The sequence below is a fragment of the Phascolarctobacterium succinatutens YIT 12067 genome (assembly GCF_000188175.1).
Lineage (GTDB): Bacteria > Bacillota > Negativicutes > Acidaminococcales > Acidaminococcaceae > Phascolarctobacterium_A > Phascolarctobacterium_A succinatutens.
The window spans coordinates 1-57,287 of the sequence record NZ_GL830919.1; the positions used below are offsets into that span (position 1 = coordinate 1).

General features: G+C 49.0%; 54 protein-coding genes, 1 tRNA gene and 2 pseudogenes (1 of these 57 running past the window's edge). 41 read left to right on the plus strand and 16 right to left on the minus strand.

Annotated features, from left to right (window positions below; translation table 11 throughout):
* Positions 1-300, minus strand: coding sequence for a hypothetical protein (locus HMPREF9443_RS07640; RefSeq protein WP_009146002.1), 300 nt, complete (start codon positions 298-300; stop codon positions 1-3).
* Between the two features lie 579 nt (positions 301-879).
* On the opposite strand from HMPREF9443_RS07640, the gene HMPREF9443_RS07645 reads away from it, so the two are divergent.
* Complete coding sequence (locus HMPREF9443_RS07645) at positions 880-1,686, plus strand: PD-(D/E)XK nuclease family transposase (RefSeq protein WP_009146003.1); 807 nt, start codon at positions 880-882, stop codon at positions 1,684-1,686.
* A 65-nt stretch (positions 1,687-1,751) separates the two neighbouring features.
* Here HMPREF9443_RS07645 and HMPREF9443_RS07650 read toward each other — a convergent pair whose 3' ends face one another.
* Positions 1,752-2,135, minus strand: coding sequence for a thioesterase family protein (locus HMPREF9443_RS07650; RefSeq protein ID WP_009146004.1), 384 nt, complete (start codon positions 2,133-2,135; stop codon positions 1,752-1,754).
* Positions 2,136-2,316: 181 nt separating this feature from the next.
* On the opposite strand from HMPREF9443_RS07650, the gene HMPREF9443_RS07655 reads away from it, so the two are divergent.
* From HMPREF9443_RS07655 to HMPREF9443_RS07675, 5 genes are all read left to right on the plus strand, one after another.
* Positions 2,317-2,745, plus strand: a complete 429-nt coding sequence (locus tag HMPREF9443_RS07655) for a DUF190 domain-containing protein (RefSeq protein WP_009146005.1) — start codon at positions 2,317-2,319, stop codon at positions 2,743-2,745.
* 67 nt (positions 2,746-2,812) lie between these two features.
* The gene (locus HMPREF9443_RS07660) at positions 2,813-4,198 is read left to right on the plus strand and encodes an NAD(P)/FAD-dependent oxidoreductase (RefSeq protein WP_009146006.1); all 1,386 of its coding nucleotides are present in this window, start codon (positions 2,813-2,815) and stop codon (positions 4,196-4,198) included.
* Between the two features lie 17 nt (positions 4,199-4,215).
* A complete protein-coding gene (locus tag HMPREF9443_RS07665; RefSeq protein ID WP_009146007.1) occupies positions 4,216-4,605 on the plus strand; it encodes a hypothetical protein in 390 nt (129 codons plus the stop codon).
* A 120-nt stretch (positions 4,606-4,725) separates the two neighbouring features.
* Positions 4,726-5,163, plus strand: coding sequence for a universal stress protein (locus HMPREF9443_RS07670; RefSeq protein ID WP_009146008.1), 438 nt, complete (start codon positions 4,726-4,728; stop codon positions 5,161-5,163).
* Between the two features lies 1 nt (position 5,164).
* Positions 5,165-5,581, plus strand: a complete 417-nt coding sequence (locus HMPREF9443_RS07675) for a universal stress protein (protein WP_009146009.1) — start codon at positions 5,165-5,167, stop codon at positions 5,579-5,581.
* Positions 5,582-5,640: 59 nt separating this feature from the next.
* Here HMPREF9443_RS07675 and HMPREF9443_RS07680 read toward each other — a convergent pair whose 3' ends face one another.
* Entirely contained in the window at positions 5,641-6,534 is an 894-nt protein-coding gene (locus HMPREF9443_RS07680) for a selenium metabolism-associated LysR family transcriptional regulator (protein ID WP_009146010.1), read from the minus strand.
* Positions 6,524-7,711, minus strand: a complete 1,188-nt coding sequence (locus tag HMPREF9443_RS07685; RefSeq protein WP_009146011.1) for an aminotransferase class V-fold PLP-dependent enzyme — start codon at positions 7,709-7,711, stop codon at positions 6,524-6,526. Before HMPREF9443_RS07685 ends, HMPREF9443_RS07680 begins: the two co-directional genes overlap by 11 nt.
* 148 nt (positions 7,712-7,859) lie before the next feature.
* Here HMPREF9443_RS07685 and yedE point away from each other — a divergent pair, with 148 nt between their 5' ends.
* From yedE to nifJ, 5 genes are all read left to right on the plus strand, one after another.
* On the plus strand, positions 7,860-8,933 hold the full coding sequence (yedE, locus tag HMPREF9443_RS07690) for a YedE family putative selenium transporter (protein ID WP_040565307.1): 1,074 nt from the start codon (positions 7,860-7,862) through the stop codon (positions 8,931-8,933).
* A 9-nt stretch (positions 8,934-8,942) separates the two neighbouring features.
* The gene (locus tag HMPREF9443_RS07695) at positions 8,943-9,149 is read left to right on the plus strand and encodes a sulfurtransferase TusA family protein (protein WP_009146013.1); all 207 of its coding nucleotides are present in this window, start codon (positions 8,943-8,945) and stop codon (positions 9,147-9,149) included.
* Complete coding sequence (locus HMPREF9443_RS07700) at positions 9,146-9,394, plus strand: DUF3343 domain-containing protein (protein WP_009146014.1); 249 nt, start codon at positions 9,146-9,148, stop codon at positions 9,392-9,394. The genes HMPREF9443_RS07695 and HMPREF9443_RS07700 overlap by 4 nt, the downstream gene beginning before the upstream one ends.
* Before the next feature lie 15 nt (positions 9,395-9,409).
* Positions 9,410-10,450 carry a selenide, water dikinase SelD gene (gene selD / locus HMPREF9443_RS07705; RefSeq protein ID WP_009146015.1) on the plus strand — a complete coding sequence of 347 codons (1,041 nt, stop codon included), beginning with the start codon at positions 9,410-9,412 and terminating at the stop codon, positions 10,448-10,450.
* A 191-nt stretch (positions 10,451-10,641) separates the two neighbouring features.
* Positions 10,642-14,154, plus strand: a complete 3,513-nt coding sequence (nifJ, locus tag HMPREF9443_RS07710) for a pyruvate:ferredoxin (flavodoxin) oxidoreductase (protein WP_009146016.1) — start codon at positions 10,642-10,644, stop codon at positions 14,152-14,154.
* A gap of 196 nt (positions 14,155-14,350) precedes the next feature.
* Here nifJ and trxA read toward each other — a convergent pair whose 3' ends face one another.
* From trxA to HMPREF9443_RS07725, 3 genes are all read right to left on the minus strand, one after another.
* The gene (gene trxA, locus HMPREF9443_RS07715; RefSeq protein ID WP_009146017.1) at positions 14,351-14,656 is read right to left on the minus strand and encodes a thioredoxin; all 306 of its coding nucleotides are present in this window, start codon (positions 14,654-14,656) and stop codon (positions 14,351-14,353) included.
* A 37-nt stretch (positions 14,657-14,693) separates the two neighbouring features.
* The gene (locus HMPREF9443_RS07720) at positions 14,694-15,578 is read right to left on the minus strand and encodes an NAD(P)/FAD-dependent oxidoreductase (RefSeq protein WP_009146018.1); all 885 of its coding nucleotides are present in this window, start codon (positions 15,576-15,578) and stop codon (positions 14,694-14,696) included.
* 99 nt (positions 15,579-15,677) lie between these two features.
* Positions 15,678-16,808, minus strand: a complete 1,131-nt coding sequence (locus HMPREF9443_RS07725; protein ID WP_009146019.1) for a mechanosensitive ion channel family protein — start codon at positions 16,806-16,808, stop codon at positions 15,678-15,680.
* Positions 16,809-16,975: 167 nt separating this feature from the next.
* Here HMPREF9443_RS07725 and HMPREF9443_RS07730 point away from each other — a divergent pair, with 167 nt between their 5' ends.
* The 20 genes from HMPREF9443_RS07730 to ftsH all read left to right on the plus strand — a co-directional run bounded on the left by HMPREF9443_RS07730 (position 16,976) and on the right by ftsH (position 39,886).
* On the plus strand, positions 16,976-17,485 hold the full coding sequence (locus HMPREF9443_RS07730) for a DUF456 family protein (protein ID WP_009146020.1): 510 nt from the start codon (positions 16,976-16,978) through the stop codon (positions 17,483-17,485).
* Between the two features lie 33 nt (positions 17,486-17,518).
* A complete protein-coding gene (locus HMPREF9443_RS07735; RefSeq protein WP_009146021.1) occupies positions 17,519-17,890 on the plus strand; it encodes a VOC family protein in 372 nt (123 codons plus the stop codon).
* 26 nt (positions 17,891-17,916) lie between these two features.
* On the plus strand, positions 17,917-19,197 hold the full coding sequence (locus HMPREF9443_RS07740) for a CHAD domain-containing protein (RefSeq protein WP_009146022.1): 1,281 nt from the start codon (positions 17,917-17,919) through the stop codon (positions 19,195-19,197).
* A gap of 122 nt (positions 19,198-19,319) precedes the next feature.
* A complete protein-coding gene (locus HMPREF9443_RS07745; RefSeq protein WP_040565308.1) occupies positions 19,320-19,748 on the plus strand; it encodes a hypothetical protein in 429 nt (142 codons plus the stop codon).
* Positions 19,749-19,983: 235 nt separating this feature from the next.
* A complete protein-coding gene (locus HMPREF9443_RS07750; RefSeq protein ID WP_009146024.1) occupies positions 19,984-20,454 on the plus strand; it encodes a YwiB family protein in 471 nt (156 codons plus the stop codon).
* A 1-nt stretch (position 20,455) separates the two neighbouring features.
* The gene (locus HMPREF9443_RS07755; RefSeq protein ID WP_009146025.1) at positions 20,456-21,922 is read left to right on the plus strand and encodes a DUF1846 domain-containing protein; all 1,467 of its coding nucleotides are present in this window, start codon (positions 20,456-20,458) and stop codon (positions 21,920-21,922) included.
* A 31-nt stretch (positions 21,923-21,953) separates the two neighbouring features.
* Positions 21,954-23,678, plus strand: coding sequence for an arginine--tRNA ligase (gene argS, locus HMPREF9443_RS07760; protein ID WP_009146026.1), 1,725 nt, complete (start codon positions 21,954-21,956; stop codon positions 23,676-23,678).
* 122 nt (positions 23,679-23,800) lie between these two features.
* Entirely contained in the window at positions 23,801-25,426 is a 1,626-nt protein-coding gene (locus HMPREF9443_RS07765; RefSeq protein ID WP_009146027.1) for a CTP synthase, read from the plus strand.
* 151 nt (positions 25,427-25,577) lie between these two features.
* The gene (gene sppA / locus HMPREF9443_RS07770) at positions 25,578-26,534 is read left to right on the plus strand and encodes a signal peptide peptidase SppA (protein WP_009146028.1); all 957 of its coding nucleotides are present in this window, start codon (positions 25,578-25,580) and stop codon (positions 26,532-26,534) included.
* Positions 26,535-26,540: 6 nt separating this feature from the next.
* A complete protein-coding gene (locus tag HMPREF9443_RS07775; RefSeq protein WP_009146029.1) occupies positions 26,541-27,092 on the plus strand; it encodes a YIP1 family protein in 552 nt (183 codons plus the stop codon).
* A gap of 126 nt (positions 27,093-27,218) precedes the next feature.
* A complete protein-coding gene (gene glpX / locus HMPREF9443_RS07780; RefSeq protein ID WP_009146030.1) occupies positions 27,219-28,181 on the plus strand; it encodes a class II fructose-bisphosphatase in 963 nt (320 codons plus the stop codon).
* A 63-nt stretch (positions 28,182-28,244) separates the two neighbouring features.
* Positions 28,245-31,517, plus strand: a complete 3,273-nt coding sequence (mfd, locus tag HMPREF9443_RS07785; protein WP_009146031.1) for a transcription-repair coupling factor — start codon at positions 28,245-28,247, stop codon at positions 31,515-31,517.
* A 23-nt stretch (positions 31,518-31,540) separates the two neighbouring features.
* Positions 31,541-33,103: a putative polysaccharide biosynthesis protein gene (locus HMPREF9443_RS07790; protein ID WP_009146032.1), complete on the plus strand. Its 1,563-nt coding sequence runs from the start codon at positions 31,541-31,543 to the stop codon at positions 33,101-33,103.
* A 22-nt stretch (positions 33,104-33,125) separates the two neighbouring features.
* The gene (gene mazG, locus HMPREF9443_RS07795; protein ID WP_009146033.1) at positions 33,126-34,727 is read left to right on the plus strand and encodes a nucleoside triphosphate pyrophosphohydrolase; all 1,602 of its coding nucleotides are present in this window, start codon (positions 33,126-33,128) and stop codon (positions 34,725-34,727) included.
* 195 nt (positions 34,728-34,922) lie between these two features.
* Positions 34,923-35,201, plus strand: coding sequence for an HU family DNA-binding protein (locus tag HMPREF9443_RS07800; protein ID WP_040565310.1), 279 nt, complete (start codon positions 34,923-34,925; stop codon positions 35,199-35,201).
* 89 nt (positions 35,202-35,290) lie between these two features.
* Positions 35,291-35,584, plus strand: coding sequence for an FtsB family cell division protein (locus HMPREF9443_RS07805; RefSeq protein WP_050787125.1), 294 nt, complete (start codon positions 35,291-35,293; stop codon positions 35,582-35,584).
* Between the two features lie 110 nt (positions 35,585-35,694).
* Positions 35,695-36,186 (plus strand): S1 domain-containing RNA-binding protein, encoded by a 492-nt coding sequence (locus tag HMPREF9443_RS07810; RefSeq protein ID WP_009146036.1) that lies wholly within the window; start codon positions 35,695-35,697, stop codon positions 36,184-36,186.
* Positions 36,187-36,291: 105 nt separating this feature from the next.
* Positions 36,292-37,278: a tRNA lysidine(34) synthetase TilS gene (gene tilS / locus HMPREF9443_RS07815; RefSeq protein ID WP_009146037.1), complete on the plus strand. Its 987-nt coding sequence runs from the start codon at positions 36,292-36,294 to the stop codon at positions 37,276-37,278.
* Between the two features lie 20 nt (positions 37,279-37,298).
* Positions 37,299-37,841, plus strand: coding sequence for a hypoxanthine phosphoribosyltransferase (gene hpt, locus HMPREF9443_RS07820; RefSeq protein WP_009146038.1), 543 nt, complete (start codon positions 37,299-37,301; stop codon positions 37,839-37,841).
* 89 nt (positions 37,842-37,930) lie between these two features.
* A complete protein-coding gene (gene ftsH, locus HMPREF9443_RS07825) occupies positions 37,931-39,886 on the plus strand; it encodes an ATP-dependent zinc metalloprotease FtsH (RefSeq protein WP_009146039.1) in 1,956 nt (651 codons plus the stop codon).
* A 247-nt stretch (positions 39,887-40,133) separates the two neighbouring features.
* Here ftsH and arsB read toward each other — a convergent pair whose 3' ends face one another.
* The 7 genes and pseudogenes from arsB to HMPREF9443_RS07860 form a co-directional block, all read right to left on the minus strand.
* Positions 40,134-41,177: an ACR3 family arsenite efflux transporter gene (gene arsB, locus HMPREF9443_RS07830; RefSeq protein WP_009146040.1), complete on the minus strand. Its 1,044-nt coding sequence runs from the start codon at positions 41,175-41,177 to the stop codon at positions 40,134-40,136.
* Positions 41,174-41,584, minus strand: a pseudogene (locus HMPREF9443_RS11140) (arsenate reductase ArsC). The gene arsB and the pseudogene HMPREF9443_RS11140 overlap by 4 nt, the downstream one beginning before the upstream one ends.
* A gap of 2 nt (positions 41,585-41,586) precedes the next feature.
* Positions 41,587-41,964, minus strand: a complete 378-nt coding sequence (locus HMPREF9443_RS07840; protein WP_009146043.1) for a thioredoxin family protein — start codon at positions 41,962-41,964, stop codon at positions 41,587-41,589.
* Positions 41,965-42,021: 57 nt separating this feature from the next.
* The gene (locus HMPREF9443_RS07845; protein ID WP_009146044.1) at positions 42,022-43,035 is read right to left on the minus strand and encodes a permease; all 1,014 of its coding nucleotides are present in this window, start codon (positions 43,033-43,035) and stop codon (positions 42,022-42,024) included.
* 85 nt (positions 43,036-43,120) lie between these two features.
* Positions 43,121-43,435: an ArsR/SmtB family transcription factor gene (locus HMPREF9443_RS07850; protein ID WP_040565311.1), complete on the minus strand. Its 315-nt coding sequence runs from the start codon at positions 43,433-43,435 to the stop codon at positions 43,121-43,123.
* A 189-nt stretch (positions 43,436-43,624) separates the two neighbouring features.
* Positions 43,625-43,765: pseudogene (locus tag HMPREF9443_RS11225) on the minus strand (DUF4368 domain-containing protein); the annotation flags it as partial.
* A 478-nt stretch (positions 43,766-44,243) separates the two neighbouring features.
* Positions 44,244-45,125 (minus strand): LysR family transcriptional regulator, encoded by an 882-nt coding sequence (locus tag HMPREF9443_RS07860; RefSeq protein ID WP_009146047.1) that lies wholly within the window; start codon positions 45,123-45,125, stop codon positions 44,244-44,246.
* 145 nt (positions 45,126-45,270) lie between these two features.
* On the opposite strand from HMPREF9443_RS07860, the gene HMPREF9443_RS07865 reads away from it, so the two are divergent.
* The 9 genes from HMPREF9443_RS07865 to HMPREF9443_RS07905 all read left to right on the plus strand — a co-directional run bounded on the left by HMPREF9443_RS07865 (position 45,271) and on the right by HMPREF9443_RS07905 (position 55,592).
* The gene (locus tag HMPREF9443_RS07865; RefSeq protein ID WP_009146048.1) at positions 45,271-46,683 is read left to right on the plus strand and encodes an SLC13 family permease; all 1,413 of its coding nucleotides are present in this window, start codon (positions 45,271-45,273) and stop codon (positions 46,681-46,683) included.
* 260 nt (positions 46,684-46,943) lie between these two features.
* A complete protein-coding gene (locus HMPREF9443_RS07870) occupies positions 46,944-48,341 on the plus strand; it encodes an amino acid permease (protein ID WP_187363714.1) in 1,398 nt (465 codons plus the stop codon).
* 129 nt (positions 48,342-48,470) lie between these two features.
* On the plus strand, positions 48,471-50,417 hold the full coding sequence (locus HMPREF9443_RS07875) for an ABC-F family ATP-binding cassette domain-containing protein (protein ID WP_230197169.1): 1,947 nt from the start codon (positions 48,471-48,473) through the stop codon (positions 50,415-50,417).
* On the plus strand, positions 50,417-50,917 hold the full coding sequence (tadA, locus tag HMPREF9443_RS07880; protein ID WP_009146051.1) for a tRNA adenosine(34) deaminase TadA: 501 nt from the start codon (positions 50,417-50,419) through the stop codon (positions 50,915-50,917). The genes HMPREF9443_RS07875 and tadA overlap by 1 nt, the downstream gene beginning before the upstream one ends.
* Positions 50,918-51,003: 86 nt before the next feature.
* Positions 51,004-51,094, plus strand: a tRNA-Ser gene (locus tag HMPREF9443_RS07885).
* A gap of 171 nt (positions 51,095-51,265) precedes the next feature.
* Entirely contained in the window at positions 51,266-52,141 is an 876-nt protein-coding gene (locus HMPREF9443_RS07890; protein ID WP_009146052.1) for a methylenetetrahydrofolate reductase, read from the plus strand.
* Positions 52,142-52,176: 35 nt separating this feature from the next.
* Positions 52,177-52,815 carry a vitamin B12 dependent-methionine synthase activation domain-containing protein gene (locus tag HMPREF9443_RS07895; protein ID WP_009146053.1) on the plus strand — a complete coding sequence of 213 codons (639 nt, stop codon included), beginning with the start codon at positions 52,177-52,179 and terminating at the stop codon, positions 52,813-52,815.
* A 16-nt stretch (positions 52,816-52,831) separates the two neighbouring features.
* A complete protein-coding gene (locus HMPREF9443_RS07900; protein WP_009146054.1) occupies positions 52,832-55,189 on the plus strand; it encodes a homocysteine S-methyltransferase family protein in 2,358 nt (785 codons plus the stop codon).
* A gap of 142 nt (positions 55,190-55,331) precedes the next feature.
* On the plus strand, positions 55,332-55,592 hold the full coding sequence (locus HMPREF9443_RS07905; RefSeq protein ID WP_040565313.1) for a hypothetical protein: 261 nt from the start codon (positions 55,332-55,334) through the stop codon (positions 55,590-55,592).
* Between the two features lie 64 nt (positions 55,593-55,656).
* On the opposite strand, the gene HMPREF9443_RS07910 is transcribed toward HMPREF9443_RS07905, so the two are convergent.
* Positions 55,657-56,373: an LrgB family protein gene (locus HMPREF9443_RS07910; protein ID WP_009146056.1), complete on the minus strand. Its 717-nt coding sequence runs from the start codon at positions 56,371-56,373 to the stop codon at positions 55,657-55,659.
* Complete coding sequence (locus tag HMPREF9443_RS07915) at positions 56,370-56,732, minus strand: CidA/LrgA family protein (protein ID WP_040565315.1); 363 nt, start codon at positions 56,730-56,732, stop codon at positions 56,370-56,372. The genes HMPREF9443_RS07910 and HMPREF9443_RS07915 overlap by 4 nt, the downstream gene beginning before the upstream one ends.
* A 339-nt stretch (positions 56,733-57,071) precedes the next feature.
* Here HMPREF9443_RS07915 and clpB point away from each other — a divergent pair, with 339 nt between their 5' ends.
* Positions 57,072-57,287, plus strand: the 5' portion of a protein-coding gene (gene clpB, locus HMPREF9443_RS07920) for an ATP-dependent chaperone ClpB (RefSeq protein ID WP_009146059.1). Its footprint extends 2,325 nt past the window's final position; only the first 216 of its 2,541 coding nucleotides appear in the window; the start codon lies at positions 57,072-57,074; its stop codon lies beyond the right edge, outside the window.

Consider the following 57,287-nt stretch of genomic DNA (forward strand, 5'->3'; position numbering starts at 1 on the left):
TTAGTCCGTCATTGGCTTTAGTAAAGGGATTATGTTCGTTAAAAGAATAAGAACATTTTGGGCAGATGAATCTTCTTTGGCGATAAACAATGCTGCATTTACGGTTGACCAGTGTAGAGTGTGTAAGAGTTCTTGGGTAGTAACCATGAATTTTACAGGTCTGGAACAGAATGGACAAATCTTAGAGGTGACATTTAGCTTAAGATTAATAATGATTGAGCCGTCGGACTGCGCAATGGTTTGTAGTTCCTCAATCTTATCCTCTTGAATGTTAAGCATATTTGTGATAAACTGACGCATAGATAAAAAATCCTCCTTCGTCTTAGTAATATAGGCATTACTATTTTAACGAAGGAGGATTTATTTGTTTAGATGTGGCTTGTGCAGAAATTTTAGTCTGTACAAGGCACTCTAGCTTATTGTTGAACAGGGAATTTTTGCCTACGACCACAAAAGCTGTACTAGGTTGACCCACAGATTTGGACTAGCTTGAGCACAAGAATGTACTAGCGAAACCACAAAATGTACCAGGTCTTAATCGAGCACAAAAATTGGACTAGGTCGACCCAACCACAAGTAATGGACTAATGCAGTTTTAAATCGTCTTTTAGTCTGTATTAGCATGAGTTTATCGAGCGTATAAGAGTCACACCTACCAACACCAAAGGCGTTCTACCAAACTGCGGTAGAACGCCTTACTTCTCAAACACAATTACCGAATTTTCAAATCATTCTTGATATTTATGCAATTTTCTGATAATATAAACCCATAAGATTTTGCACGCCTGCCCGAAGTATAGTCGTCTCAGCGTCATTGAGAACGCCTTATGTATTATTGAGTAGTACATAAGGCGTTTTTTGAAGGAGGGAGTTGAACGAATGGTAAACCTGAGAGCGGATACCAGAGAATCCATTGCCAAATTAACTTTAATGGATGATATTTTTATGAATAAGGTCTTTGAAAATGATACGGAGCGTACAGCGCTGTTATTGCGAATTATCCTGAATAATGATAAGATAAAAGTGGTAAAAGCCGTAACGCAACAGAAGCTGAAAAACCTGTCAGGACATGACTTGCAGCTGGACATTTTGGCGCAGGAAGAAAACGGTAAGCTCTTCAATGTAGAAGTACAGAACCACAGCAGTGGCGCTGCAGCACGCAGAGCGCGCTATCATTTGAGCCTGCTGGACGCTCACAGTTTGCCAAAGGGTGAAGTATACCAAAAATTACCGGATAATTACGTTATCTTTATCACGCAGTATGATGTGCTGAAGGGCGGATTGCCAATATACCACATCAACAGAAGAATCGAAGAAAACAATGTAGATTTTGCGGATGGTTCGCATATCATCTATGTAAATAATAAAATTAAGGACAACACACCACTCGGACGCCTGATGCACGATTTCAACTGTAGTAATCCGAATGATATGTATTATCCGGAATTAGCAGAAAAGGCAAGATATTTTAAGGAAACAGAAAAGGGGTTGACGAACATGGGCGATGTATTTGAAAAATTACTTGCAAAGAGAGAGAAGGAAGCAGTAGAAAAAGCTGCCAAAGAGAAAAATATTGAATTTGCAAAAGGACTCTTGGCTGACGGTATGAGCATCGAATTTACCGTCCGTCACTCCAAGCTTTCGGAAGCAGAGGTGCGTGAGCTGGCCTCCAAGCTGAGCGCGTAACACCACATTAAACACCAAAAGGCGTCCTACCGAACTGCGGTAGAACGCCTTTAAAAATCCCCGAATTATCTATTCACCTTTGCCATAAACTTTTCATTATCAATAATAAAACGCTCATGCGTACCCTTACCGATAACCCCCTTGCTGTCCGCAGCACTAACCTCAAAGGTCAGCTTGCGTCCGTCAACCGCAGTCAGCTTAGCGGTAGCGGTAACACTGTCGCCCATAGCGGTAGCGCGGTCATGCGTAATATTCAAGCTGATGCCTACAGTGCCGCTGCCTTCCTCCAGATGAGCGTTGACTGCGGCGCAGGCAGCTTCCTCCATAAGTGCGCACATAGCGGGAGTTGCAAAAACAGCCAGGGAGCCGCTTTTCATAGTAGCGGCAATATTAGCCTCGGTTACGGTTACGTTAGCGGTGCCGGTAAGTCCGGTATGTAATTTTGTCATGCTTTATACCCTCTTTCAATAATCAAATCATACGCTTATATCATAAAGTATTATCGTTCTGCTGACAAGTCCTAAATGCAATGATAAGAATTTTTTGCCTGTATATTGCAGGAATTGTTTACTTAGCGCCGAATTATAATAATATAAGCAAAAATGAAATGATGGCTGGAGGTGTAGAACCATGGCTTTAGAATTTAACAAAACCTCGTATTTAAAGATTTATACAGGCGAGGATGTTCTCTTTGAGGATATTCCGCTTTATAAAGCAATTTTGCGTGAAGCACGCTCTTTGGGCCTTGCCGGCGGTACTGTTATCAAGGGTATTGAAGGCTATGCCAGCAAGGTGCGCGGGGTCGGCCGTGCTGTCAGCACATTTATCAGCGGCAATGCCAATTTCCCGGTTGTTGTGGAGCTGGTAGATAAAAAGGAGAACCTCGAAAAGATTCTGCCTTTCTTGGAAAAGAATGCACCCCATGCCTTAGTGGTGATGGGTGAGGTTGATTATCTGGTAACAGATTTTATGCGTAAGGCGGCAGAGGGATACAAGGATATCAGAAACGGCTCGCCGCAGCCAAGCTACCTGCGCAAGCAGCAGGAACAACAGCAATAAGCTGATAAACCGCAGTTAAAAAATGAGGCTGCGGTTTTTTTATGGGATATGACGAGGAGGAGAATTTATGTATGATGTAGCCATTATCGGTGGCGGTCCTGCCGCAATTTTTGCCGCCTATGAGTTTGTGCTGAAGTATCCGCAACTGAAGGTTATTATGCTGGAGGCCGGCAATACGATCGAAAAGCGCTTCTGCCCGCTGGCAGCCAAGAAGGTTGACCACTGCATTAACTGCAACCCCTGCAGCATTATGCGCGGTTTTGGCGGTGCCGGTGCTTTTTCGGACGGCAAATATAATTTTACGACGGAATTCGGCGGCTGGCTGAACGAATATCTGCCGGAGGACAAGGTTATAGAGCTGATTGATTATGTTGATGAGCTGAACTGCCGTCATGGTGCTCCCGGTGAATATTTTTCTACCAAGAACAGCAAAATAGGCGTGCAGGCGTTGAAATACGACTTGCATCTGCTGAACGCCAAGGTACGCCATCTGGGTACGGAAAACAACCTCGTGATTATGGAAAACATCCATAAGTTTTTGGAGGATAAGATTGAAATCCGCTGCAATACCGCGGTTGAAGAAATTTGCCGTCAGGAGGACGGAACCTTCGTGCTGGAGCTGAACAAGGGCGAGAAGGTTGCCTGCAAGTATCTGATTGCCGCTCCCGGTCGCGCCGGTGCGGAATGGTACACTGAGCAGTGCGCCAAGATGGGCCTTGATTTTATCAACAATCAGGTGGATATCGGCGTGCGCGTGGAGGTGCCGGCAGAGGTGTTCAAGCATATCACCGACGAGGTGTATGAGGCAAAAATTTTGTACCGTACCTCGCTTTATAATGACGTTGTGCGCACCTTCTGTATGAATCCCTACGGCTATGTGGTAGCGGAAAACACGGACGGCATTATTACGGTTAACGGCCACAGCTACCGCGACCCCAAAATGCACAGCAAGAACACCAACTTTGCGCTTTTGGTGAGCAGCAAGTTCACCGAACCCTTCCACGAGCCGCTGCAGTACGGCAAGCGCATCGCTTCGTTCTCCAACATGCTGGGAGGCGGAGTGCTGGTGCAGCGCTTCGGCGATCTGGTCAAGGGCAGACGCACGAATGAAAAGCGTATGCTTAAGAGCTTTACCAAACCGACGCTCAGTGCAACGCCGGGAGATTTAAGTTTGGTCTTGCCTAAACGCCATCTTGATGATATTATTGAAATGATTTATGCGTTGGATAAGATTGCTCCAGGTATGGCAAATGCGGATACGCTGCTTTACGGCGTAGAGGTGAAATTCTACAGCGCACGCCTCGAACTGGACAGTAATCTGGAAACCAAGGTTGCGAATATGTTTGCGGTAGGCGACGGTGCCGGTATTACACGCGGATTATCGCAGGCGAGTGCCAGCGGTGTCTGGGCTGCGCGCGTCATTGGTGCCCGTGCCTGCGGACAGAAGAATTAAGGAAGGTGCTTTTTTAGATGAATTTTGAGTTTTTTGCGTTTTTGGTATTTATGTCTTTCGTTTCCTTTGCGGTAGCCTTTTTGGCTTATGGCATGGTAGTGCGCTTTATGGGTAAGGACGGCTTCCTCGCCCGCGTGGGACAGATTATTCTGGTGCCTGCATGTATCGTTATCTATGACTTTATCACAATGGCTGCACCGCAGAGCTACCGTTATATTATCGGCAGCATTCCTCTGGTGCTGATTGCCGGCATTGCGATTTATTTCCGCTTTGTGAAGGGCGAAAACTTTGCCGAGGCTAAGGAGCAATCTCCTTCCGAGTTGGCAAAGCTGGCTGACGAACCGAAAAAGTTCAGCAAGAAATCTGCCCGCATCCACGAAAAAAGAAAAAATCGCGGCCGCGAGTAATTCAGGCAGGATTTTTTGCGCTAAAGCAGAATATATAACGTAAGAAGAAAAAAAGCCTCTTCTTGTAAAAAATATAATAAATAAATTACAACATGTGCATTATTATGGAGGTGCGTTGTTATGTTTAAAAAGATTCTTGTTCCTGTAGATGGCAGTGAAGGCTCCTGGAGAGCACTGGATACTGCTGTAGAGCTTGGCAAAAAGTTTGGCGGCGAACTGCATGTAATCAATGTAATCCAACCATATAACAATGCTGCTTTGCTGGCAGTGCCTCTGGATCACGCAACTGTAAGCCAGGGCAACAGTGAGCTGGAGAAAATCGGTGACAAGGTTCTCGAAATGGCGCAGGAGCGTCTGAGCACCTACGAAGGCGAAACCAAATTCAGCCTGGAGGTTGGCCATCCGTCCGAACGCATCATTGCTATGGCTAAAAAGACCGGCGCAGATGCAATTGTAATCGGCAGCCGTGGCCTTTCCGGTATTGCTGAATTCTTCCTTGGCAGCGTAAGCTCTAAGGTTGCTCAATATGCAAATGTACCTGTGCTGATTGTAAAATAAAATGCTGAAACGCATTCTTGTACCTATTGACGGTACGGAGCATTCCTGGAGAGCATTGGAATATGCCTGTGAGCTTGTAAGCTATACGCGCGGCTCGCTGGTGGTTATGACGGTGCTTTCCGGCAGAATGAAACAGCATATTGTGGAATTTGGAAGCGATTGCCTGTATGTTCAGATGGGTGATGAAGTGCTTGATGCCGCACATGCGATTCTCAGCGGCAAGAACATTGACTGTACCTATTTGCTGGAAAACGACAACGATATTGCCGAAAGTATCCTGCGTGCTGTAGGTGAGCAGGAATGTGACGGTATCGTGCTGGGTAGCAGAGGCATGGGAGTTTTGGAAGGCTTGTTCCGCAATAGTGTCAGCAGCGTCATAGTGGAAAACGCTGATGTGCCTGTGACAATCGTCAAGTAAATATGTAAAAATTAACGAGTACGCCGGGATTCGTCCTGTGCGTACTCGTTTTGTTATGCTTATAATTTGCTTTGGCTGATGAAGCCGAGAAATTCCTTGACGTAGCTTGGCAGCAGATAATTTTTGCGGTAGATGAGGTAGAGGCTGCGTTCGGAAAAGGCCTGTGGCAGCTCGAAGACCAGCAAACGTTTTTCCTGCAGAAAGTTGTGCGCTGCCTTTTCCGAGATAATGGAAATTCCCATACCGCCGGCGACAAGGTTTTTGATGGTTTCCTGATCGTTGACGCGGGCAATAATCTGCAGCTCGTCCTCGGAAATACCGCTGTGCGCCAGAAAGTTATCTGCCATTTTTTTGCTGCCGCTGCCCTTTTCGCGCAGAATCAGCGGCTCGCGTAAAAGCTCCGGCAGCACATTTTCCTTTTGTTGCTTATACTGCAGAAAATGCTCGTTGACCGGAGTTATGACTACCATGCGGTCCTTGCAGAAAGGCTGGCAGCAGAAGTCGCTGTCCTCGCAGCTCATGCCGATAAAGCCAAGGTTGAAAAGTCCGTCCTTCAGGCCGTTGATGATGCCTTGACTGTCACTCTGGTGAATGATGAAGTAAATATCCTGATGCAGCTTGCCGAAGTCGGCTAAAAGCTGCGGCAGGATATAAGCTGAGGGGATGGTGGAGGCACCGAGGTGGATGATACGCCGGCTTTCGATGGAGCAGGCCTGAATCATGCGCTCCTTTAACTCCAGAATATTCAGTGCGTATTCGTAAAGCTCGCGTCCCTTGGGTGTTATCTGCAGGCTTTTGGTAGTACGCAGAATCAGCTTGGTGTTAAGCTCGCTTTCCAGCTGGTGGATGTGCGTGCTGACTGTGGACTGCGACACGAAAAGCCTGCCTGCAGCCTGCGTGAAGCTTTCCTCCTGCACTACGGTGACAAAGCTTTGCAGCTGTTTAAAGTCCATGGGCGAGCACCTCTTTCAATGCTTGCAGAGCAATATTGACTTCCTCGGCAGTATTGTGCCAACCGAAGGAAAAGCGCAGCGTACCCGTGGGATAGGTTTCGAGCGTTTTGTGAGCGTTGGGGGCGCAGTGCAGGCCTACGCGTGTGGCGATGGCGTATCTGTCCGCTAAGATGAAGGCCAGCTCTGCGATATCTGTTATATCTGTACTGATAGAAACAACACCTATGCGCTCTCTGCAGTTCCTTTTGCCGACAATGCGCAATAAGTTTTGCGCTTCTGATTGTTGCAGTCCGTCTAAAAACTGCTGCGTAAGCGTAAGCTCGTGCGTGCGGATTTTATCAATGCCCTGCTGCTGCAGCCAGCTGAGGGAAGCGTGCAGACCGGCGATGCCCGGAAGGTTGAGCGTGCCTGCTTCGAATTTATCTGGCATGAAGCGGGGGGGGTGCTCCGTATGGCTGAGGCTGCCGGTGCCGCCGACGATGAGCGGTGTTATTTCGTCAATCATGCTTTCAAGCAGCACAAAGCCGCCGATGCCTTGCGGTGCCAAAAGTCCCTTGTGCCCCGTAAAGGCGAGAGCGTCGATGTGCATTTCCTGCATGTTGATGGGAACGACGCCGGCACTTTGCGCACTGTCGACGATGAATTTCAGGTTATGCTTTTGGCAGAAGCTGCCGATTGCCGCCAAGGGCTGCAGCGTGCCGCAGACATTGCTGGCGTGCGTCATGATGATTGCTTTGGTGTTGGGGCGCACAAGCTGCGGCAAAGCGTCTAAACGCAGTGCACCATCTGCGTCGCAGGGGATGCGGCTGAAGGTGATGGCATCGGTGGGAGCGTTGTCAGTAGTAAGCTCTGTGCCGATTTGCTGGAGCGGACGCATGACGGCGTTGTGCTCCATAGCGGTAACAAGCACATGGTCGCCGCTGTGCAGCAGTCCCTTGATGATGATATTCAGGCTTTCGGTAATGTTCTTCGTAAAGACAACATTTTTGCTGTCCTCGCCGCCGAAAAAGCGGCAAAGCTGCTCGCGAGTGGCAAAAACAAGGTCCTCGGTAGTGGTCGCGCAGGTACCGCGGCTGATGTTGGTACCTGCATGTGTAATATATTGATAAACTGCGTCAGCAACTGCCTGTGGCTTGGGAAAGGTGGTGCTGGCGTTGTCGAGATAAATTTGCTGCATTTTCCGTACCTCCTCATGTTACGCCTATTCTATCATATAATTATCTGAAAAGCTAATAAATCAATCAGCTTTATCTATAAATGATATTGGTATAAGCATGCGGGCTATGATATACTTTTGTCGAAGAAATATTTTGGGGAGGCTTTTTATGAAAAATGAACAAGTAACGATTGTTGCAACAGGTGCGGTTATCGGCCTGGTGGCAGCAATGCTGGTGTTTTTCGGCAATCCGGCCAACATGGGCCTGTGTATTGCCTGTTTTTTGCGTGATACTGCTGGTGCCTTGGGCTTGCATGCCGCAAAGGCTGTGCAGTACATCCGTCCGGAAATCAGCGGTCTGGTGCTGGGCGCCTTGGCTGCAGCTTATATGCACGGCGAGTTTTCGCCGAAGGGTGGCAGTTCTCCGCTGACACGTTTTGTGCTGGGCTTTTTTGCGATGATCGGCTGTCTGATGTTTTTGGGCTGCCCGTTCAGAATGCTGTTGCGTATTGCCGGCGGTGACTTGAACGCTGTTGTCGGCTTGGTTGGCTTTGCGGCAGGAATTTATGCCGGAATTTTCTTCCTGAACCGTGGCTACAGCCTGAAGCGTACTTATAAGATGACTGCGGCGGAAGGCAGCATTATGTCGGTGATTGCCGTTGTACTGTTGGTGCTGCTCGTTGCCGCACCGGCCTTCATACACTTTACTAAGGCAGGCGGCGGCCCCGGTGCCAAGCATGCGGCTGTTGCTGTGAGCCTGATTGCTGCAGTAGCAGTCGGTTATCTTACGCAGCGCACACGCTTCTGCATGATTGCCGGTATCCGCGATTTTATTCTCTTTAGAGAAACTAAAATGCTGTGGGGCTTTGTGGCTGTTGTTGCGGCAGCTGCTGCTTGCAATGTTGTGCTGACCTCTGTAACAGGCGGTGCCTTTTTCAAGGTGGGCTTTGCGGCGCAGCCTATTGCGCACACCGATGCGCTGTGGAACGTGCTGGGACTTTTCTTGGCGGGTTTTGCCTGCGTACTCTTGGGCGGTTGTCCGATGCGTCAGCTGGTGCTGTCCGGCGAAGGTAACTCCGACAGCGCAGTAACTTTGCTGGGCTTTATCGTGGGCGCGGCCTTTGCGCATAACTTCGGTTTGGCATCCAGCGGCAACGGTCCTACTGCCAACGGTCAGATTGCTGTTGTTATCGGTATTGTTGTTGTTACTGTGATTGCTTATCTGAATACATATAAAAAGTGAGGAAACGCTATGAAAACTATTGATGCAAGAGGACTTTCCTGTCCCGAACCTGTTATCCTGACGCGTCAGGCGATGATGAGCGGTGAGGCTGCTTATGAGGTAATCGTGGATAATAATACCTCCAAGGAAAATGTAACACGCTACGCACAGCATCAGGGCTATAAGGTTGCGGTAACGGAGCAGGACGGCGAATTTACTCTGTCCCTGAGCAAATGATGCAGTATATTGCAACGTTCTTTTCGCACTTCGGTGCGGTGCGCTTTCAGCATCTGTGCACGGAGCGCGGCTGGCAGGCGCAGGTGCGTCCTGTGCCGCGCAGCCTGAGCAGCAGCTGCGGTACCTGCGTATTTTTTAAAACAGAGGTGCTGGAAGAAGCAACGTCTTTGCAGACACCGGAGCTGGAGCAGATAGTGCGTGAGCGGGAGAATGGCTACGAGGTTTTGTATACTGCTGCCGAATAAGCGGAGGTTTGAGCTATGGAAAACGAAGTAAAGCTGACGAAGCTGGCGAGCTGTGCCGGCTGCGGGGCCAAGGTCGGTGCCGGTACGCTGTGCAATCTGCTGGCAGGCTTTCAGACGCATTATGATCCTAATCTTTTAGTGGGCTACGATAAAAGCGATGATGCCAGTGTTTATCGGGTGAGTGACGATCTGGCGATTGTGCAGACAACAGATTTCTTTCCGCCGATTGTCGATAATCCGTTTATGTACGGACAGATTGCGGCGACGAACGCTCTGAGTGATGTTTATGCTATGGGCGGTGAACCGAAGCTGGCGCTGAATATCATGTGCATTCCCGAGAAAATGGACAAGGCACCCGTGCAGGAGATTTTGCGCGGCGGTTATGCCAAGGCCTATGAAGCAGGTGCAATTATCACCGGCGGCCACACCATTCACGGCGCGGAGCCGATTTACGGCTTGGCGGTGACAGGCTTTGTGAAGCCTGAAAATGTGTGGACGAACAGCGGCGCACAACCCGGTGACGTACTGCTGCTGACAAAGCCCTTGGGCGTAGGCATTCTGACGACGGCGGCAAAGGCCGGCTTAGTAGAGCAGGAGCTGCTCGATAAGCTGTATGTGCAGATGAGTACGCTCAATAAATATGCGCATGATGTGCTTGTGAAATACAGTGTGCATGCCTGCACCGACGTGACAGGCTTTGCGCTTTTGGGCCACAGTCTGGAGATGGCGCAGGGCAGCGGCGTTACCGTGCACCTGAAGGCACAGGCTGTGCCTTATCACGAGGAAGCATACGAGATGGCGGATATGGGCTTTATTCCTGCCGGCGCCTATCGTAACCGTGATTTTGCCGAAGCAGGTGTGCGTGTTGTGGGAGCTGTCGCGCGTGCGCTGCAGGATATTTTTTACGACCCGCAGACGAGCGGAGGCCTGCTGTGTGCTGTTCCCGCGGCGGAGGCAGAAGGCTGTCTGGCAGAGCTGCGGGCTGTTGCTCCGAGCACACAGATTATCGGCTATGTGACCGAAAAACTTGACAGTGCGATTTATCTGGAAGCATAAATATTTTCAAGATGCTGCTTAACCGGCGGCATCTTTTTTCACATTTTATTTACGCAAAAATGCTGTATACATTTATGCAGATATTTTACAAACAAGGCTGAATAGTGTATACTAATTATATGAACCGGAAAGTTTTTCCTGTAAAAATTAAGGTCAAGTAATTTTGTGATTTCAAGAAAGAAGGGAATCCAATGGTAAAAATGAAAACAATGGACGGCAACACAGCTGCTGCGTATATTTCCTACGCATTTACCGATGTTGCTGCAATTTATCCTATTACTCCGTCCTCACCGATGGCTGAGGTTGTCGATGAATGGGCTGCCCAAGGCAAAAAGAACATTTTCGGGCAAACCGTTAAGCTGATGGAAATGCAGTCCGAGGCAGGTGCCTCCGGCGCAGTTCACGGCTCCCTGCAGGCAGGTGCGCTGACTACTACCTACACCGCATCTCAAGGCTTGCTTTTGATGATTCCTAATATGTATAAAATGGCCGGCGAGCTGCTGCCCGCAGTTTTCCACGTTTCCGCACGTGCACTGGCAACAAGCTCTCTGTCTATCTTCGGTGACCATCAGGACGTTATGGCTACCCGTCAGACCGGCTTTGCATTGCTGGCTGAAGGCAGCGTACAAGAGGTTATGGATCTGGCAGGCGTAGCACATTTGAGTGCTATCAAAGGTCGCGTACCGTTCCTGAACTTCTTCGACGGCTTCCGTACCTCCCACGAAATCCAGAAGATTGAGGTTATGGATTATGCTAATCTTGAAAAGCTGCTGGATAAGGATGCGGTAGATGCATTCCGTAAACGCGGCCTGAACCCGGATAATCCTGTTATCCGCGGCACCGCACAAAACCCGGATATTTACTTCCAGACTCGCGAGGCTGTTAACACCTATTACAATGCTCTGCCGGAAATCGTAGAGAATTACATGGGCGAAATCAGTAAGCTGACCGGCCGTGAATATCATCTGTTCAACTATTACGGCGCTGAGGATGCAGAAGATATCATCATCATCATGGGCTCTGCTTCCGAAACCGTCCGCACTGTTGTTGAAAAGCTCAACGCAGAAGGCAAAAAGGTTGGCGTACTCGTAGTTCACCTGTATCGTCCGTTCAGCATCGAGCACTTCATGGGCGCAATTCCGCAAAGCGTAAAACGCATCGCTGTATTGGACCGCACCAAAGAACCGGGCGCTTTCGGCGAACCGCTGTATCTTGATGTACGTGCTGCCTTCTATGCAAGCGACCGCAAGCCTATGATTATCGGCGGCCGTTACGGCTTGGGCTCCAAAGATCTGCTGCCCGGCGATATCGTAGCTGTATTCGATAATCTGGCAAGTGCAGAACCGAAAAACAACTTCACCATCAGCATCACTGATGATGTAACCAATACCTCTCTGCCGTGCGTAGCAGGCGTAGACGTAACTCCTGCAGGCACTAAGGGCTGCAAATTCTGGGGCTTGGGCAGTGATGGTACCGTAGGCGCCAACAAGAGCGCTATCAAAATCATCGGTGACCACACCGATATGTACGCTCAAGGCTACTTCTCCTACGACAGTAAAAAATCCGGCGGCGTAACCGTTTCCCATCTGCGCTTCGGTCATACCCCGATTATGGCACCGTACCTGATTGATGCTGCCGATTTTGTTGCAGTACACAATCAGTCCTATGTTCATAAATATGATGTAACCGCAGGCCTGAAAAAAGGCGGCACCTTCCTGCTGAACTGCAACTGGAGCGCTGAGGAGCTCGACGCACAGCTGCCCGGTCAGCTCAAACGCTACATCGCGAAGAACGATATCAAATTCTACATCATTGATGCTGTTAAGATTGCTCAGGAAATCGGTCTGGGCGGCCGCATCAACATGATTATGCAGTCCGCTTTCTTCAAGCTGGCTGATATTATTCCTCTGGCTGACGCTGTTAAATACCTGAAGGATGCTGTTGAGCATTCCTACGGCAAGAAAGGCCAGAACATTGTCGACATGAACAATGCTGCTATCGACAAAGGCATTGATGCTATTGTTGCCGTTGACGTTCCCGCAAGCTGGGCTGAGGCCGGCGATACTGCTGCCCAAGCTGCAACCGGCAACGAGTTCATTGACAAGCTGCTCGTTCCGATGAACAAGCTGGAAGGCGATAAGCTGCCGGTAAGTGCTTTTGCTGATTATGCAGACGGCACCTTCCCGAGCGGTACTGCTGCTTACGAAAAACGCGGCATCGCTATTGACGTACCGGAATGGCAGATAGACACCTGTATCCAATGTAACCAGTGCGCCTTCGTTTGCCCGCATGCTGCTATCCGTCCGGTTCTCATGACCGAGGAAGAAGCTGCCAAGGCTCCGGCAACTCTGCCGAGCAAGCCGGCTATCGGCGCTAAAGGCCTGATGTTCAGCATGAGCATCTCCCCGCTGGATTGCACCGGCTGCGGCAACTGCGCTCAGGTATGCCCGGCTCCGAAAGCCAAAGCTCTCGTTATGAAGCCGCTCGATACTCAGCTTGATAAAGCTGCTGCATGGGAATACAGCCAGAAGGAGGTTGCTCCAAAGGCAAATCCGCTCAACAAGAAGACCATGAAGGGTATTCAGTTCGAGCAGCCGCTGCTTGAGTTCAGCGGTGCGTGCGCAGGCTGCGGCGAAACTCCGTATGCTAAGCTCGTAACCCAGCTGGTTGGCGACCGTATGATGATTGCCAATGCAACCGGCTGTACCTCTATCTGGGGTGCATCCGCTCCGTCCATGCCGTACACCAAAAACTGCAAAGGTCATGGTCCGAGCTGGGCAAACTCCCTGTTCGAGGATAACGCTGAATATGGCTTAGGTATGTTCCTGGGCGTTAAACAATCCCGTGAGCGTGTAGAAGACATGGTAAAAGCTATGCTGGAAGGCGAGCTGCCTGAGGATCTCAAGGCTGCGCTGACCGATTGGCTGGAGCATGTCGACGACAGCGAAGGCACCCGTGAGCGTGCCGAAGCGCTGACTGCTGTACTGGAAAAATACAAAGACAACTGCGATAAATGCGCTGCTCTGTATGATGAGAAGCAATTCTTTGTTAAACGCAGCCACTGGATCTTCGGCGGTGACGGCTGGGCTTATGATATCGGCTACGGCGGTCTGGACCATGTACTGGCATCCGGCGAGAATGTCAATGTTATGGTATTCGATACCGAGGTATATTCCAATACCGGCGGTCAATCCTCCAAATCTACTCCGACTGCGGCAATCGCTAAATTTGCTGCCAGCGGCAAAAAGACCAAGAAGAAAGACCTTGGCATGATGGCTATGAGCTATGGCTATGTATATGTTGCACAGGTTGCTATGGGCGCCGACAAGAACCAGACTCTGAAGGCTATTGCCGAAGCAGAGGCTTATGACGGCCCGTCCCTGATTATTGCTTACGCACCTTGCATCAACCATGGCCTGAAGGTTGGCATGGGCTGCAGCCAGCTCGAAGAAAAACGTGCTGTTGACTGCGGTTACTGGGCAACCTACCGCTTCAATCCGGAACTGAAGGAGCAAGGCAAGAATCCGTTCATTCTGGACAGCAAAGAGCCTACCGCAAACTTCCGTGACTTCCTTATGGGCGAAGTTCGTTTCAGCTCTCTGCAGAAGATGTTCCCGGATACTGCGGAAGCATTGTTCGAAAAGACCGAGAAAGACGCTATGACTCGTCTGGACGGCTACAAAAAGCTGGCAGGCAAGGAATAAAATTCTTGCTTAATAAAAAATAAGCCGTGCTGCGTAAGCGGCACGGCAAAAAGAAAAAATAAAGAACTCTCTACGTGCTCTGCTCATGCAGTGCTTCGTAGGGAGTTCTTTTTATGCTTCAAAACAAAGAAAATCCCGGCATGGTTCCTTCAAAAACCATAACCGGGATTTTTTCGTCAAGAAATTAAGCAGCGGCTTATTTTACCAGTGCTGCCAACGCTTCCTTATCGTGCAGGCCGACTGCGGATTTTACCAGCTTGCCGCTTTTGAAAACCAGCAGGCTGGGGATGCTCATAATAGCAAATTTTTCTGCCAGCTCCGGATTATCATCAACGTTGCATTTGGTAATCTTGATATCGCTGTGCTCCTGAGCAAATGCTTCCAGAATCGGAGCTTGCATACGGCAGGGGCCGCACCAGGATGCCCAAAAATCAACGAGAACTGTTTGGGTAGAATTGGTAACCTCCTGCTCAAAGTTTGCTGTAGTAATTTCTAATGCCATAATTATCACTCCTTAAGTGTTTTGGTAAAAATTTTAGTTATTTTTCTTCTGTCTTATGTTGGCGCAAAAACTTTAACGCTGTCAGGCCTGCGCGTGCGCCCTCGTGTACTGCCTTAGCCACCTGCATCAAGCCTCCCGTGCAGTCGCCGGCAGCGAAAAGTCCGGGGATGTTAGTCGCTCCGTCGCCGTCGATACGGATGAAGCGTCCGTTCAGCTCTGCGCCGAGCTTGCGCGCCATATCGGTGCTGTCTGCTGTGCCAAGAGCGATGAACAAGCCGTCGACGGCAAGCGTGCTGCCGTCGGTAAAGCGGATGCTGCTGAGCTTGCCGTTGCCTTCTACTGCCTGCAGCACAGAGGTGTTTACCTCAAAGCCTGCAGCCTTGGCTGCGTCGCCGCTTTGCCCATTGGTCAGGATGGTGACGCTGCCTGCCAGCTGTTTAAGATAAGCTGCCTCATGCAGAGCGTAGGCACCGTTGCCTAAAACCGCCACCCGCTTTTTGCGGAAGAAGAAGCCGTCGCAGACGGCGCAATAGCTTATGCCCTTGCCCTCCAGCTCGATAAGTCCGGGAAGATTGAGCGTAATATTCTTGCTGCCGGTAGCTAAAATAAGAGCTTCTGTCTGCAGCTGCACGGCTGTGTTTTTTAAACTGAGCGTGAAGCAGTCGGTGTATTCAACGCCGAGAACCTCATCCTGCAAAATTTCTACGCCCAGAGAACGTGCCTGCTCCAGTCCTGCTGCATAAAGCTTGGCGCCGGAAGCGGCAATGCCGTAATAGTTGTCGATTTTATGTGCCTTGGCCAGTGCGCCGGGGCCGTTTTCAATGATGCATACCTTTTGACCGGCGCGCGCCAGATAAAGAGCAGCACTTACTCCGGCGGGACCGCCGCCGATAATAATAGCTTGCTTAATGTTGTTAGTCATAGGCAGCCTCCTGTAAATATAAACTGAGATAAAACGGAAAATTATTCTTTATTTTATTATAACTCAGTTTGCAAAATTTTTCTGCAAAATAATAGTGAATTAGCAGTTGGCAGAGGTGCTGTTATCTTTTGGTTTATCAGCTTCGGATTGTGCTTTGGCAGGCTGTTCGGTAACATTTTCCTGCAGCGGAGTTTCAAAATAAAGACTGGTGCTGGGGAAGGCACAGCTTACGCCCACCTCTTCAAGCAGCTCCAATGTATGCAGGTTGATTTCCTGCATAATGTTGAGGTATTCGAGGTGCTTGCCTGTTTTGGCGTAGCAGACAACACGTATATCAAGGCTGCTGCTGTTATAGGTGACAAAATGAACGCGTACATCATTTTCATCAATAAGCGTGAGATCCTCCAGATAATTTTTCAGCTTGAAGATAAATTCCTCGATTTGGGCAGCCGTTGTACCGTAGGTCAGGCCAAGCGTAAAGTCGATGCGGCGACGTTCGCGCAGCGTATAGTTGGTAATCGGCGTGTTGCTGAGGAGGGAGTTCGGAATATAAACAAGCTCCTGCGGAAAGGTGCGGATACAGGTGCTGCGGAAGGAAACGCTTTCTACGATACCTTCGATGCCGTTGGCTTTAATCCAGTCGCCGATTTTAAAGGGCTTATCGAGCAGGATTATCATACTGCCGAAAACGTTGGCCAACGCATCCTTGGCTGCAAATGCAACAGCCAAAGAGCCGATACTTAGGGAGGCGATGAAGGCGCTGATGTCATAATTCCATTCGCGGGCTACGGTTACAAAGCCCAGCATGATGATAATTATACGGAAAACAGTCGCTAGAATGTTAGCGATGGCTTCATCGGTCTGGATACCGAATCTTTCCAGCAAATCGAAGAAAACGCCGTGCGTTGTATCAATCAGGTTATACAGGCCCCAGAAAAAGTTGGTGACAATGATCGTTCGCAGAATGCGGTCGGTAAAGCTGAAATCGTGTACTGATGCCAACGGCGACAGGTTGATTGCCGCATAGAACGCGATAATAAAGAGTGCAATGTTGATAGGTGTCTCAAAGGCGTTAAGAAAATACTCGCCGTAGCCGAAGGATACCTTGTTATTCAGACGGCGTAAAAGGCGGATGAAAAAGTTTTTATAAATGTAGCGGACAACGGTAAAGAAAAGAAAGGCACTTATGGAAGGGTACCATGGTTTAAGAGTAAGCAATATATCGTTCACGAGGGAACCTCCTTGGTTAAGAAATTTTTAGCTTAACTAATTTTAGCATTTTCTGCAATACCGCACAACGATTTTACATTTATTTCTAATTCTCGTGACACTTTAGTAAACTTGTATGTTTATGGATGTGGTATAATTAATACAATATAAATAGACGGAGGCATGTTATGGAACTGCTGGTTGAGCGTATATTTGCAATCTTCATAGCTGTATCGGGACCGATACTGACAATATTTGACCTTCCGGGGAATACTTTGCTTTTACTGACATCGTTGATGTTTGCTTTTTTTGATGAGGTACTTTATTTTAACGGCAGATTGCTGTCTGCTATGGTACTCATTTATGCTTTGGGTGAATTTTGGGAGTTCTGCGTCGGCCTTTTCGGCATCAAACGCAGTAAAGTTTCTTGGTTCGCTGTTATTTTCATTGCCTTGGGAAGCTTTGCCGGCACTCTGCTCGGTACATTGATTTTTCCGATATTAGGCTCATTGCTCGGCGGTATGGCCGGTGCCTTTGCGGCTGCGTTTGCCTATGAGCTGGCGCATACGGGTGTTTCGGCGGCTGCTATGCAGTTGGCGTGGACGGCAGCGAAGATGCGCTTTTTTGCAATGCTCGGCAAGCTGGCAGCAGGTATTGCTTTAGCTGCTCTGCTCTTGAAGCAGGTAGTATTTTTTTAAATATGTAATATAATTTAATGAGAGGTGTACAATATGGAATTTACTTTCGCACATAACAACTTTAACGTATTGGATTTGGAAAAAAGCCTGAAGTTTTACGAGGAGGCCTTGGGCCTGAAGGATGATCACCGTAAGGTGGCCGAGGACGGCAGCTTTATTCTGGTATATCTGACGGACGGCAAAACTCCGCATCTGTTGGAGCTTACCTGGCTGCGTGACCGCAAGGAAGCTTATAATCTAGGCGAAAATGAATTCCATCTGGCATTTTTGGTAGATGATTACGAAGCAGCGCATGCTAAGCATAAGGAAATGGGCTGCATCTGCTACGAAAATCCTGCTATGGGAATTTACTTTATTACCGACCCCGATAATTATTGGCTGGAAATTGTGCCGAAGAACAAATAAGCGTCAAAGTCCGGGAGGTAGATGACATGAAACACAAGCTGTGTCTGCATGGACTGGAAGTAAAAAACCAGGCGCAGCTGCTTAATCTTGCGAAAAGGCTGTTGCCTGGCAGTACCGTAAAGGTAAAAATCAAAGAAAAATATTTTAACGATAATGATATGTACAAATATCGCCTGACACGTTTTACGCCGGAAAATATTGACGGTGTGCGCTTGTATTGTGCCTGGGGCACTTTGCTTGTGAGCGATAAGCTGCTGGCGATAGCGGATATCATTATCGAATTCGAATATCACAATGCGGAAGCTGCAGAGGCTGTCGACAGCCTGCTGCAGAAGCTGCTGGCCTCCAAAACAAAATTTGTGCTGGAGGAGCCGGATTTTTCGCAGCGACTGGACCAGTTGCGCGGCTGTTTTGACCAAAAGCAGCTGGCGGCCTACGATGCCGACAGCGCTATGAGCCTGCTGTATTGTCATCTTCCCTGGCAGGTTTATTATGTAAGCAAGCTGTGGCAGGAGGTTTTGAGCCGTGGCCCGGAACGCAGTCTGCTGCGTCAGCTTCGTGTAAAGCTCAGACGTCTGCGCTCGCTGCTGACTCTATGCAAGCCGCTGCTGCCTGAGCAGGAGGCGGTGCATTGGCAGGGAGTGCTGAAGGCGAGCACCAATCGTTTGGGTGATGTGCGGGAGTACGATGTGGCGCTGCAAATTTGCTCGCGTCTGCAGCGCAGCCGGGAGCAGGCGGAAGCTTCGCTGCCGCAGCTTACGGCTTTGCTGACGCAGCTGCGCGGTACGGCTGCAGCTAAGGCGCTGCGCGGACTGAGGCTGAACCGCTTGACGCTGGAGCTGGCCCGTTTGCTTTTGTGGCTGTACAGAGTGCCTGCGCCTGAAAGGGAGCTGACAGTGGCAGAGTTTTTGTCGCGTCGTTTCGGTAACTGGTATGACAAGCTGATGGAGCTGCCGGAAAAATATCCCGATTTGCATAATATGGAGCAGCTGCACCGCATCCGCATCAAGCTCAAGCGCTTCCGTTATGCACTGCAGAGCGTGCCGGAGCTGGCTCCGGAAGCACGCCTTTTGCGTAGCCTGAAGTATCTGCAGGATATGCTGGGGCTGCTGCACGATGATTATATCAACACCATGATGGTAGAGAAGCTGGTGGCGGCACATCCCAAAATCAAAGAGCTGCGCTATGAAGCAGCCTTGTTCAGCGGCTGGGAGCAGGCCAAGGCCGATGCGGCGCTGGAAGCATTGCCGCAGCAGTGGGAAGCCTTTAGCAGCCAGCTGACGGAATGGAAAAACAAAAATCTTTAATGCTGTGCTTAATTTTATCGTTAGCGGAAAAGATTTGTAAAGTTTTTATGGTAACGCTTGCACTTGTTGGCACGAAAGACTATAATTAAACACATATTAAGCATATAGGGAGGAGAATTTCCGTGAAAAAAATATTAATGCTGGTTACAATGATTATGATGCTGGCTGTCAGCGCAGTTTGCAGCGCATCCAACGGCAAGGTTTTGGATGCAGAGGAAGCTATTGTTGACAAATTTATCAACGGTGGCAACTATAAGGCAGTTACCTCCATGATGACCGAGGATATGCAAAAGAACTGGGATGAAAAGGCATACACTAATATGCACGCACAGCTTGCTAAGGATTTCGGTAAGCTGACCACCAATCAACTGATTGTTGTTGAAAAGCATAATGGCGCAGACGTGCTGCTGTATCAGGTTGTTGCAGAGAAAAAACCTGCTGCCCGCTTCGTATATCTTTTCAAGCTGAACGGCGAGAAGCCTTTGCTGAATGATTTCAGTGTAATGCTGCCGCAGCAGAAAGAAGCAGCTAAGGAAGAAGCTAAAAAATAAATTTTATATTAAAAAGCTGACGACAGAGCTATACTATGGCAGTATACTCTGTCGTTTTTGGTTGATTTTTTTAGCTTGCTGTTATGGTAAATCCTGCACTTGCTTATGCAATTTCTTGACTGTACTTTATAGCTGTTATATAATATTGAAGAATATAAGAGGTCTTTTAGTGCAGAAAAGTTTAATGGCATTAGATTGACAAAAATCTTGTAGGGCTTGCGACCTTTCGATCATAATGGTGTGGCGAAACGGTGCAGGCTCTATCTTGTTTATGGAGGCACGTACTATGCAGCCGGTAAAAATTCGTATTTTGAGTACAACGAAGGATGAGGGTAGTGAGGCTCAGGCTTCTGAACAAAAGTATACGGGTATGATGACGGAAAAAGGCGGCAAATACTACGTAATCTATAAGGAGGATGAACAGTCCGGTCTGGATAATACCAAGACAACGCTGAAATGGGACGATGAGCACGTTATAGTCATGCGTAGCGGCAGCGTAGATCACAGACAGGAATTCCGCCGTGGATATGTAGATAAAAGCCTTTATCAGACACCTTATATGAAAATTCCTCTGACGACGGAAACCAGTTATGTATATACCCATTTCCGTAACGGCATGTGGCAGCTGGAAATGGAATATACCTTGTATCATGATGATAAGCCTTACGGCGAGATGAAGATTTTAATTGAGGTTGAGGAAATTTAATATGAAAATAGGCTTTGATAATCAAAAATATTTGACCATGCAATCTGAGCATATCAGAGAGCGCATCAGTAAATTCGGCGATAAGCTTTATCTGGAATTCGGCGGCAAGCTGTTCGATGATTACCATGCTTCCCGCGTACTGCCGGGCTTTGCTCCGGACAGTAAGCTGCAGATGCTTCTGCAGCTGGTGGACCAGGCAGAGATGATTATTTCCATCAATGCCGATGATATTGAAAATAATAAGGTGCGCCACGATTTAGGCCTGACCTACGATCTGGATGTACTGCGTCTGGTAAAGGTTTACCGTTCCAAGGGACTTTATGTCAGCAGCGTTGTTATTACGCAATATAAGGGCCAGAAATCCATCGAAAGCTTCAAGAATAAGCTGGAGGCTTTGGATATCAAGGTTTATTACCATTATCCGATTGAAGGCTATCCGCATAATGTGGAGCATATTGTCAGTGATGCGGGCTATGGCCAGAACGACTATGTAGAAACTACACGTCCGCTGGTAGTTGTTACTGCTCCCGGTCCTGGCAGCGGCAAGATGGCTACCTGCCTGTCGCAGCTGTATCATGAAAATAAGCGCGGCATTAAGGCCGGTTATGCTAAATTCGAAACCTTCCCCATCTGGAATCTGCCTTTGAAGCATCCTGTAAATATGGCTTACGAGGCTGCTACGGCTGATTTGCAGGACGTTAATATGATTGACCCCTTCCATTTGGAGGCCTATGGCGTAACTACGGTAAATTACAATCGTGATGTTGAGATTTATCCTGTACTGGCAGCAATCTTTGAAGGTATTTACGGCTATTGCCCGTATAAATCGCCTACCGATATGGGCGTTAATATGGCAGGCAACTGCATCTGTGATGATGAGGTCTGCTGCGAGGCATCGCGTCAGGAAATTATCCGCCGCTATTATCAGTCCCTGAACCGTTTGGCACTGGATGAGGCCAGCAAGCAGGAGGTTTATACGCTGGAGCTGCTGATGAAGCAGGCTAAGGTCAGCGTAAATGACCGCCGCGTTGTTACCGTAGCCAAGCAGGTTGCGGAAGAGCGCAAGTGCGCTGTTATTGCGCTGGAGCTTGCCGATGGCAGAATTGTTACCGGCAAAACTACGGATTTGCTGGGACCTGCCAGTGCCGTGCTGTTGAACGCTATTAAGGAACTGGGCGGTATTGCGGATGAAATGCACCTGATTTCGCCGACCTACATTAACCCGATTCAGAATTTGAAAACACGCTACCTTGGCAGCAGCAATCCGCGTCTGCATATGGATGAGGTGCTGATAGCGCTTTCCATGTGTGCCGCAACGGACAGTCTGGCTAAGCTGGCGCTGGAAAAGCTGCCGGAGCTGAAGGGCTGTCAGGCTCACTCTACCGTTATGCTGACAGAGGGCGATTTTAAGGTATTCAAAAAGCTGGGCGTTGAACTGACTAATGACCCTATTTACGAAACAAAATAAGCAATAAATAAAGAGAAGGAGAGATTTTGCTTTGGATATAAAGGATTTATTAGCCGCTGCCATTAAAGATGCAGCGCAAAAAGCTATCGATAACGGTACTTTGAAACCGGGTACTTTGCCCGAGGTTATGCTGGAGGTTCCGCCGCAAAAGGAATTCGGCGATTTTGCAACCAACTTTGCTATGCAGTCTGCCCGCAGCCTGCATTGTGCACCGCGTCAGATTGCACAGGCTGTTGTTGATAATCTGGACTGTGCTTCCGTAGATAAAATGGAAATTGCCGGCCCCGGCTTCATCAATTTCTATCTGAAACAAAACTGGACCGCTGATTTGCTGGCAGGTATTCTGGCTGCCGGTGAAAACTACGGCAATCTGCCTGCTAACGGCTTAGGCCGCGTGCAGGTTGAATATGTAAGTGCTAACCCCACCGGCCCGCTGCATGTAGGCCATGCCCGCGGTGCTGCTGTAGGCAGTGCTATGGTTAACCTGCTGCGTGCTGCAGGCTATGATGTTGAAAGCGAATATTATATCAATGATGCCGGCAACCAGATGAACAATCTGGCAAACTCCGTCAATGCACGTTACCTGCAGCTGCTGAAGCTGGAGGAAATGGGCGGCGTTCCTGCTGACCTGACCGTTAAGCAGCTGGATGAAATGCCGACCGGCATTCCTTTCCCGGAAAACGGCTACCATGGCTATGACATCATTGAAACCGCTCAGCGCATTATCCGTATCTATGGCAAGGAATTTGTTGCTTTAGAGGAAAAAGAGCGTCTGGCTAAATTCCTGGAAATTGCTTATAAAGAAAAGCTGGCAGGCCTGAAAGAGGACCTGGAAGCATTCGGCGTAACCTTCGATGTATGGTTCAGCGAGCAATCCCTGCATGATGCCGATAAAATCCGTGAGGCTTGCAAATTCCTTGAGGAAAAAGGCTGTGTTTATGAAAAGGACGGCGCAAAATGGTTTAATTCCACCGCTTACGGCGATGACAAGGACCGCGTTGTTATCCGTGACAACGGCGTTTCCACCTACTTTGCTGCCGATATTGCATATCACCGCAACAAATTCGAGCGTGGCTTCGACCGCATCATCAACCTGTGGGGCGCTGACCACCACGGTTATATTGCCCGCGTGAAGGCTGCTGTAAATGCTTTGGGCTTTGATGCTGATAAGCTGGAGGTGCTGCTGCTGCAAATGGTACGTCTGTATCGCAACGGCGATATTGTTAAGCTGTCTAAGCGTACCGGCGAAACCATCACTCTGCGCGAGCTGATGGATGAGGTTGGCGTTGATGCGGCGCGTTACTTCTTCTGCATGCGCTCCTTAGACAGCCAGCTGGATTTTGATATGACTCTGGCTACCGAAAAATCCAATGAGAACCCGGTTTATTATATCCAATATGCGCATGCGCGTATCTGCAGCATTGCCCGTCAGCTTGCCGAAGCAGGCATTGAGGCTGTAGCTTTAGACGAGCTGAAGCTGGATACTCTGCAGGCTCCCGAAGAGCTGGCGCTGGTTAAAAAGCTTGGCGAATATCCAGAACTGCTTGCCCGTGCAGCTCGCGAACGCGCTGTACATCATGTGGCAACCTATACCTATGAGCTGGCAACTCTGTTCCACTCCTTCTATAACCAATGCCGTATTCTGGGCGTAGATACAGACTTACAGCAAGCCCGCATTGCTTTGGTTAAGGCAGTTGGTCACACCATTCGTCATGCATTGGGTATTCTGGGCGTTTCTGCTCCGGAAAGAATGTAATTTAAGAAATTCTTTTGCAGGTGGCAGAGTCCTTGGGCTTTGCCGCCTGCAGTGAGTTTAGATACAATTTAATATTTTTATTGTGTTGTAGCATTTTATGAAATCTGAGGGGGTTAAAAATCATGACTACTAATACCAAGTACATTTTTGTGACAGGCGGCGTTGTGTCTTCTTTGGGCAAGGGCATCACTGCTGCGTCTTTAGGCCGTTTGCTGAAAAGCCGCGGCTACAGGGTTACTATCCAGAAGTTCGACCCGTATATCAATATTGACCCGGGCACAATGAGCCCGTATCAGCATGGCGAGGTTTTTGTAACGGACGATGGTGCGGAAACTGACCTTGATTTGGGACATTACGAACGCTTTATTGATATCAACCTGTCAAAAAACTCCAATACGACCACAGGTAAGATTTACCAGAGTGTAATTAATAAAGAACGCCGTGGCGATTATCTTGGCGGTACCGTACAGGTTATTCCTCATATCACAAATGAAATCAAAGAGCGCGTTTTCCGCGTAGGCCAACAGGATAATGCCGATTTTGTTATTACAGAAATCGGCGGCACTGTAGGTGATATTGAAAGCCTGCCGTTTTTGGAAGCCATCCGTCAGGTAAAAAAGGATGTCGGCAAAAACGATGTGCTTTATATTCACGTTACACTGGTACCGTATATTTCCGCAGCCGGTGAGCTGAAAACCAAACCGACTCAGCATAGCGTCAAAGAGCTGCGCAGCATCGGTATTTCTCCTGATATTATCGTTTGCCGCAGCGAAAAGCCTATTTCCAAGGAAATGCGCGAAAAAATGGCTATGTTCTGCGACGTAGATCCGGACGCAGTTATCCAAAACCTTACCGCAAGAAGCATTTATGAGGTACCGATGCTCATGGAGGAGCAGGGACTTGATACCATTGTTCTGCGCAAGCTGGAGATGGAAGATAAGCCGAAGGATATGCAGGGCTGGCATGATATGGTGGCCCGCATCCTGAAAAAATATGATAAGAAGGTAACTATTGCTGTAGTCGGCAAATATGTTGCTTTGCAGGATGCTTATATTTCTATTACGGAATCCTTGCGTCATGCGGCAGTTGCCAATGAAGCAGAGCTGGATATCCATTGGGTAAATGCCGAAGAAATCGAAGCAGATGATACTGATATGGCTAAGGTTATGGCCGGTGTTGACGGCATTCTGGTGCCGGGAGGCTTCGGTAACCGCGGTATTGAAGGCAAGATTAAGGCTATTCAATATGCACGTGAGCACAAGATTCCGTTCTTCGGTATCTGCCTGGGCATGCAGTGCGCAGTAATTGAATTTGCCCGTCACGTCTGCGGTATGGCTGATGCCAACAGCTCGGAGTTCAATCCGAACAGCACACATCCTGTTATCGACCTGATGCCGGAACAGATTGATGTTGAGGATTTGGGCGGTACGATGCGTCTGGGACTGTATCCGTGTAAGGTTTATCCCGATACGCTGACAAGCAAGGCTTACAATGCAGAGCTGATTTACGAACGTCATCGTCATCGTTATGAGTTCAACAATGCTTTCCGTGAGAAAATTGTGGGCAAGGGATTAGTTCTTGGCGGCACACTGCCTAATGGCCGTCTGGTAGAGATTGTTGAATTGCCTGAGAGTGAGCATCCGTGGTTCCTCGGTGCGCAATTCCATCCTGAATTTAAATCCCGTCCGACAAATCCGCATCCGTTATTCAGAGAGTTTGTGGGTGCGGCGGTAAAACATCACCAATAAGGTTATCCTGAAAGCGCTGAGCTTAAGCCGACGTTGCTTTCGGAAAATAAGAATACTCCTCTTAGGCACCTTAGGCGCAATTGCCGTAAGGCATACGCCTGAGGGGAGTTTTTGCTTGTGTTATACTATGATTAGGGAGGAGAGTGATTGAATGCTTAAGAAAATTTTTATCAGTGCGGTATTGATTCTGGCTGTGTTGAGCTTTGTTGTTTCATTGCTCAAGGGGAATAACAATGCCGAGAAAACTGTTACTGTACCTGACCGTGTGGCCGTAATCAATATTTACGGTACGATTATCAGCGGTGCGGACAGCAAGGACAATATTTTCAGCCAGACCAATGGTGTAACAAGCGGCAGCATTATGAAGCAGATTCGTGAGGCTGCGGCTGATGACAGCGTCAAAGCATTAGTCCTGCGTATTGACAGCGGCGGCGGCAGTGCTACGGCTGCGGAAGAGGTCGGACGTGAACTGAAGCGCTTTAAGGAGAAAACCAAAAAGCCGATAGTTGCAACTATCGGCAATACCGGTGCCAGCGCTGCCTATTGGATTGCAGTCTGCGCCAGTGACAAGGTTTATGCCAATGCCACAACGCTTACCGGCAGTATCGGTGTGTATATGCCGTACATGAATACGGAGGAGCTGTTCAAGAAAATAGGCATCACCAGCAATAAGATTAAAAGCGGTCCCTATAAGGATATTATGAGCAGCGACAGACCGATGACACCTGAAGAACAGGCTATTTTGCAGAACATCGTCAACGAAATCTACGAGCAGTTCGTGACAACTGTTGCCGTAGGACGCAAGATGGAAGAAAGCAAGGTAAAATCCTTGGCTGACGGTCGTGTTTATACCGGTCTGCAGGCTAAGAATCTGGGCCTGGTAGATGAAATCGGCGATTATTACGATGCGCTTGCCGCAGCGGGTGAATTAGGCAAGATTAAGCCGGGTGCCGACGGACTGCCGCCGGTGAAGGCTAAGGAAAAACAGCAGCCGTGGGAGTTTTTGCTCAGCGCTCATATTGCGGAGCTGATTAAAACTGAGCTTGTAAATCAGCTGACAGGCAGCCTGCAGCAGAGCGGTGCGCCGGCAGGCGGTATGACGAGGTGATGAGCTATGAGGCGCAAAACCTTTGAGGTACTTTTTGAGCCCGGTGCAGGCATGGCTGCGATTGCCAAGCAGCCTTCTCTTTGGCGCAGTGCTTTTTATTTCACTCTCAGCTTCAGCTTTTTTGGCGTAGCAACAAACTGCTGGCTGTTGGATTCGCCGTTGGATGTGCGCTTCGGCATTATTATTGCTACGGTGCTGATTGCGGGAACAGCTTTAACGCTTTACGGTTTTTTGCTGCACGGCATTATGGAAACCTTCGGTGCGCTGGCGGGCGACCCGGTCGGGCTTATCTGCCTTTTGGGCTATACGACGTTGCCTTTTCTGCTGCTCACGCCGGGAGCTTTGCTGGCGGGCAGGATGGGTTTTAACGGCTTGCCGCTCTTAGGTGTGCTGTTTCTCATCGGCTGCCTGTGGATGCTGTATCTTCTGGTGCGGTCGCTGGAGGCGGTGTATCTTGTAGATGCCTTCCGTGCAGGTGTAACCGTAGTATTCAGCCTGTTTTTGCTGTATATTGTCTTTGTTTTGCCGTGGCAGGTTTGCCTGATGCTTTTGCTGTAAATAAAATTTAGATTGATTAATCAGAATAAACGTGTCATAATAAAGGTTGGACATAGAGTTAATTCTCTTGCGCTGCGCAAGCAGTGCTATTACCATATGAAATTATATTAAGGAGTGTTGTGAAGAATGAACAGAGAGCTTTCTTTGGAATTTGTACGTGTAACCGAGGCGGCAGCTATTGCCTGCGGTCATCTTGTAGGCAGAGGCGACAAGAACGGTGCTGACGGTCTGGCTGTTGATGCTATGCGCGCAGCTTTTGATACCGTAAATATTAAAGGTACCGTTGTTATCGGCGAAGGCGAAATGGATGAAGCACCGATGCTGTATATCGGCGAAGAAGTAGGTGCCGGTGGCCCTGAGGTTGATATCGCTGTTGACCCGATCGAGGGTACCAACCTGGTTGCTAAAGGACAAAACGGTGCTATCGCAGTTATTGCTATCGCTCCACGTGGCTGCCTGCTGCATGCTCCTGATATGTATATGGATAAAATCGCTGTCGGCCCCCGTGCTAAAGGCTGCATCGATATCAATGCTCCGATGAGCGAAAACTTGGCACGCGTTGCTAAAGCAATGGACCGTAAAGTAAGCGACCTGAACGTAGTTCTGCTGGACCGCGAACGTCATTACGGCCTGATGGACGAAATCCGTAAAGCCGGCGCTCGTATCTCCCTGATTACCGACGGCGACGTTAACCCGATTGTTGAATGCTGCATCGAAGGCAGCGGCGTGCATATGTACGTTGGTAAGGGTGGCGCTCCGGAAGGCGTTCTGGGTGCTGCTGCTGTTAAATGCCTGGGCGGCGATATGCAAGCTCGTCTGGTTCCAGAAGACGAAGCTCAGGTTCAACGCTGCCTGAAGATGGGTATTGCCGATGTTAACAAGGTGCTGACTCTGGATGACCTGGTAAAAGGCGATGACTGCATGTTTACTGCTACCGCTATTACCAACTGCAACATGCTGAACGGCCTGCGTTACTTCGGCGACGGCGTACGTACCCATACTATTTCTGCCCGTTACAAAACCGGCACCGTACGTTTTGTTGATGCTATTCACAGCCTGGACCGCAAAGTACTTGCTGTTAAGCTCTGATTTTAAAACAGATTATAGGGCTGTTACGTCTGTAACAGCCCTATTTATCAATTTGTATTGCCTATGGAAAATTTATTAGTCAATAAGGTTGCCGCTGTCAAGGAAGTACGGCAGGCGGCCGAATATCAAAAGAAAAAACAGGCCTGTATTTTAACCGGGTTGGCTGGAAGCAGCAAGCCGGTCTTTTTTGCTGCCGCAGATAAGCTGCTTGGCGGCAAGGGCAGCATGGCCTTTATTACTGCTTCGCGTGAGGAAATCCGTACTTATCGCCGCGAGCTTAATTATCTGTACCCGGATTTGCCGATGCAGGAGCTTTATCCTGTAAGCCTGCCGCATGTGCAGGCAGATACGCAGAGCCTGGAGCTGCAGGCAGGACGTGCGGCCGCACTACGCTTTTTGAGCGGTGAGGAGCGGGGCATTGTTTTCATTACGGCAGAGGCGCTGCAGCAAAAGCAACTGCGTCCGAGCGGTATGTCCGGCAAGGCGCTGCAGCTCGCTGTCGGCGAAGAGCACGAACAGCGTAATATAGCTGCCGCGTTGCTTGATTTGGGCTATGAGCGTACGGAGCAGGTTGATGCTTTGGGACAGTTCTGCCTGCGCGGTGATATTCTGGACGTGTACCCAATCAACAGCAGTACTGCGGTGCGTATCGAATGGTTCGACAATGAGCTTGATGCTATGCGCAGCTTTGATGTTGACACTCAGCGCAGTCTGCAGACTCTCACCAGTATCAAAATTGCTCCGCTGAAGGTAGATGAAAGCTTCAGCTATGATGCCGATATCTTTGAATATTGCGCTGCGGATACTATGGTAGTTGTTGATGAGCCGGTGCATGTTTTCAGTATGCTGGAAAAGCTGGACAAGGAAAACAAGGAGCATGCCTCCGAGCTTTTCGGGAAACAGGAGCTTATAGAGCAGCTTGCAGCCAACGGTGCTGTGCTGGTATCGGCGTTGGGACACAGCTATCTGCAGCAGCTGCCTTCGTTGAATATACCGGTGCGCGCGGTTGCGCCGTATAATAAGAATACCAATTTGCTGGTGGAGGATTTGCAGAACTGGCTGGCGGAGGGGATTACGCCGCTGATTATGCTTTCCGGCAGCATTAAGGCCCGTGGTTTTGCGGATAATCTGCGCAACTACGGATTAAAGGGACATTTTTCCCAAAAGAGCTTTGAGCCGGGAGTCGTCAATGTAACCTACGGCGATTTGGATCACGGCTTTCGCTTTTGGGATGAAGAATGGCTGCTGCTGACAGAAAATGATATTTTCGGCATGCAGAAGCGCAAACGCTTGCATACCAAAAACCAGGGCCAACAGCTGCAGTATTTTTCGGATATCAAGGCCGGAGATTACGTTGTTCATAAGGTTCATGGTATCGGCCGTTATATAGGCGTAGAAAACGTCGAGGTTGACGGCATCCACCGTGATTATCTGCTTTTGGCCTATGCCGGAGATGATAAGCTGTATGTTCCGGTAGAGCAGGTCGGCATGCTGCATAAATATGTCGGCAGCGAGGGAAGTGTGCCGCGTCTGTCGAAAATGGGCGGCAATGACTGGAAACGCACTACGGCCAAGGCTGCTAAGGCGATTACGGAGCTGGCGGAGGAGCTGCTGCGTTTATATGCACAGCGGCAGATTATGCCGGGGCATGCCTTTTCACCGGACTGTCAGCTGCAAAAGGACTTTGAAGCAGCCTTTCCCTATGAGGAAACACCGGACCAGCTGAAGGCGATTGCCGAAATCAAAGCTGATATGGAAAAGCCGCAGCCTATGGAGCGTCTGCTCTGCGGTGATGTCGGTTACGGAAAAACCGAGGTGGCCTTGCGTGCTGCCTTTAAGGCTGTGCTTGACGGTAAGCAGGTGGCTGTATTGGCACCTACAACAGTGCTGGCACAGCAACATTATATTACCTTCAAGGAGCGCGTGCGCAATTTCGGTGTAGAGGTTCGTCTGCTGAACCGCTTTTGTACGCCGAAGGAGCAGCGCACTGTTCTGCAGGAGGTTGCCGACGGTAAGGTTGATATTCTTATCGGTACGCACCGTCTGCTGCAGCCGGATGTGAATTTTACCAGCCTCGGCCTGCTGATTATCGATGAGGAGCAGCGCTTCGGTGTTGCCCAAAAGGAAAAAATTAAGAAATGGCATCTCGGTATAGATGTCTTGTCGCTTTCGGCAACACCTATTCCGCGTACTCTGCATATGGCGCTGGTCAACGGCCGTGATATGAGCGTTATCGAATCGCCGCCGGAGGACCGCTTGCCTGTTGAAACCTATGTCAGCGAATATAACGACGGCATGATTAAGGAAGCACTCGAGCGTGAGCTGCGCCGCGGCGGCAGAATTTACTATATCAGCAACCGCGTCAGCGCTTTGGAGCCGTTGGCTGCCAAGCTGCGCCGTCTGGTACCGGGCATCAGCATCAAAATTGCCCACGGGCAGATGAATGAGGACGCATTAGAGGATGCCATGATTACCTTCTATGAGGGCGGCTGCGACGTGCTTTTGTGTACGACGATTGTGGAAAACGGGCTGGATGTACCGCTGGCGAATACGATTATTATCGACGGTGCCGACAACTTCGGCCTTTCGCAGCTTTACCAGATGCGTGGCCGTGTAGGACGCAGCTCGCGTCTTGCTTATGCTTACTTTGTTTATCAGCCTAATAAGGCGCTGAGTGAAATTGCCGAAAAGCGTCTGCAGGCCATCCGTGATTTTACGGAGCTGGGCGCAGGCTTTAAGATTGCTATGCGCGATCTGGAAATCCGCGGTGCCGGCAATCTGCTGGGACCGCAGCAGCACGGACATATTACCGGCATAGGCTTTGCCGCTTATTGCGAGATGCTGGAAAAAACCATTGAACGCCTGAAAAACGGCAAGGAGGCCGAGCCTGAGCCGGAGCCGGTTCTGGAAATTCAGGCAGAGGCCTATATTCCGGACAGCTATATTCCGGATCCGCGTTATAAAATGGAGCTGTATCGTCGCTTCAGCGAGCTGGAATATTCACAGCGGGAGGATTTTCTGGACGAAATTATCGACCGCTTCGGCAATCCGCCGCCGGAGGTGGAAATGCTCTGGCGTTTGGCAGCGTTTAAGGGCTTGTGCCGAGTTCTGAAAATCCGTGGCGTAAATGTGCATCAGGGAATTATCCGCCTGACCTTCGGCGAGAAGGCACAGGTAAACCCGGAGGCAGTTCTGAAGCTGCTGATGCAGCATCCTAAGACGATGACATTGAAAAACGGTCAGGAGCAGCAGCTGACGTACAGAATGGGTACGTCAAAGCAGGAGCCCCTGGCGTGGCTGGAGCAGACTTTGCCTGCTCTGATATTAGAAGATTGATTTAAAGGAGGTGAAAGCAGGAAATGAGCAGTGATAAATTTTTGCGCGGCGCGATGATTCTGACATTGGCAGGACTGATGGTAAAGGTTATCGGTTCTGTGAACCGCATCCTGCTTTCACGTCTGCTGGGCGGCGAGGGTATCGGTCTTTACCAGATGGCTTATCCCGTATACCTTTTGCTGCTTGCGATTTCTGCGGCCGGCATTCCGGTGGCAATATCGATTATTGTCGCAGGCTTTTTGGCGCAGAAGGACTATGCTAATGTGCGTCAGGTGTTTCGCGTTTCGCTGCGCCTGATGGCCTGCGTGGGTGCGGTGTTGGCGGTTTGTCTGGTGTTGGCGGCGGGCTGGTTGGTTGATGCCGGCGTGATTACCGATGCGCGTGCCTATTATTCGCTTATAGCGCTGACACCGGCAATTTTCTTTGCTACGATTCTGGCCAGCTTCCGCGGGTATTTTCAGGGACATCAGCTGATGACGCCGCCTGCGGTGTCGCAGATTGTGGAACAGTTTATCCGCGTAGTGACGATGGTAGTGCTGGCGTATGTGCTGCTGCCCTACGGTCTGGAATACGCTGCTGCCGGCGCTGCCTTCGGAGCTGTGCCGGGAAGTCTGACCGGTCTTGTGGTTATGGGCTGCTTTTATCGCTATTACCGGAAGCAGTGGCAGGCTGCAGCAAGCACGGAGCAGGCACCTGCTGCCGAGCTTGTGCGCAGCAGCGCGCTGATTAAACGCCTGCTGCTGCTGGCGCTGCCTGTGTCCTGCGCTAATATCCTGGTGCCTGTTACCAGCAGCATTGACGTATTGCTGGTTCCAGGCCGATTGATTGACAGCGGTCTTAGTGTGGAGCAGGCGACGGCGCAGTTCGGTTATCTGGCAGGCATGGCACAGCCCTTGCTCTTAATGGCCACGATACCGACGATGTCGCTGGCAACAAGCCTTGTGCCTGCTGTTTCCGAAGCCTTTGCTTTGAATAAATGGCAGATTATCGAGCAAAAGGCAGCAACCGCGATGAAGCTGTGCTGCCTGATAACTGTGCCTGCTTCCGTAGGCATGTGGGTATTGGCGGAGCCTATCAGCCGTCTGCTGTACGGTACGGCGAAGGCTGGCGTTGCTATTATGCATTCGGCGCCTGCCATCTGCCTTTTAGGCCTGCAGCAGGTTACAACAGGTATGCTGCAGGGAATGGGGCACACCAATCTGCCGATGCTGAATATGCTTATCGGTATTGCAGCCAAGCTGGTTGCCGTCTGTCAGCTGACGAATGCGGAATACGGTATTGCCGGCGCAGCGTGGGCAACGAACATAAACTTTGGCGTGACGGCGCTGTTGAATATTATAGCGTTGTATAAATTAAGTATAAGATTTTCCTGGCTCAGTATTGCGAAAATCATCGCCGCAGCAGCGGTGATGGGCGCTGTTGCCGTAGAAGCGCATACGCTGCTTGGCGGTGCATCGCCTGCTTTGGCAACAATCGCCGCTATGCTGGCTGCCGGGATAAGCTATATCATATTGCTGCCGCTTTTAGGCGTGCTGAACAGACAGGAACTGCGTCAGCTGCCGGTAGTGAAACGATTTTTTAAATAATTAAGAAAGAAGGCGTACTATCATGGGAACAATTACAATTGTCGGCTTAGGCCCCGGTGCTGTGGGACATCTTTCGTTGGAAACTATGGGACTTCTGCAAAACTGCGCTCAGGTTATCCTGCGCACGGCGGTGCATCCCACCGTTGCCGAGTTGGAAAAGCAAAACGTAAAATTTACCTCATGTGACGATTTATACGAAAAGGCTGCTTCCTTTGAAGAAGTATATGATAGCGTTGTCGAGCGTGTGCTGGCAGCAGCGCAGAACGGCGATGTTGTTTACGCAGTACCAGGCAGCCCGCTGGTTGCGGAAAAAACCGTTGTTTTAATGCGCACAGCTGCTAAGGCGCAGGGCGTTAAGCTGGTGATTAAGCCGTCTATGAGCTTCTTGGACTTGGCTTACGTTGAGCTGGGCATCGACCCGATTGCCGGCCTGCAGATTATTGACGCGCAGGATTTTGCGGAGATTGCAAGTGCTGGTCAGCATCCGCTGATGATTACTCAGGTTTACAGCCAGATGGTGGCCGGCGATTTGAAAATTGCGCTGATGGATGTACTGCCTGACGAATACGAAATTTATTTCCTGCGCAATCTGGGCCTGCCTGACGAGGAATGCCGTCCGATTAAGCTGTTCGAGCTGGACAGACAGCCGAATATCGACCATCTTACGAGCGCTTACGTTCCGCCGATGCCTGAGGGAGCAGAGGATACTGTATTTGAAAATGTTGACGATGCGGAAGCTGTTCCCGGTATTATTACCTTTGGCGAGGATGAGGACGAATTTGCCGAGGAAGGCGAAGAAGAAGGCTATGCGGAAGACTTTTTGCCGGAAGCAGGCTTTGATGATTTCGACATCCAGCCCTTGGCTGATGTTATGCGCACCCTGCGTGAGCCTGACGGCTGCCCATGGGACAGAGAGCAGACACACAAATCTATCCGCAGCAATATGATTGAAGAGGTTTACGAATATCTGGAGGCTGTGGATGCTGACGATGTTGACGGCATGCGTGAGGAACTTGGCGACTTGCTCATGCAGGTTGTTTTCCATGCCCGCATGGCACAGGAGGCAGGCCGCTTTGATCTGCAGGACGTTATCGACGAGGTTGTAGATAAGCTTATCCGCCGGCATCCGCATGTTTTCGGTGACACACATGTCGACAACAGCGATGATGTGCTGGTAAATTGGGAGGCTATCAAAAAGCAGGAAAAACAGGAGCGCAAGCATGTATTGGACGGCGTATCTCAGGGACTGCCGGCGCTGCTGCGTGCCTATAAGCTGCAGAGCAAGGCTGCCAAGGTCGGCTTTGACTGGCAGGACAGCGCATCCGTATGGGCTAAGGTACAGGAGGAGCTGGGCGAGCTGCAGGAGGCTTTGCAGGCAGGCGATAAGGCTGCTGCCGAGAGTGAGCTTGGCGATGTACTGTTTGCCGTGGTAAATTATGCGCGTCATAACGGCATTGAGCCGGAGGTAGCTTTGGATGGCACGAATAACCGTTTCGCTTCCCGCTTCAATTACGTGGAAGAACAGGTTGAAGCCAGCGGTAAAACATGGCAGGATTTCACTTTGAACCAGCTGGATGAATTTTGGAATCAGGCTAAGGAATTGGAGCGCAAGAGCGATTTATAAGGTTAATTTGCAATAAAGTTACTAAAATAATGCTATTTTCCCCGTAATTTATAAATATTTTCGGAAAAGGCTTGCAGGAAAACGGTTTAGAGTGTAGAATACTATTGCTAGTTAAATATGAGTTACGTTACGAAGTTACGTGCTCCGCAAGCATTTGCAATAATAACTAAAGTCATAATTAAGGAGGAATTTTTGATGAACAAGACTGAGTTAATCGCTGCTGTTGCTGAAAAAGCCGGCTTAACCAAAAAAGACGTTGAGAAAACTATCACCGCTACCTTGGAAACCGTTAAAGAGGTAGTTGCTAAGGGTGACAAAGTACAAGTAGTAGGCTTTGGTACTTTTGAAGCACGTGCTCGTAAAGAACGTGAAGGTAAAAATCCGCAAAATGGTGAGAAGGTAGTTATTCCTGCTGCAACCATCCCTGCTTTCAAAGCCGGTAAAGCTTTCAAGGATGCTGTTAACGTAAAATAATAAGCTGTTTTAGTGCTTTAGGCCCGGCAGCTGCTGCCGGGCTTTTCTAAAGATATACTGCGGAATACTCAATGCTGGGGGGCTATGATATGGTTAGACGTCGTGTAAGACATAAATCTAAAGCTTTTAATGTCTTTATGATGCTGCTGTTTGTTGCCTGCCTGTTCGTTATCGGCAAGCAGGAGTATTCTATTTATCAGATTAAACAGGAGCAGGCTGCTACACAGCAACGTATTGCTGCTTTAAAAAAACAGAAGACTGAGCTGGAGGCAGAGCGTAAACGTCTGGATGACCCGCGTTATATTGAAAAGCTCGCCCGTGAGGATTACAACATGGTGGGTAAAGACGAGGTGCCGCTGTTTATAGTTGATGAGAAAAAATAAGGCAGAACAAGAAATGATAGCTTTTGTTCTGCTTTTTTTATTGACACCATGAAAAATTAAAGAGTATAATACAAGAGTATTAAGAAATTTTAAGGGGGATTTTTTTCTCGATGTCACTTGAAGTAGGTGCAATTGTAGAGGGTGAAGTTACAGGTATCACCAATTTTGGCGCATTTGTCCAACTGCCTGAGGGCAAGGTTGGCCTGATTCACATTTCTGAGGTTTCTAATGTTTATGTAAAAGACGTGCATGACTTTTTAAAGGAGCACGACAAGGTTAAGGTTAAGGTATTATCTGTAGATGATCGCGGCAAAATTGGTCTGTCTATTAAACAGCTCACACCGCCGCCGGCTCCGCAACCGAGACCGCAGCGTCCGCAAAATGATAACTGCGAGCGCCGCAACAATAATGGTATGCGTCCGCAAGGCGACAATCGTGAACGCCGTGGCGGTATGCGCCCGCAAAGCGCAAGACCTATGGCTCCCGTTTCCTTTGAGGATAAATTATCTAAATTCCTGAAAGACAGCGATGACCGTATGCTGGATTTAAAACGTAATACTGAGTCCAAACGCGGTGGTCGTGGTGCCAGACGTGATAAATAAGCAAGCTGGTAATTAATGAAATGGCACTCCTGAGAGTGCCTTTTCTTTTATAGCATAGAAAAATGCGATATGACACGTTTAAACCGCTGCTGAAGGAGATATGCTATGAGGCAGATTGCACCTGCAGTCTATAAGCTGCGCAAAACAATTAAAAATTTGCTGCAGCCCGAGGCTCATTATCTGTTGGCTGTTAGCGGTGGTGCCGATTCTCTGGCTTTGGCACATGCCTGTGCTGCCTTGGCAGCGCAAGGCTGGGGAAGCTACAGCGTCTGTCACGTTGAGCACGGACTTCGTGGCGAAGAGGCTCTGCGCGACATGCAGGCTGTGCAGCGTGCCTGCAAGGATTGGGGACTGCCCTGCTTTACAGAGCATGTGCAGGCTGCATCCTATGCGGCACAGAACCGGCTTTCTACCGAAGATGCTGCGCGCCGCCTGCGTTATGCGGCGCTTAGGCGCATAGCGGAGCAGCAGGGCGCTGCGGCGATTGTTACGGCGCATCACGAGGGTGATCAGGCTGAAACGCTGCTCTTAAGGCTGTTGCGCGGCGCAGGGCTTCAAGGACTTGCCGGAATGCGGGCGCAGCAGGACGATATCATCAGACCGCTGCTTACGTTGCCGAAAAGCCTGCTGGAGGAATACTGCAGCGCCGAAGGCATTGCAGTCTGCTATGACAGCACCAACGCTGATACGGCGTATACGCGCAATCGTGTACGTCTGGAGCTTGTGCCGTATCTGGAGCGCAGCTTCAACCACAATGTGGTGCCGACTTTGGCGCGTACTGCCGCCTTGTTGGCGCAGGATGCGGAATGTCTGGAGCAAATGGCTGACGATGCTTACAGGCAGCTGGTGCGCAGGCAGGAGAATGCTGTCAGTTTGCCGGTGACGCAGCTTACGGCGCTGCACAGTGCCGTAAGGCTGAGAGTATTGCGACGCGCGTATTTCGAGCTGGGCGGTGAGGAGCTGTCCTTCGAGCGTAGTCAGGCTATTGATTCCTTGCTGATTAGGCGCAGCGGCGGCAAGTTTATCCAGTTGCCGCAGGGAATAAACGTAGTCTACAAAAATAAACAGCTTATTTTTGTTAAAATAATATAAAGTATAAGGAGAATGAAAAAATGCATGACGATATTAAGACAGTTTTGCTGACTAAAGAAGAAATTGATGCCCGCGTACAGGAAATGGGCAAGCAGATTGCTGCCGATTATGCAGGCAAGGAGCTTGTTGTCATTGTGCTGCTGAAGGGTGCTGCCTGGTTCGCTACCGACCTGACTCGCGCTATTGATATGCCGCTGCGCGTAGACTTCATGGTTGCTTCTTCCTATGGCAACGGAACCAGCACCAGCGGTAGTGTTAAGGTTAAGCTGGATGTCAGCGAAGATATCAAGGGTAAGGACGTGCTGGTAATCGATGATATCATTGACAGCGGCGTTACCTTTGCCTCTATCACCGATATGCTGCGTCACTACAAGCCCGCAACTCTGAAAACCGCTGCTCTGTGCGACAAGGCCGAGCGTCGTGTAAACGGTCTGGAGGCTGATTATGTAGGTTTTAAAATTCCTGACGAATTCGTTGTCGGTTACGGTCTGGACTATGCAGGCGATTACCGCAATCTGCCGTTTATCGGTATCCTGAAGCCTGCTGTATACGCACGCAAATAAAAGCCTGTAAATTGCATAAAACAGTTGCTAGTTTTTCCTATCTATAATATAATAAAATATTATGAGCTAAGTGGAAGGAGGCTACGTGCTTGAATAAATTTTTTAAGAACGTACTTTTTTATCTGCTGATTATCATGGTAATTATCTGGATGTTTGACCTTTACGGTGAAAAGAATTCTAAGCCTGCCGATATAAGCTATACCAGCTTTATGCAGCATGTACAGCAGGACGAAATTAAACAGGTAACTATTGTTGATAATGTTATCAGCGGTAAATTAAAGGATGGCAAGGAATTTTCTACCGTTGCGCCTAATGACAGCAAGCTGGTAGAAAAGCTGGAAGCAAAGAAAGTAGACATTAAGGCAGAGCTGCCGCCGCAGCCACCTTGGTGGATGAGCATTCTCAGCTCTATTTTGCCGATGCTGATTATCGTAGGCCTGTGGTTCATGCTGATGAATCAGGGCGGTGCCGGTGGCGGCAAGGTGATGAACTTTGGCAAGAGCCGTGCGCGTCGCTACGATGAGGAAAAACTGAAGATAACCTTTAAGGATGTTGCCGGTGCTGAAGAAGCCAAGCAGGAGCTGGAAGAGGTTGTTGAATTCCTGAAGCATCCGCAGAAGTATAATGACTTGGGAGCTAAGATTCCTAAAGGTGTTTTGCTCTATGGCCCTCCGGGTACAGGCAAAACCTTGTTGGCGAAGGCAGTTGCCGGTGAAGCAGGAGTTCCGTTCTTCAGTATTTCCGGTTCTGACTTTGTAGAAATGTTTGTCGGTGTCGGCGCTTCGCGTGTACGCGACCTGTTCGACCAGGCAAAGAAAAGTGCACCCTGCATCGTATTTATCGATGAGATTGATGCCGTAGGCCGTCAGCGCGGCGCAGGTCTTGGCGGTGGGCATGACGAGCGTGAGCAGACTCTGAACCAATTATTGGTTGAGATGGACGGTTTCAGTGCTAACGAAGGCATTATTATGATTGCCGCAACCAACCGTCCAGATATTCTGGACCCGGCGCTGCTGCGTCCCGGCCGTTTCGACCGCCAAATTGTAGTAGACCGTCCTGATATCAAGGGACGTACCGAAATACTGAAGGTACATGTTAAGGGCAAGCCGATGGGACCGGATGTAAATCTGGACGTAATCGCTCAGCGTACACCCGGCTTTACCGGTGCCGATTTATCCAACCTGGTTAATGAAGCAGCGCTGCTGACTGCCCGTAAGGACAAGAAGGCTATCAATATGCCGGAAATGGAAGAGGCTGCCGAGCGTGTTATCATGGGACCGGAGCGCAAGAGCCGTGTCATCAGCGATAAGGAAAAACGCCTGACTGCTTACCATGAAGGTGGTCATACCATCGTTGGTATGCTGCTTGAGCATACTGATCCTGTACATAAGGTTACTATCATTCCGCGTGGCCGTGCTGGTGGTTATACCCTGAGCCTGCCTAAGGAAGATAAGTATTATGCAACCCGCAGCGAAATGCTCGATGAGCTGAAGGTGCTGTTGGGTGGCCGTGTTGCTGAAGCTCTGGTACTGAAGGAAATCTCCAGCGGTGCCAGCAATGATCTGCAGCGTGCAACTCAACTGGCACGCCAGATGATTTGCGAATACGGTATGAGCGAAAACATCGGACCTGTAACCTTTGGTCATCGTCAGGATCAGGTATTCCTGGGCCGCGACATTGCCCGCGACAAGGATTACAGTGAAGAAGTGGCAGCCGAAATTGATAAAGAGGTACGATCCTTTATGGAAGATGCCTATGCTGCTACTGAAAAGCTGCTGTCTGACAATATTGACAAGCTGCATGTGATTGCTAAAGCTCTGATGGAGAAGGAAACTCTGGAAGAGGAAGAAATCAACCAGCTGGTAAAATACGGTCATATCCTTACCGCAGAAGAAAAGCTGCAATTAGTACAACAATCTGTTGTGGATGAGGAAATAGCTGCTGCTCCCGTTGCCGACGCTGACGTAAAGGCTGAAGCGCCTGCTGCCGAAGCAGATGTACCGAAATCCGCTGCGAATGCAGACGAAGAAGCACCAAAAGAATAAAAGCAAAAAAATAACGCTCGCGTTCGAAAGAACGTGGGCGTTTTTTGTGCTTCGCATATATAATTTTCCCTCCGCACACTTCAAGCCGCGCCGGACAGGAACGCAAGCACGCCACTCCCAAACCCAGAATCCTATCCATTCTTTGCCACAATGTCAAGTGATGAATTCCAAAAATAAAAAATCGCTCGAACGGTCAAAAACCATTCGAGCGAAATACGAAAAGTCATCGAAATTTGGTAGCATTGAGTTATCTAAAAGACTGCGTTGTTTTGTTTGCCATTTTCACCAGCGTCAGCATAACTGGCACCTCCGTCAGTACGCCGACCGTTGTTGCAAGTGCCGCCGGGCTGCTAGTACCGAACAGAGCGACAGCAACCGCAACTGATAACTCAAAGAAATTAGATGCACCAATCATACCCGCAGGGGCGGAAATATCGTGCGGTAACTTTAACAACTTGCAGGCTCCATAGGTAATAAAGAAAATCAAAAATGTCTGTAAAATCAACGGCACTGCGATCAGTATGATGTGCAGCGGGTTTTCTAAAATGACTTCGCTTTGCCCCATAAAAATTAGCACCAGCGTAAGCAGCAGACCAATCGTAGTAATGGAATCAAATTTGTGAATAAACACATTTTCAAAATACTCTGTTCCCTTACTGCGGGTTACAAATACACGGGTCAAAATACCGCCTGCCAGTGGAATAACCACAAACAGTATTACGCTTAAAATCAGCGTATCAAAGGGAACACTAACATTGGAAATGCCCAACAAAAATTTTACGATAGGCACAAAAGCAATCAGAATGATGAGGTCATTGGTCGCCACCTGCACTACCGTATAAGCTGGATTTCCTTTTGTCAACGTACTCCATACAAACACCATCGCCGTACAAGGCGCAGCCCCCAAAAGCACTGCACCGGCGAGGTATTCTAACGCAAGGTCAGGCGTAATAAATGCATTGAAAATAACGAAGAAAAACAAGCTGGCAATACCATACATCGTAAAAGGTTTTATAAGCCAGTTGACAATCCATGTCACAAACAGCCCCTTCGGATTTTTTCCTACATTTCGTACACTGTTGAAGTTCACTTTCAGCATCATGGGGTATATCATTACCCAAATCAGAATAGCCATCGGGATAGATACACGGGCATATTCCAGGCGAGCCAGTAATGCATGGACTGCTGGGGCATTTTGCCCAAGCAATACGCCTACTATCATACACAGGAATACCCATATTGTCAGATACCGTTGAAAGAAATTGATCTCTGAATCAGCTTCTTTTCTCAACCATAAACACCTCCTTCGATTTGCATTTTTAACCGTATAATGCGTCCACCAATTTGACTGATTATTTCCCGGAATACTTCATCCTGGAAGCCTGTCGGGTCATTTAGTCCCCAGTTATTGTCAAAGGCTCTGCCAATATAGGGACAACCAACATCACAGCCCATTGAAATCGCAATATCAGGTTCCGGGATGCCGTCAAAGGTTTTACTGTATTGGGACTATTCCATATCAATCCCATATAGCTCTTTCATCAAGCGGACAGCATCTTGATTGATCTGGGGCTTGGTTTCGCTTCCGACAGAATAGCTTTCAAACACATCGGAAGCAAAATGCTTCCCTAATGCCTCTGCTATCTGGCTCCGGCAGGAATTGTGGACGCATATAAAAGCAACTCTCTTTTTATCCACTTTTAGTACCCCAATTTATGGAGCAGTTTTTCCATATCAGCAGCTTTCAGCACCTTTCCCATAGACACCACTTTTTCATTGACCACTAGCGCAGGCATAGACATTACACCGTAGGCCATAATTTTCTTCATATCAGTGACATACTCCGGTTGAATAGACAACCCCATATTGTTCAGTGCTGTTTTTGTGTTCTCAAGCAAGGCATGGCAGTTCTTACATCCGCTGCCTAAAACTTTAATACAGCAGATACCGTTGCTTGCCTCATTGCAGCAGCTAATGTTTACATTCTCAGCCTCATATGTTTCACAACCTCCATTGCAAGCACAAGCAACAGCCTTTCCTCTTTCTTCTTTTCTTTTGCCGAATCCGAACAGTCTCATAATAAAATCTCCTTTTAAATTTTGTATGGTTACACCTTATTGGCGATTTCCACTTTGTTAAATCAACAGATACTGAAATACGTTAAACAGATAACCCACAATGACTATTCCAAGCGTGCAGATTACGATGAACAGTACTAACAGTTTTGGTTTTACCGCTTTTTTCAGCATAATAATGGATGGCAGGCTAAGCGTAGTGACGGCCATCATAAAGCTGAGGATCGTACCAAGCTGCGCACCTTTTGCAAGCAGGGCTTCCGCAACGGGAATCGTGCCGAAAATATCCGCATACATTGGAACACCCACCAACACGGCTAACACAACACCAAATGGATTGTTACTTCCCAATACCGTCTGAATCCAGCTTTCCGGAATCCAGTTATGAATGATTGCGCCGATACCAACGCCAACCAAAATATACGGGAACACTTTCTTGAAAGTCTCAATTACCTGTTCCTTTGCAAAGATCAGCCGTTCTCTAACTGTCAGGGCATCTGATTCAACATCTACGCTGTTTGCATTACGGATGAAATCGTCCACATAGTTCTCCATGTGCATTTTTTCAATGATTGTACCGCCGATTACTGCAATCACCAAGCCAACTACCACATAGACGATTGCGATATTTGCCCCGAAAATGCTCATCAACAGTAACAAACTTCCCAGATCAACCATTGGAGATGAAATCAGGAAAGAAAAAGTTACGCCTAAAGGAATTCCAGCGCTGGTAAAACCGATAAACAGCGGAATAGAGGAGCAGGAACAGAACGGCGTTACCGTCCCCAGCAGAGCAGCGATGATATTTGCCAAGATACCATGAAAACGTCCCAGTATCCGTTTGCTCCGTTCAGGCGGGAAATAGCTCTGAATATATGAGATTACAAAAATCAAGACACAGAGCAGGACGGTAATTTTAACCACATCGTAAAGAAAAAACTGGATGCTTCCACCCAAACGTGATGTTGTGTCTAACCCCAAAGCGGATAAACCATTTCCAATTACCGTATTCAGCCACTTCATTCCAAGCACCTGATCTTGAATGAAAAGCCACGTTGATCGTAAAATCTCCATAAGGTATGTCTCCTTTCAAATTGATAAATTCAAAACTATCGAAGTGTTGCCTAAAAGATAAGCCATCTTTTACAGATGGCTTATTTTACCTACAGCAACTTCCGTTTTGCTCATCATGAGGAACTAAAGAAAATTGTTGCTCAAGCAATTTTTTAGCACGCTCTGCGCCTTCGGGATTGATGGAGTAATGAACCCATTTCCCATATTTACGCCCTTGTACGATCTCGGCATCACACAATATTTTCATGTGATGGGAAAGTGTTGATTGTGTAATATGCAAATCATCAAGCAATTTGCAGGCGCATTTTTCCCCTGTGCGGAGCAATGCTAAAATCTGTAAACGGTTTTCGTCACAAAATGCTTTGAACACCTTTATGGTCTCTGTGTATGCAGACGCCACGAATCTCACCTCACATTCGCTGTTTTGAACTTACACTCTCATTATATTCATAAATTCAAAAATGTCAATATGATTTTTTCGAAAAACGGAAAGCTGAACAAGCTGCTTTTCAAGCGGACGTATTTGACACACAAAATAATACCCCATCCCTGTAAAGGGATGGGGTATCACAGCACTTTATTCTGTTATTTACGGGATTTCCCCGACAAAGTTGTAAACAATCTTGACTTCCTGCACCTTCTGCCCGTCCATCTTCCTGACCTCGCCAATTAGAATCTTACTGATGAGCTGGTGCATCACTGTCTCGTCCAGCTCCGTGATCGTGGCATACGTTCCTTCAACTCCTTCATAACGACCACCTGTATTCAGTTTGTACGAATCAAGAGGATCGTGTCCCTGTCCGTGTGTCATCCAAGGCAACTTAAATCGTCACCATGAATTATGGAACATTCCCTCCGCAAGCACCACACACTCCAAGCCGCGCCGGACAGGAACGGATGCTGGCTACAGTCGAGCGTCTTTGTTCGCACAGCCTGCGCTGTTTTGGAAACTTCTCCTTCGTTTGACGCTCAACCGACATTGCTTTCTTTTATAGCACACCAACGTAACTTCGGTTCGCGGCAAACGCATGGCGAAAAGCACCGGAATCCTGCGCGCGGCCAAAGGAACTTTTGGTTACTTTTCCTTCCGTGGAAAAGTAACATAATTAGCATATCGCTTATATCATCCTAACGGATGCACACAACATGTCTTGTGCACGTCTAAAGGAACTTTTGGTTACTTTTTCTTCCGTGGAAAAGTAACATAACTATATATGCTTGCGGAAAAACTCCAAAAACCCCTCAGACGCAGGCGATAATTTATGCTCCTTACTCCAATACAACGTCTGATCAAAATGCAGCTTCTCATCAACAAGCTGCTGTCGCACCATCTCCTGCGGCACAGCATCACCCTCCAACGCCGCAACAACCGCAACTCCCAGTCCGCTTGTCGCAAAGGTAAGCGCACTCTCCGCCGTAGTGGCAATAAAGGCAACATTAGGCTTAACAGCATAATCCTTAAACACATTGCGCAAAAGCGCATAGCTGCCATAATTACAGCACAAGGGCACACCTGCTAAATCCTCCGGCGAAAGCATACTTTTATTTGCCCACGGAACCGCAAATCCGGCATTATAGAAAGCATAAAAATTCTCCCGCTGCACCTTGATAGTAGCAAAATTATGCGCTGCAGGCAGCGGCGCATTGGCAAAGGCAAAATCAATGCTGCCTGCCTCCAGCTGCTGCTGCTGCTGCTCTACCGTAGCATCGTGAAACTGATAACTGATACCGGGATTTTCCTTGGCAAAGGGAATAAGATAGCTGCGCAGGAAGTAGTCGGTGCGCACATGTGACACGCTGAAGCGCAGCGTACCTGCGGCACGCCTGCCGAAGGCCTGCATACGCAGACTGATATCATCTTCCGTATTGCACAGCTGACGCGCCTGCTGCAAAAAGGTTTCGCCTGCTTCCGTCAGTTCAATGTGGCGCTTACCGCGCTGCATTTTGAAAAGCTGCACGCCGTAGTTTCTTTCGATAGCCTTCATCTGCGCGCTGAGCGCCGGCTGTACGATGCCCAGACGTTTCGCTGCGGCGCTGAGATTACCTGTTTCGGCAACAGTGATAAAGTTTCTGTAAAAAGCAAAATCCATAGCAGTATCTCCTTAAAATATCAAAGAATATGATTATAATAATCAAAATAAAGTCTTTTACTTAATTATAGAACGGGAGTAGAATTAAGTAAACGCAAAAATAGAAGGAAAACTTCTATTGAACTCGGAGAGGAAGCTGTTATTTATGAAAAAACACCGTTCGTTGAATGTTATCTCAGGTCCCTTACTTTTTCTTGTCGTCCTGCTTGTATTGGCGCCTATAATTGAATTTAAGCAGGCGGCCGCTATTGCCACGATTTTCTGGATGGGCCTTTGGTGGGTGCTGCGTCCGGTAAATATCGCCGTAACCTCGCTGCTGCCGATTCCGCTGAACGCTATCTTCGGCATGGTGCCGATGGAGGGGATTATCAGCAAATACTTTTCGGAAATCGTCGTGCTGCTGGTCGGCAGTGATCTTATCAGCCTGGTGTGGGAAAAAACACATCTTGATAAGCGTCTGGCGATTAAAAGCCTTTGCGGATTGGGAACATCGATGCGCGAGCAGATTTGCGTCTGGCTGGTGGCTTCAACGTTGCTGTCTATCTTTCTGCCAAACGTCGTCGTTGTTATGATTCTTTTGCCGGTAGCTGTAAGCATGTTGCGCTTTTTGGGACAGCAGCAGATTACCGATAATCCCGTAGCAACACCGATTCTGTTGGCTATCGTCTGGGGCGCAGGCTTCGGCGGCTTCGGCTCACCCTTAGGCAGCAGCTCCAACCTGGTAGCAATCAGCTATCTGGAAAAGCTTACGGGACATGAATTCATGTATGTGGATTGGCTTATCCGCTTTCTGCCGCTGCTGTTCATCATCATGTTGCTGATTATGGCTTATCTGCTGCATCTGCCGCTGCCTGTTAAACGTCTTGACGGCGGCAAGGAATATTTCCGTGCTGCCTATGATAAGCTCGGGCCGATGAGCCGCGGTGAAAAGTTAGGATTGTGGCTTTTTATTCTCGCAACAGGTTTGGCCTTCGTCCGTCCGCTTTACGTGCAGTATTTGCCGCTGATGAAGCCTGCGTATGTTTTCTTCACCTTCGGTATGCTCACCTTTATGTTGCGCAACGAAACAGGTCAGCTGCTTCTGACCTGGCGTGAGGCTGAAAAGGGCATCATGTGGGGGATGATTTTCCTTTTTTCCGGCGGTCTGGCGTTGGGACAGCTGATTACGAAAACCGGTGCGGCAACGCAGATTGCTAAGGTAATTACGCTGCTGCCGTTAAGCGGAGGTTGGGAAACGATGTTCAGCCTGACGCTGTTTGCCACATTCCTGACGGAAATAAGCAGTAATACTGCGGCGGCTTCTATCTCAATTCCGGTAGTACAAAGCATTTCGCAGCAGCTGGGGTTGAACCCCATTCCTTATATCCTGACCTCGATTGTTGCCGTTAACTGTGCTTTTATTCTGCCGGTCAGCACACGTGCCGTAGGTGTAACCTACGGTTTGAACCCTGATGATTTACTGAAAAACGGCCTCAAGCTTTCAATAATCTGCATGCTGCTCGTAAGTGCGCTTGGCTGTATCTGCATGCATTGCTGGAGTCTTTTCAATCATCTTTAGAGTAGCCTTCTTTGTTTACTCCCTTGTCATTGTTGGGATGGCGGTGGAGTATTTTTGTAGAGAATTGTGAAGAAGTACGCTTGAAAATGATGCAAAACAGCGGAAAAAAGAGGAAAATAGATTTTTTTTGTAAAATCGCTGATTTTAGTGCATTTTTTGCTATACAAACACGGTTTTTTGTAGTAAAATCATATCACAAGAATTTTGGCGGAACGGAAGGTTCCACACATATGCTCAAGAAAGGTTGTGTTATTAAGGTAATGAACGAGCAATCCATGAATAGAAGTTTAAAGAACAGACACTTACAGATGATTTCTTTAGGTGGCATTATCGGCAGCTGTTATTTTTTAGGTGCCGGATATGCGATTGAGCAGGCCGGACCTGCTATTATTCTTTCTTATCTTTTTGGCGGTGCAATCGTCTTATGCGTTATGCTGTGCCTGGCGGAGCTGGCTGTAGCTAAGCCTATTTCCGGTTCCTTTGTTACCTACGCACGTGAGAATATATCTTCAACCTGGGCTTGTGGCGTTGGCTGGGCCTATTGGCTGAACTGGATGGCTTACGTGCCGTCTGAAATGATTGCTGCGGGTATCATTATGAATAATTTTGTACCTGCCGTCAGTCAACTGTGGTGGGCAATTCTTTTTGGCCTGCTAGTGACTGTAATTAACCTTTTTCATGTTGATAATTTCGGTGAAAGCGAATTTTGGCTTTCCATTATCAAAATTGCTGCCCTTGTGGGTTTCTGCGGCGTTGCCGGTTTAATAGTCTGCGGTCTTGTTGGTGACCAGGGCTATTTAGGTGCTAAGGTGCTGCTGGGCCAAGGCGGCTTTGCTCCTCAGGGATATTGGCCGATTGTGCTGACCATGGTTATTATTCTGGTTAACTTCCAAGGTACCGAAATCATCGGTCTGGCTGCGGGCGAATGCAAGGATCCTGCTAAAAGCATTCCTATTGCGGTTCGTAATGTTTCCTGGCGTGTCATTGCTTTATATATCATTCCTATTACATTATTGCTGTCCATTATGCCGTGGGATAAGGCCAGCCTGAAGGAGAGCGTGTTTGCCGCTGCTTTGGCGGAATACGGCTTTGAAGGCTTAGCTTCTGCGATTGCCTTTGTAGTGCTGGTTGCAGGTGTTTCCTGCGCTAACTCCGGACTGTATGGCGGTGCTCGTGCGCTGCATGCACTGGCTCGTATGGATATGGCTCCGGCGTTTTTGGGCAAGCTCAATAAAAACGGTATGCCGCAGAATTCCATTATCGTTTCTGTATGTGCCTGCTGGGCAGTTATCGTTTTCTACACCTTTAATCCCGATTCTACACTGTATACTTATTTGCTGGCAGTATCCGGCTTTACCGGAGCGATGGCTTGGATTTCCATTTGCTGGAGCCAATATAAATTCCGCCGCCGTCTGATTGCCGAAGGCAAGGAGGATACTCTGAAGTATAAAACACCGTTCTTCCCGTATGTTACGCATTTCGGTATCTGGTCGCAGGTTTTCTGCCTGGCAGTAATTGCTTTGACACCGGATTTACGCCAGACGCTGTACGCTGGCGTACCGATGCTGGTGGTGCCGATGCTGTGCTATCGTTGGCGTAAGCATCAAAAGAGTTTACTCCAGACTAAAACTCAGGTAGCAATGGCCCATAAATCTTAAAAGTATATGGAGGTTGCCGCAGATGCGGCAGCCTCTTTTTATGTAATGCACGAAAATATAAGAATATAGCAGAGCCTTTTGAGTATAATGCCGGAAGGTGTTATAATAGTTGTTAAAAGGAGAATGGTTATGCAATTAGTAGTAGATAAAATCGCCAAAGCATTTGGCATTCATGAAATATTTAAAGACGTCAGCTTCATGGTGGAGCAAGGCGAGCACGTTGGCCTTGTCGGCGTCAACGGCAGCGGCAAGACTACGCTGCTGCGTTGCCTGCTGCAGCCTGAATGGGTTGACAGCGGTGCGGTAAAATTTGAACCCGGTATCAGCGTGGGCTATGTACAGCAGGGCTTTACCGATATCAGAGGTACTATCTGGCAGTTTATGCAGACAGCCTGCCCGGAAATCGGCAGCCTGCGCCAAAAGCTGGCACAGCTTGAGGCTGATTCCGGCAAGCTGCAGGGCGAAAAGCTGGACAGCTGCCTGGAGGAGTACGGACGCGTACTTAAGCGCTACGAATTTATTGACGGCTATAATTACGAAAACCGCATTAAGCGTGTGCTTATCGGGTTGGGCTATACCGAGGATTGGTGGCAGCATGATGCGGCAACGCTGAGCGGCGGTCAGAAAACACGTCTGATGCTGGCGGCGGCACTGGTGCGTAATCCCGACTTTATGATTCTGGACGAACCGACGAACCATTTAGATATTGTAATGACGCAGTGGCTGGAAAAGTATTTGCAGGAATTTAAGGGCGGTCTGCTCGTTGTCAGCCATGACCGTGCCTTCCTCGATAATGTTGCTATGCGCATTATGGAAATGGAGGGCGGCAAGCTGCAATCCTTTAAGGGCAATTACACCCGCTATCTGGAGCAGAAGGCGATTCAGAGCAGTACGCTGACTGCTGCCTATAATGCGCAGCAGGATTATATTGCGCGCACCGAGGCATATATCCGTCGCTTCAAGGCAGGCATCAAGAGTAAAATGGCGCGTGGTCGTCAGTCACAGCTCGACCGTCTGGAGCGTATTGATGCGCCGGTGCAGCATGAGGAGTTTGAGCTGCGTTTGCCGCCGGCTGCCGAATGTGCGGACAGAGTGCTGATTATGGAGGACCTGACCATCGGCTACGGCGAGAAGATACTGGCCAAAGGTATTAACCTTACACTACGCCGCGGTGAAAAGGCAGCGCTTTTGGGTGCCAACGGTACCGGCAAGACGACGCTGCTGCGTACTATCTTGGGCGAAATTGCACCGCTGAAGGGCAAGGCCAAGATTGGCAGCAGAGTGCAGATCGGTTATTTTTCGCAGAGCTATGAGCGCTTAAACCCGGAGCAGACGCTGTTGGAAAACTTTGTTGTTGAATACGGCTTTACGGAAGAGTATACACGCTCTATGCTTGGCGGCATGCTGTTCCACGGTGATGATGTGTTCAAAAAAATCGGCGAGCTGAGCGGCGGTCAGAAGGCACGCCTGGTGCTGCTGAAGCTGGTGTTGGACGGTGCTAACTGTCTGGTGCTTGACGAACCGACAAACCATCTGGATATTATGGCACGCGAAGCAGTAGAGGCCGCGTTGGAATCCTTTGACGGCACAGTGCTGGTAGTCAGCCATGACCGTTACTTTGTCAACGAGGTTGCCGACCGCATCTGGGAAATTGAGGATTTAGAGGTTAAGGACTATAAGGGTAACTACGATTTCTACCTCGAAGAAAAACAGAAAAAGGCTGCTGCTTTGGCGCAGGCACAGGAGGAAGCGGAAAAGGCTGCAGCCTATGCGGAGGCACAGGCTAAAAAGCAGCAACAGACTGCAGCAGCGCCGGTAAAGGAGAAAAAGCAAGAGGATAAAAAACGTCGTTACAGTCCGGACGAGGCTGCACGACTGTTGCCCAAGGTAGAGCTGCAGATTCGTGAGCAGGAGGCCATGATGGGCCTTTTGGAAAAGCAGATGGCGGACCCGGCAAATCACACCAGTCCAGAGCATAGCGCAGCGATGGCAGCAGAGCATGAGGAATACGAGCAAACCATTGCTGAGCTGATGGAAAAATGGGAGCTGCTGATGGAAGCGGCGGAGGATGCCTGATGGAAGATAAAAAGTATATGCAGCTGGCACTGGCTGAGGCACGCAAGGCCGCAGAGCTTGGTGAAATTCCTATCGGCGCGGTACTGGCGGACATGACAACAGGTGAGGTTATCGCCGCCGCGCACAATATGCGTGAAACTTGGCATGACGCAACGGCGCACGCTGAGGTCATTGTCATCCGCGAGGCCTGCGAGCGCCTGGGGCGCTGGCGTCTGAGCGGTTGTGCGCTTTACGTTACCGTTGAGCCCTGCCCGATGTGCAGCGGTGCCATTGTCAACGGCCGTGTCGACCGCGTTGTTTACGGCTGTCATGATGTGAAGGCCGGCGGTGCGGAATCAATTTTCAATATTATTACGAATCCTAATCTCAATCACTGCGCTGAAGTTATCAGCGGCATCTGTGAGGAGGAATGCGCGCAGGTAATGCGCGACTTTTTCCGCCGTCGCCGTCAGGAAAACAAGGCGAAGCGCAAGAGTGAAGCCGGTGCGCCGCAGGAATAATTTCGTCAGGCGGTTGCCAAGACAGGATTTTTCTTATATAATATTAATGTTAACCTGATGCGAATATTTTGCCATAACAGAATAATGGAGACGTAGCGAAGTGGTCATAACGCGGCTGACTCGAAATCAGTTTGCCGTTTGCGCGGCACGTGGGTTCGAATCCCACCGTCTCCGCCAACGAAATTCAATCCCGCAGCTTATCCGGCTGCGGGATTTTTAGTGTGTAACATATTTATCATTTTAGTAGGTTTTATCGCTTATTAGTTAAATTCTTCTGCTTTTTGTTTGCCAAAGATGTCGCAAACTGTTAAAATGTCATACGAATGCTTTTGATTTTGGGGGATAAATATGACATCGGAAAAAATAATTGATATCTTAAAAAACGGTAAAATTCATCTGTCGTGCGAGCTGTTTCCGCCTAAGCAGGGCGCAGAGCTGCAAAACAGTCTGGAGATTGTCAACAAAATTGCAGCCAGCACGCCGTCCTATATGAGCGTCACCTATGGCGCAGGCGGCAGCACGGTAGGCTATTCGGCAGCACTGGCCAAAAAAGTAGAGGATAACGGCATGCCGGCTCTGGCTCATCTGACTTGTGTAAAGGCTGATGAAGCAAAGCTGGCAGAGGTACTTGGACAGCTGCAGGGCTTTGGCGTAAAAAATATTCTGGCGCTGCGCGGCGATATCCCGGCAGATATGCAGGGCGAGGAAATCGGCAGCTTTGCTCATGCCAGTGAGCTGATGCGGTTTGTAAAGCAGCAGGGTGATTTCTGTGTTGGCGGTGCTGCTTATCCCGAAGGCCATCCCGAATCGGGTTCGCTGGAAAAGGATATAGAAAACACCAAGTACAAGGTGGATGCAGGTGTTGACTTTTTGGTGACACAGATGTTTTTTGATAATACGATTTTGTATAACTATATGTTCCGCCTGCTGCGTGCGGGCATCAATGTGCCGGTGGTGCCGGGCATTATGCCGGTGACGAATGCTAAGCAGATTATCCGCATCTGCCAGCTGAGCGGTACTAAGCTGCCGCCGCAGTTTCGTGCGATGGTAGAAAAGTTTGCCGATAAGCCGGAGGCACTGAAGCAGGCAGGTATCGCCTATGCTACCGGTCAAATTATTGATTTGATTGCTAATGGTTTTGACAATGTACATATCTACACGATGAACAAGCCGGAAATTTTTGCCGGTATTATGAATAATCTCGGAGAGATTGTAGATAAATAGTCCTGCGCTACGGCGCAAAATTTAAGGTTGTTGTTATGGAATTTAAGCAAAAGGAAGCGCTGCGCTATCTGCGGGCCAAGCCGGGAGATAAGGCAGCAGAAATTTTAGTGGATACGGTTTATCTGAAGCTGCGCAATGAGGTGCAGGCGCGTTATATCCTGCAAAAGCATGCGATAACGGCAGATGAAGCAGGCGTAACGCTGGACTGCGGCGTGCGCTTTCATTCGCGTGCACTGGCGCGCCATTTGAAGGGCTGCAACACGGTGCTGCTTATGGGGGCAACGCTCGGCAGCAGGGTAGACGCAGCCATTCGTCGCCTGGCGCTTATCAGCGTTGCTGAAGGCGCGGCGGCTCAGGCCGTGGCAGCGGCGCTGATTGAAAGCTATTGCGATGAGGTACAGGCGCAGGCTGAAACAGGCGGTCTGCTGCAGCGTCCGCGTTTTTCGCCGGGCTATGGTGATTGGCCGCTGGAGGAGCAGCGTCAGCTGTTTGCAGTGCTGAACTGTGCCAAACGCATCGGCCTGACGCTGACGGACGGACTGATGATGGCTCCGTCGAAGTCGGTGACGGCAATCATCGGCTTATCGGAAGATGCTGCCTGCGTGCAGAATAAATGTATGACCTGCAGTAATATAAACTGTCCTTACAGAGATACTGATATTAAGAAAGTTTGAGGAGAAGATTTAATTTATGAATTTTAAGGAATTGTTAGGCAAGCAAATGCTGTTCTTTGATGGTGCTACCGGCACACAGCTGCAGGCACGCGGTCTGCAGCCGGGTGAGCTGCCCGAAAGCTGGAATTTTACACACCCCGATATTGTAGAGGCTGTGCATCGCAGTTATCTTGATGTAGGCTCCAATATCGTAAAATCCAATACCTTCGGCGCTAATCCGTTGAAGCTGGCAGGCTCCGGACTGGATTGCAAGGAAACCATCGAAGCGGCTGTGGCGATTGCCAAGAAGGCCTGCGGTGGCAGGGAAAACAAATTTGTTGCGCTGAATTTGGGACCGACAGGGAAGCTGTTGGCTCCTTATGGCGATTTGCCCTTTGAAAAGGCAGTAGAAGCCTACGGCGAAATGGTACGCTACGGCGCTGCTGCCGGTGCGGATCTGATTCTTATCGAAACAATGAGCGACACCTACGAAATCAAGGCTGCGGTTCTGGCATCTAAGGAAAACTGTGATTTGCCGATTTGCGTGACCATGACCTTTGACGAGGATGGCAAGCTGTTGACCGGTGCTACGGTTGAGGCTGCCGCTTTGATGTGCGAAGGTCTGGGCGTAGATGCCATCGGCTTTAACTGCGGTTTGGGACCGGTGCAGGTGGGCAAGCTATTCCCGCAAATGCTGGAAGCAACCAGCCTGCCGCTGATTATCAATCCTAATGCCGGACTGCCGGTGCAGCGTGACGGCAAAACCTGCTTTGATGTCGGACCGGAGGAATATGCGGAGCTGATGTACGAGCTCGCAGGCAAGGGCGCAAGCATTGTAGGCGGCTGCTGCGGTACAACGCCGGAGCATATTGCGCAGATGATTGCCAAATGCAAAACTCTGCAGCCGGGTGGTACGCGTGATTGCCGTCTGACTGCGGTATCCTCCTACGGCAAAGCAGTACATTTGGGTGAAGGTCCTGTAATTATCGGCGAACGCATCAATCCTACCGGCAAAAAACGTTTGAAGGAAGCGCTGGTAAACGGTGACCTTGATTATGTGTGCCGTCTTGGTCTGGAGCAGATTGGCGTGGGCGCACAGATTCTGGACGTTAACGTAGGCACGCCGGGTATTGACGAAGCGGCAATGGCTGCGAAGGCTGTGCCGGCGCTGCAGGCGATTACCGATACGCCGCTGCAGATTGATACATCTAATTACGAAGCAATGGAAAGAGCGCTGCGCCTCTATAACGGCAAGCCTATGCTTAATTCCGTCAATGGTAAGGAGGACAGCCTGCAGCATGTGCTGCCGCTGGCTAAAAAATACGGCGCTGTGCTGGTTGCACTGTGTCTTGACGACAGCGGTATTCCCGCTACTGCAGCAGGACGTATTGCCGTGGCTGAAAAAATTATCGCCCGTGCGGCCGAATACGGCATTGAAAGCCGCAATATAGTTGTAGACCCGCTGGCACTGACTATTTCCACCGGTGCCGAAAATGCGGCGATTGCCTGTGAGGTTATCCGCACGATGAAGGCACGCGGCATCAACACTGTTATGGGTGTTTCCAACATTTCGTTCGGTCTTCCCGGACGTGATGCTGTCAACAGCACCTTCTTCAGCATGGCAATGGCAGCAGGCCTTTCCTGCGGCATCATCAATCCGCAGAGCAAGCCGATGATGGATGCTTATTACGGGTATCGTGCGCTGGCAGGCTATGACGAGGGCTGCAAGGAATATGTACAGCATTATGCAGATGCACCGAAGGCTGCAGCAACAACAGTAAGCGAAATGGGTCTTTACGATGCCATTGTCAAAGGACTGCAGGGACCTGCGCGTCAGGCCGCAGCCAAGGCTCTGGAAAGCGAAAAGCCGTTGGATATCATTAACAAATATATGATTCCTGCGCTTGATTTTGTCGGTCATGGCTTTGAAAAGAAAACTCTCTTCCTGCCGCAGCTTCTGATGAGCGCGGATGCGGCGAAGGCAGCCTTTGAGGTTATCCGCGAGGCTGTCGGCGTGGGCGAAACGCAGGGAGAAACAGTAATTATCGCTACTGTCCATGGCGATATCCACGATATCGGCAAAAACATCGTTAAGGTACTGTTGGAAAATTACGGCTATCGCGTGCTTGACTTGGGCAAGGACGTGCCTGTGGAAGCAGTTGTAGAGGCAGCCAAGAAAACAGATGCCAAGGTTGTCGGCTTGTCTGCATTGATGACTACTACAGTAGGCGCAATGGAAGAAACTATTGCTGCGTTGCATAATGAATGTGACTGTCAGGTTGTTGTCGGCGGTGCGGTGCTCACGCAGGAATACGCTGACACCATCGGTGCCGAGCATTATGCGCCGAACGCTGTCAGTGCGGTAAACTACGTCAACGAAATCTTAGGCAAATAATTTATATACAGATGATTTGAGGACTATCATGCTTAGCGTGGTAGTCCTTTTTTACAGAGTTTCGACTTTTTGGTCATTAAGCAGGAAAAACTGCTCCCTCCCAAGAATTAAACAAATATCACCATGAACGGAGGGATGCTGCATGAACATTTACGTTTGGCGACACAACAAAACATATCACAGCCACAGTATGATTGACGAGCCCTGCGTCAACAGCGAATTTTATCTTGATGCGATTGCTGTTGTGCTGGCACATGATTTGGAAGAAGCGCTGGCCAAGCTGGCGGAGGAAAACAAAGGCTGGCGCACCGAGGATTTGCGGAAGCTGCCGTGCAGCGTATATCCTGCGGATAAGGCGGCAGTAATCTTTTCCGAGCTGCGCGGGATTATTCCGCATCTCTAAAAACAAAAAAGCCCGAATTCCCACATGAAATGTATGTGAGAATTTGGGCTTTTGCTTTATCTGCTTACCAGATGCTTTTTAAAATCGGCAGTAAAATAGGTGCCAGGATAGAGGTGCTGATGCCGGTAAGGGCAATCGCTACACCGCCGATGGCCAGCTGAACGGGGCTGACATTGGCGCAGACGCTGGTGCCGAGGCCGTGGCTGGAGGCGCCGATAGCAAGACCGGCAGCCAAATGGTTTTTGATTCCCAAAAGACGCAGCAGCTTGTGATTGAAGGTTGCTCCCAGCATACCGGTGAAGATAACAGCAGCTGTAGTCAACGCCGGAATACCGCCGATTGTTTTGGAAACATCAATGGCGATTGGCGTCGTAATGGATTTGGGAATGAGCGAAAGCAGAACCTGCTCGCTGGTACCCATGGCCTTGCCGCAGAAGTAAACGACTATGATAGCCGAAAGCGTTGCCAACGTAACGCCGCCGGCGATAGCACCGGCCTTGGCCATGATAAGTTCACGGTTCTTGTACAGGGGCAGGGCCAGAGCGATGGTTGCCGGTCCTAAAAGAAAGTTAATGAATTCCGCACCTGCTTCGTACTGCTTGTACTCTACGCCTGGCGCCAGAACGATGACAGCGATGACCAGAGGGCAGGCGATAACGAAGGGCGGAATGATGTTCAGGCTGAAGCGGTCGATGATAATTTCGCTGATAACATACAGGATGACCGTCAGACCTATGCCAAAGAGCGGTGAGTTAAGTAAAACGTCAGGAAAAAGCATCATTGACTCTCCTTTCCTTTAAGCATTGCTTCGATAAAGAAGGCTGTAACGCTCAGAACGACAATACTGCAGACAACAATGGTAACAGTAATGGGCAACAGCTCAGCTTTGATAACATCTACATATAATATAACGCTGACGCCTGCCGGTAAAAACAGCATACCCATTTTGGAAATCAGGATATCGCAGATTCCCTCGATGGAGCTTGCCGGAATAACGTTGCCGCAGAGAAGTGCCGTTAAAATCAGCATTCCCAAAAGAGCGGGCGGAAAGGGTACGCCGAGGGCGTTGATGATGAGCGTGGATACCCATTGCAAAAGCAGTAAAAAGGCGATACCGCGCAATAAGCTGGTGGGTGACATTTTGTTTCCTCCTCATAAAAACATGACAAATACTATTATTATAGACCTGTTGGTGGAAGTACGCATAAAGGTCAAAACGGCTGGGGTGAGCCGATGGTCTTTGGGGTTAAGAGTACTTGGCCGACAGAACGACATGCTATTAATATTGCCACAAAGCTAACAATCTGTCAACAAAATGACGGTGATTTTTCACTGAATTAACACAGAAAATCATTTGACTTTTTGACTTTTACTGATATAATAGCAATTAGAAAGTGAATAGTGGTCCGAAAATGGCAAAGAGTCAACGCCATTCGGTTATTGACCGCTATTGAACCTGATAGAAGGAGGTGCAGCGTGATGAATGAACGCTACAGTGAAGAGGTAAAGGCTATCTTAGAGGCTGCTCAGCAGCAGGCAGTTATGAACTATCACCAGGAGCTGACAACGGCACATGTTCTGGCAGCATTGTGCGGCAGCGACGGCTTCTTTAAATATTTGCTGCAGAGCCTGCACATTGATGAAAATGCTTTCAGCAAGGATGCTAAGGCTTTAGTACAAAAAATCCCCGGAGTT

Bases quoted from the DNA above. Each gene is read 5' to 3' on its own strand.
- mfd (WP_009146031.1), top strand. From the start codon at position 28,245: ATGGAAAATTTATTAGTCAATAAGGTTGCCGCTGTCAAGGAAGTACGG.
- yedE (WP_040565307.1), top strand. From the start codon at position 7,860: ATGAAAAATGAACAAGTAACGATTGTTGCAACAGGTGCGGTTATCGGC.
- mazG (WP_009146033.1), top strand. From the start codon at position 33,126: ATGGGAACAATTACAATTGTCGGCTTAGGCCCCGGTGCTGTGGGACAT.
- HMPREF9443_RS07645 (WP_009146003.1), top strand. From the start codon at position 880: ATGGTAAACCTGAGAGCGGATACCAGAGAATCCATTGCCAAATTAACT.
- HMPREF9443_RS07865 (WP_009146048.1), top strand. From the start codon at position 45,271: ATGAAAAAACACCGTTCGTTGAATGTTATCTCAGGTCCCTTACTTTTT.
- HMPREF9443_RS07870 (WP_187363714.1), top strand. From the start codon at position 46,944: ATGAACGAGCAATCCATGAATAGAAGTTTAAAGAACAGACACTTACAG.
- sppA (WP_009146028.1), top strand. From the start codon at position 25,578: ATGCTTAAGAAAATTTTTATCAGTGCGGTATTGATTCTGGCTGTGTTG.
- HMPREF9443_RS07805 (WP_050787125.1), top strand. From the start codon at position 35,291: ATGGTTAGACGTCGTGTAAGACATAAATCTAAAGCTTTTAATGTCTTT.
- HMPREF9443_RS07895 (WP_009146053.1), top strand. From the start codon at position 52,177: ATGGAATTTAAGCAAAAGGAAGCGCTGCGCTATCTGCGGGCCAAGCCG.
- HMPREF9443_RS07685 (WP_009146011.1), bottom strand. From the start codon at position 7,711: ATGCAGCAAATTTATCTCGACAACGCCAGCACCACCTTTCCCAAGCCA.
- HMPREF9443_RS07740 (WP_009146022.1), top strand. From the start codon at position 17,917: ATGAAACACAAGCTGTGTCTGCATGGACTGGAAGTAAAAAACCAGGCG.
- HMPREF9443_RS07750 (WP_009146024.1), top strand. From the start codon at position 19,984: ATGGTGTGGCGAAACGGTGCAGGCTCTATCTTGTTTATGGAGGCACGT.
- HMPREF9443_RS07755 (WP_009146025.1), top strand. From the start codon at position 20,456: ATGAAAATAGGCTTTGATAATCAAAAATATTTGACCATGCAATCTGAG.
- HMPREF9443_RS07730 (WP_009146020.1), top strand. From the start codon at position 16,976: ATGGAACTGCTGGTTGAGCGTATATTTGCAATCTTCATAGCTGTATCG.
- tilS (WP_009146037.1), top strand. From the start codon at position 36,292: ATGAGGCAGATTGCACCTGCAGTCTATAAGCTGCGCAAAACAATTAAA.
- glpX (WP_009146030.1), top strand. From the start codon at position 27,219: ATGAACAGAGAGCTTTCTTTGGAATTTGTACGTGTAACCGAGGCGGCA.
- selD (WP_009146015.1), top strand. From the start codon at position 9,410: ATGGAAAACGAAGTAAAGCTGACGAAGCTGGCGAGCTGTGCCGGCTGC.
- HMPREF9443_RS07700 (WP_009146014.1), top strand. From the start codon at position 9,146: ATGATGCAGTATATTGCAACGTTCTTTTCGCACTTCGGTGCGGTGCGC.
- HMPREF9443_RS07845 (WP_009146044.1), bottom strand. From the start codon at position 43,035: ATGGAGATTTTACGATCAACGTGGCTTTTCATTCAAGATCAGGTGCTT.
- HMPREF9443_RS07640 (WP_009146002.1), bottom strand. From the start codon at position 300: ATGCGTCAGTTTATCACAAATATGCTTAACATTCAAGAGGATAAGATT.
- HMPREF9443_RS07900 (WP_009146054.1), top strand. From the start codon at position 52,832: ATGAATTTTAAGGAATTGTTAGGCAAGCAAATGCTGTTCTTTGATGGT.
- HMPREF9443_RS07660 (WP_009146006.1), top strand. From the start codon at position 2,813: ATGTATGATGTAGCCATTATCGGTGGCGGTCCTGCCGCAATTTTTGCC.
- HMPREF9443_RS07800 (WP_040565310.1), top strand. From the start codon at position 34,923: ATGAACAAGACTGAGTTAATCGCTGCTGTTGCTGAAAAAGCCGGCTTA.
- HMPREF9443_RS07735 (WP_009146021.1), top strand. From the start codon at position 17,519: ATGGAATTTACTTTCGCACATAACAACTTTAACGTATTGGATTTGGAA.
- hpt (WP_009146038.1), top strand. From the start codon at position 37,299: ATGCATGACGATATTAAGACAGTTTTGCTGACTAAAGAAGAAATTGAT.
- HMPREF9443_RS07670 (WP_009146008.1), top strand. From the start codon at position 4,726: ATGTTTAAAAAGATTCTTGTTCCTGTAGATGGCAGTGAAGGCTCCTGG.
- HMPREF9443_RS07650 (WP_009146004.1), bottom strand. From the start codon at position 2,135: ATGACAAAATTACATACCGGACTTACCGGCACCGCTAACGTAACCGTA.
- HMPREF9443_RS07915 (WP_040565315.1), bottom strand. From the start codon at position 56,732: ATGTCACCCACCAGCTTATTGCGCGGTATCGCCTTTTTACTGCTTTTG.
- HMPREF9443_RS07765 (WP_009146027.1), top strand. From the start codon at position 23,801: ATGACTACTAATACCAAGTACATTTTTGTGACAGGCGGCGTTGTGTCT.
- HMPREF9443_RS07720 (WP_009146018.1), bottom strand. From the start codon at position 15,578: ATGACTAACAACATTAAGCAAGCTATTATTATCGGCGGCGGTCCCGCC.
- nifJ (WP_009146016.1), top strand. From the start codon at position 10,642: ATGGTAAAAATGAAAACAATGGACGGCAACACAGCTGCTGCGTATATT.
- HMPREF9443_RS07675 (WP_009146009.1), top strand. From the start codon at position 5,165: ATGCTGAAACGCATTCTTGTACCTATTGACGGTACGGAGCATTCCTGG.
- tadA (WP_009146051.1), top strand. From the start codon at position 50,417: ATGGAAGATAAAAAGTATATGCAGCTGGCACTGGCTGAGGCACGCAAG.
- HMPREF9443_RS07680 (WP_009146010.1), bottom strand. From the start codon at position 6,534: ATGGACTTTAAACAGCTGCAAAGCTTTGTCACCGTAGTGCAGGAGGAA.
- HMPREF9443_RS07910 (WP_009146056.1), bottom strand. From the start codon at position 56,373: ATGATGCTTTTTCCTGACGTTTTACTTAACTCACCGCTCTTTGGCATA.
- HMPREF9443_RS07695 (WP_009146013.1), top strand. From the start codon at position 8,943: ATGAAAACTATTGATGCAAGAGGACTTTCCTGTCCCGAACCTGTTATC.
- HMPREF9443_RS07665 (WP_009146007.1), top strand. From the start codon at position 4,216: ATGAATTTTGAGTTTTTTGCGTTTTTGGTATTTATGTCTTTCGTTTCC.
- HMPREF9443_RS07810 (WP_009146036.1), top strand. From the start codon at position 35,695: ATGTCACTTGAAGTAGGTGCAATTGTAGAGGGTGAAGTTACAGGTATC.
- HMPREF9443_RS07905 (WP_040565313.1), top strand. From the start codon at position 55,332: ATGAACATTTACGTTTGGCGACACAACAAAACATATCACAGCCACAGT.
- HMPREF9443_RS07890 (WP_009146052.1), top strand. From the start codon at position 51,266: ATGACATCGGAAAAAATAATTGATATCTTAAAAAACGGTAAAATTCAT.
- HMPREF9443_RS07860 (WP_009146047.1), bottom strand. From the start codon at position 45,125: ATGGATTTTGCTTTTTACAGAAACTTTATCACTGTTGCCGAAACAGGT.
- HMPREF9443_RS07655 (WP_009146005.1), top strand. From the start codon at position 2,317: ATGGCTTTAGAATTTAACAAAACCTCGTATTTAAAGATTTATACAGGC.
- HMPREF9443_RS07790 (WP_009146032.1), top strand. From the start codon at position 31,541: ATGAGCAGTGATAAATTTTTGCGCGGCGCGATGATTCTGACATTGGCA.
- trxA (WP_009146017.1), bottom strand. From the start codon at position 14,656: ATGGCATTAGAAATTACTACAGCAAACTTTGAGCAGGAGGTTACCAAT.
- HMPREF9443_RS07775 (WP_009146029.1), top strand. From the start codon at position 26,541: ATGAGGCGCAAAACCTTTGAGGTACTTTTTGAGCCCGGTGCAGGCATG.
- HMPREF9443_RS07875 (WP_230197169.1), top strand. From the start codon at position 48,471: ATGCAATTAGTAGTAGATAAAATCGCCAAAGCATTTGGCATTCATGAA.
- HMPREF9443_RS07840 (WP_009146043.1), bottom strand. From the start codon at position 41,964: ATGAGACTGTTCGGATTCGGCAAAAGAAAAGAAGAAAGAGGAAAGGCT.